This is a genomic window from Taibaiella soli (genome assembly GCF_003236175.1).
In the GTDB taxonomy this organism is placed as follows: domain Bacteria; phylum Bacteroidota; class Bacteroidia; order Chitinophagales; family Chitinophagaceae; genus QKTW01.
In genome coordinates, this window is record NZ_QKTW01000022.1 from 1 (window position 1) to 57,671 (window position 57,671).

Consider the following 57,671-nt stretch of genomic DNA (forward strand, 5'->3'; position numbering starts at 1 on the left):
AAAAGGACATTTCGATCGTCGATTTCTGATTTTTTGATCGCTGATTTTTGATCGATGTAACGGGTAATATTTGAAGGGGATTAATAGGTTGATATTTAATTGTTTGGAGAAATCGCATAACTAGTACGTACTATTTGATGAACTCGACCGTATTTGTTGGGCAAATAGTACGTACTATTTGCCCAACAAATACGGTCGAGTTTGGGGGAAGGTTTATAAGGTTGTTGTGCTAGTCTTAGAAAGTCTTTTCAGGAATAATCTGGCGAGATTTATTTCTATCTTTTAATCATGAAATTTACCCTGTATTTCCTGGCAGCATTTTTCCTTTCCTTTTCGGCGAATGCCCAGATTGAAACCCATCAGTTGTCGCTAAAGGATTCAACGAAGAACATTTTGTACATAGGCATCGTGAACCGTATAAGGCTAATACATTTACCGACTGGCGCGAAAATGACGCTGAAAAACGGAGAAATCCACCAGGATGGTAATCTGTTTACATTCTATGAACGAAAGGAAGGTGCAGATACTTTAATCATCCAGAAAGGTGGAAAGGTTATTTTCCGAAAAGTATTTGAAGGGAGGTATGTTTGCGATCCAAAGGTGCGACTTTGCGGGTTGCCTGATTCTGTGGGTTATCCAGCTCAAATTATGGTGTGTTCGGATTTAATGGTCTTCGATAGTTGTCTCTACAAAATGAGAATGAGTGTTCTTGAGTTTACAGTGACGTTGTTTAAAAGTAGAGAAGAGGGTTTCCCCCAACAGATAGAGGGATCGAAATTGCCTGTTTCTTTATTGAATCAAATTCAAACGATGAAAAGAGGCGATAGAATTTTGTTTCAGGACATTAAAGCAGGCGGGGCGGAATGTAGAATTCGAACTATGCCAGATTATACCGTTTACATTCGGTAGACTAAGGTTACCATAACTTATAACGTATAACTTAAAACTAACAACTAAATTTGTCCAAACTCAGATTTTATGTATCGACTCATAGAAGATTTCGTAACCGACTGGAAACACGAAGCGGAATCGACACTCAAAATTTTCAGCGAGCTGACTGATGCATCGCTTACAGAACACGTTGCAGGTTATAAACGTACCATTGGCCGTCTTGCCTGGCATATAACACAAACTACCACCGAAATGATGCATCGTGTGGGTCTGTTTGACAATGACGCATTGGAGCAGGTGCCACAACCGGCTACTGTATCCGAAATTGCAGCTGATTTCAAAAAGTATGCAGATGCACTCGTAGAAAATATCCAGCAGAAATGGACAGATGCTACGCTCCTCGAAAAACGGCATATGTATGGTGAAGAATGGGTAAACGGCATTACGCTGAGCATTTTAATCAAACATATGGCACATCACCGCGCGCAAATAACCGTGCTGATGCGTCAGCTAGGTCTTGTTGTACCCGGTGTTTACGGTCCGGCGAACGAAGAATGGCTCGCATTCGGCATGCAACCAATGGAATAGAAGGTGTTTTGCTTATCATTTTTAACTTATTACATTTGCCAAAACCATTAACTTGCTGGTATGGAAAATTTTAATCAAAATCAGATCTTCCCTGATTCCCGTGTAGAAAACCTTGGATCTAAAGCTATTTCCCAAAGTTTCTTTTCAAACGTATTCCTGTGGATGTTTGCAGGACTCGGTATTTCGGCAGTACTTGCATTTGTATTTGCCCTCAACACACAGTGGCTTCAATTTATGTTTACAGAGCAGGGTAAGCTGAGCCTGCCTGGATACGGCGTTATGTTTGCACCATTTATTATGGTAATGACTATGTCGCTGGCTTTTAACCGTCTTTCAGCAGCTGCGATTACCGGTTTATTCCTCGCGTATTCTGCGGTAAATGGTATTTCATTCAGCTTTATACTGCTGGCTTATACTGCAGGTTCAGTAGTAGGTTGCTTTGCTTCTGCAGCGGTTATGTTCGGCGTAATGGCGGTAATGGGCTACACTACTAAAAAAGATCTTACTTCCTTCGGACGTATCATGATGATGGGCCTGATCGGTATCGTAGTTGCGATGCTCATCAACTTCTTTATGCATAGTGCAGCGCTGGATTATGTGATCAGCATTATCGGTGTAATGGTGTTCGTAGGTCTGACAGCATACGACGTTCAGAAACTGAAACGCATTGGCGCGGGTCTCGAATACGACGGTGTTCCAGCTTCTGATGTTAGAAAGATATCGATCATGGGTGCGCTTACATTGTACCTTGATTTCATCAACATTTTCCTGTTCTTGCTCCGTCTTTTCGGTAAAAGAAGAAACTAATTTCAGCTACGCTGTAAAACGAAAAAGGACCCATCGGGTCCTTTTTCGTTTTGGTACTACTAAAGACATAGTGTGCAATGCGGTGTCGCTATGGGAGGAATTGCTTATTTTTGAACATAAGAAAACAGAAGTGACATGACTTCAGCGGCAATTAGAAATATCCGGGAAGAGATAAAGCAATACATTGATCATGCAGATCCTAAAATTGTAAAAATGATCCACGCAATGCTGGAGGTGGATTCAGATGCGGATTGGTGGCATTCAATGCCGGACAATGTCAAAACTGATGTGGAAGAAGCGTTGGCACAGGCGGATGATGGAGCGTTTATTTCTCACGAACAGATGAAGAAAAAATATCCAAAGTGGTTTACGAAATAGTCTGGACTGGCAAGGCTGTGGAAAGCTATGCTCATAATATGCAGTATCTGGAGGAAAACTGGACTGAAAAGGAAATGAGCGGTTTCGCTGGTGCTGTGGAAGAAAAGCTATTCACATTGTCAAAGCATCCCGATATTGGTAAGCCCAGAAACAAAAAACATCCCAATATAAGGCACATTGTCCTGCATAAAAGAATTACATTGATTTATCGTGTAAAGCCTAAGCACAAAAGAATAGAGTTATTATTATTTTGGAATACATACCAATTCCCGGCCAAATTGAAGATCAAATAATATCTGTTCAATTAATTTCGGAATGGGAAAATGCCAGCTGTTATCGGTGAATAATTGATAACAGCTGGCATTCATCTTTAGCTACACTTTCACGGCCTTCCATTTTCCTCTTCTAAATAACAAAATCGCCGCAATAGCGATGGCGCTTTCAGCAACTGCTACCGCAATAAACACCCCTTTCGGACCAACGTTCAGAACTTTGGCAAGTATATACGCCAGCGGAATCTGAAATGCCCAGAAGCCGAACAGGTTGAGTATTGTAGGTGTTTTGGTGTCGCCGGCACCATTAAACGATTGTATCAGTACCATTCCGAAGCCATAGAAAACATAGCCCATACAGATATAGCGCAGCGTATCAATACCGTATTGCACCACATCGCTGGTATGCGAAAAGAAGCCAATGATTTTATCTGCGAAAATGTAAAACAAGATCGCCATCGTCAACAGGAAGGCCATATTGAAGAACGCTGCACGCCAGGCCGATTGTTCTGCACGGTCCGGTTGTTGTGCTCCAAGATTTTGACCCACCAAAGTTGCGGCAGCATTCGCCATACCCCAGGCTGGTAATAAAGTAAAGATGATCACACGGATACCAATGGTATAGCCTGCAACAGCGTCCGTTCCAAAGCTGGAAATAATGCGTGCCAGGAACACCCAGCTGGCCGAGTTAATCAGGAATTGCCCTGCGGTACCGGCTGTCAGGCGAATGATATTATTCACTACAGCTGCATCATATTTTAAATGTTTACGACCGATATGAATGATGCTTTTGCCTTTAGAAAGAAAATACCATTGATAGATAACGCCACATCCACGGCCGATAGTCGTAGCCAGGGCGGCGCCTTTCAGTCCTAAAGCCGGAATTGGTCCGAGGCCATTAATGAGCAGCGGACAAAGGAAAATATTGAGGATATTCGCCAGCCATAAAGAACGCATGGCAATAGAAGCATCGCCCGCTCCGCGAAAAATACCATTGATCAGGAACAGCAGAATGATAATGATATTACTGCCCATCATGATTTGCGTGTAATGATAATTTTCGGCCACTAGTTGTGGATCGGCACCCATCAACAGCAAAATATCCTTTGCAAAGAAAATGCCGGAAATACTGACCAGCAGCGATAATCCGCCAGCCAGATACATAGACTGAACGGCTGTATGCGCGGCGCCATCTGTATCTTTTTCACCGATGCGACGCGCAATAATAGCTGTGGTAGCGATACTTAGCCCCATGGCCACGGAATAAATAATAGTGAGCACCGACTCCGTTAGTCCTACGGTAGCGATTGCTTGTTCGCCGAGGCGACCTACAAAATAGACATCCACAACGGCGAACAATGATTCCATAATCATTTCCAGCACCATTGGGACCGAGAGCAAAAAGATGGCCCGGTTAATATTGCCCGAGGTAAAATCCTTTTCGGTTCCCTGGACAGCGGTTTTAAACAACTGCAAAAAATGCAGCGCACGTGACGTTTGGGTTCGTTTCGTCATACGAAATAAGCATTAGGGGAATAAATCCCTGTTTTTTTAAAATAATAATAAATGAAAACCTGCTACCGTGCAGCAATACGTAGCAGTGAAAGAAAGCGGCTGGTGCGCTTGAGGAAGCGCGAAACTAGAAGATCATCGGCTTTGGAGATAATGAATGGATGCGAAAATACGATTTTTGAGCTTAAAGCCCAAAGCTTAATGCGTAAAGTTCAGTTGTGTTATAAGTAAGCCTCGGGCCTAATGCTTTATGCCTTAAGCTTTGAATCGTATCTTTGCCTTTCGTATGAGTGTAACCATTCTTGCCATTGAGTCTTCGTGTGATGATACCAGTGCAGCCATAATCCGTGATGGAAAAGTATTGAGCAACCTGATTGCTACCCAGAAAGTGCATGAACAATATGGTGGTGTAGTGCCGGAGATGGCGTCGCGCGCACATATGCAGAACATTGTGCCGGTAGTAGATGTGGCTTTGCAAAATGCTGGCGTAAAGAAAGAAGAGATTACCGCAGTAGCATTTACACAAGCGCCGGGTTTAATCGGTTCGCTGATGGTTGGTGCTGGCTTTGCGAAAGCATTTGCGCAAGCGAGAAATCTGCCATTGATTGCCGTGCACCATATGCAGGCGCATGTACTGGCGCATTTCATCGAAGATCCAAAACCCGATTTTCCATTCTTATGTCTGACGGTTTCTGGTGGACATACACAGATTGTGCTTTGTAAAAGTCCGCTCGAGCTGGAAGTGCTGGGTGAAACCGTAGATGATGCGGCAGGCGAGGCATTTGATAAAACAGCGAAAATGCTGGGCTTACCTTATCCGGGTGGTCCGCTGATTGATAAAAATGCACAGGAAGGCGATCCGTTGCGATTCAAATTTCCGGTGACAAGTATGCCTGGTTTCAATTTCAGTTTTAGCGGAATTAAAACGGCGGTACTTAATTTTCTGCAGCAGCAAAAGAAAACCAATCCCAATTTCGTAGAAGAGAATATTAAAGACATCTGCGCTTCTGTACAGTATACCATCATCACCATGCTGATGAATAAACTGAAGAAAGCAGCGAAAGAACTTAATATTAAACAGGTGGGCATTGCTGGTGGTGTATCTGCGAACAGCGGTCTGCGTAAGACCTTGCAGGAACAAGGCGCTGAATTAGGTTGGGAAGTGTTCATTCCGAAGTTTGAATATTGTACGGACAACGCTGCCATGATTGGTATTACCGCTTATTATAAATACCTCGACGGCGAATTTGCAGACCTTTCCGTAACGCCTTCTGCGCGTGCCTCCTGGACACATGGCTAATAGTTATTTTCAATTCAAGCAATTTAAAATAGAGCAGGGAAGTGCCGCGATGAAAGTAAGCACGGATGCTTGTATTCAAGGTGCGTGGACTGCTGTGCAGGCGGCAGATCATGATGTACTGGATATTGGTTGCGGAACGGGATTGTTGAGTTTGATGCTCGCGCAAAAACAATCAGAGATTCAGATTGATGCTGTAGAACTAGATGCTGATGCGGCTTTACAGGCTTCTCAGAATGTAAAACATTCTCCCTGGAGCGATCGCATTAATGTGTTTCAGGAAGATATTAAAGACTTTCGCCCCGAAAAGAAATATGATCTGATCATCTGCAATCCACCGTTTTTTCAAAATAGTCTTTTAGGTCCGGATGAATTGCGTAATCAGGCGAGACATAATCATACTTTAAGTTACCAGGATCTTTTCGACGTTATCGAAAAACATTTGCATCCATCAGGACGAGCTTCCATTTTATTGCCATCGGTTGAACACACCATTTGGGAAACTATTGTGCAGCAAAATGGTTGGTCGGTGTACCACAAATTATTAGTCTATCCTTCGGTAAACAAAACGTTTAACCGGGTGGTTAGCATCATTGGTTCGAAGCAACAGGAAACCATTTTAGAAGCGTTACAGATCCGCGACGCCGAGAACAACTATAGCGAAACGTTTACTCGATTGTTGGGTCCGTACTATCTGAAATTGTAGGATTGTCGCTTTTTTTGCTGTACAGATAAAAGAAGCTGATGATCATCCAGCCAATCCAAAACAGGTAAGCACCCAGATGGAATTTCTCTTTCAGCCAGCGGTGTGCGTAATAATTCTGGAAATCGTGGTAGGTATAGTATAATCCGAAGATGGCGATAAAGATGGCGATTCCGTGAATGAAGCGGGAGGTGCGAACGGGCAGGTAACGATGCACCAGATATTGAATGGTTGTCAAAGCCATGAGAATGACGAAAATGGCAATAGCGCCTTGCCACCAGACTTTCAGAAAGGTATAGTCTGAATACATTAGATTCACTCCCACACGGCCAATCCACGACATTTTGGAGAACAGATAGCCGGAAATGACCGAAAGCGCAGCGAGGAATATGATTAATGGTGTTAGTCGTTTCATGCGTCGTGGTTTATATCAAAATTACTTAATGCGGATAAATAATCGTGCCGGGAATTAGTATATGCCACAGAAAATGATAAATTTGCAGCCGGTTAATGGCTTCGTAGTACAATGGATAGTATAAGAGTTTCCGAAGCTCCAGATCCAGGTTCGATTCCTGGCGAAGCCACCCAAGCGGGAACATCTAATTTCGTATTAGAGTTCCCGCTTTCTTTTTGCCCTAAAGTCCTTTGTAGGCTTGACATATAAGAAAATACCTCATTTACTTTTGGGGTTCGACACCCCTCTGTTTTTCGATTATAGTAGATACCGTCAGGAAATAGCAAAAATTGAAGTTCCTGTTTTCCTTTGTAATCGCTCAAATGCCACACTGTAGCGAGTTTTGAGGAAAGGTTGATAGCCTTTTGTACGCAATTTTCAAGGTTCGACACCCTTGAACCTGTTTTTCCCAATGATACCTCCAATTCCTGTTGCTCCTCCTGTAATTTACCGGCATATTTATCAAACATAGCCTTTGTGATTTCTTCCATCACATACCTTTCTTCCAATCGTTCAAGCCTCTTCGTAACCTCTTCCAGTTCATTGTCGATGTGTGATCGTTGCAATTCTCCTTCTTCCGTAAGTTGATTATAGGTTGCTACAATCTGCTGACTAATGACATACCGGATGCCCTCATTTTCTATATTTAGAACATATTGGTCAAGCATTTCCGCAAATGTCTTGTGTAGTTCGTCCGCCCTTTTGTTGCAGCAACAACCTTTAGTATTGCATTTATAGTAATACTGCTGATTTTTGTATGCCTTGTATGCACGTAGGAATTGGCCGCATTGTTCGCATTTAAGGAAACGTTTCAACGGTATTTCTTCATTTTCCGGTTCCATCGTATAACCGGACTTATGCTTTTTCGCAAGAATGCCATTGACCTTCAGAAAGACTTCTTTTGATACCGCCTTTTCCTGAATACCTTCCAATATTCTTCCTTCAAGTGCTTTGTGAACAACAAGGCCGCAATAGAATGGATTACGCAACATATCTGAAACCCGTTGATTGGACAATTTAAGTCCCTTTCCCGCTAATTGGCTTCTTACATCTTCATTGGACATTCCCATAGCCTTTAATTCAAAGGCATATTTGATGAGCTTCCCTTTTGCATTCAGTACGATCCTTTTGGGCTGCCCTTCACTGCGTACAATATCATATCCAAATGGAACAGAGGTACACCAGATACCGGCAAGCAATTTTTCCTTTACACCGGCCATACACTTTTCCCGGCGAAGCTGGTTGTCGTACTCGGAAAATATGAATTGTATGTTTTGCTGAAATCTCCCGCTCGGTGTACTCGCATCCGTAGGCTGTGTTACTGCAAACACGACAATCCCCTGCTTTTTTAGTTGGTCTGCTATATAAATAGCATTCGCACCGGATCGGCTAAACCTATCCACACTGTAAACAATGATGATGGATATTTTTTCCTTGCTCTTTTTTACGAAGGTCAGCATTCGGTTGAATTCTTTTCTTTCATCCGTCTTAGCACTTTCATAGGTTCCACCGAAAGACCCCATGATAGGTATCTTATTACGGGTAGCGTAAAGTTCACAATCCTTTCTCTGTGTTTCGAGGCTCATACCCTTTGTTTGTTCCTTACTGGAAACACGGGTGTAAATCACACATTTGGCATTCGATACTTTTTGTTTTATTTCTCCTTTGGCGAAAATGGAAAACGCCTGGAGTTTATCAGGTATTTCGTTTCCTATCATCATGCTGCTTTCTTTTGTAGGTTTTTATTGAGATCAATTGTTTTTGATTTTGCTTTGCCTTTTCTATTCGCCGTTTCTTTAGCATGAATAGTCACCACCGCCCTTGAGAAAATTTTGGCAGCCTCAATTATCGAGGCCAGCTCTTCGTCGCTATGTGTTGCAAAGCAGGGCATATCTTTTAGTTCAGCTACCATAACATCTTCTCTCCGTTTTGATGATGTCAGGAATGTATTGACGGGCATTAAGTTTTGTGACTTCATAGTTGATTGAGATATTTATTTTTTAGTGCGGACGGAAATCATTCGTCAAAGGCTTCTAACCTTTTGATTAATTCTTCATCTGTATCGTCACCTTTATAGTACCAAACGGTAATAGAAAGGCCATCGTCACCCAGAACGTGACCAATGCCATTTTGTAAATCACCTTCCTGTAGGATTTTGGAAAAAGCGATAATGTTTTCCAGGTTTACATAGAACTCCTTTGATTCTTTCATCTTCTTTGTTTTTTAAATTGTTAGGTAATAAGGAAGAATTATTCATGTTCCTATTTGTTTCCTAAAAACAAAGTTAAGGCATTGATTATCAATGTATTAATGTATTTTTAAAACCCCAAAAAAATGATAAAACAAAGAATTGAAGAGTGTTGTACAGGTGCGATGATGTTCCAGAAAGGCGGCGTTAATATAAAGCTGGTCACTAAGCCGTAATAGAATTATGTGTTTGGTATTACCCTGGTGGGTAGTAGCTGCTCAATTTGTTTTACAGCACTACGCTGATAACGTTTGTTCAGGTTAATGCTCAGGCTTAGGGATAGAAACTGTTCATCATCGGTAACACTATCCAATGAATAATTGATTTCATGGTCGATGATAAGCTGCAATGTTTTCATCACTGATTGTTGCGGGATACTAAAATGATAAGTGCGGAAAGGAATTAATGTTGCCTTCATAGATATTGCCGGAATTAGATGTGAATAATGCCGAAAGAGTATATTACTCCTTTCGGTTAAAGGCAATATTGAAGCAAATGCGTAGTGGCTTGTAAGAAGTTGTTAGTTGTTGTCAGCGGTTGTTATCCGTTGTCATTATATTTTGTAATGCAAGCCGGAAATTCCCGGATAAACCCGTAATAAACCTGTAGTGATAGCGTAAAAAAAATGCACCATTACGGTGCATTCAAGTATGACAAATGGGTACTGACAAATTTACTGTGTCATCCATTACACAGAATTGATACATGAAATGTATTACAGAAATATTTTTGATAAAATTCCTGTTGTCTATGTTTGAAATAAGGTCATACACCAGAAAAGAACTGGCTATGCTATACTTCCCGAAATGCCTTCCTGCTGCTGCTTACATGAATTTCAGACGATGGATGCTGGAACAGAAAAGTGCTGATGAATTACTGACAAAAATCCATCGCAAAAAAATACTGTCTAAATCCGAAGTAAAAGAGATCGTTGATATTTTAGGTGAACCTTAATGATTCCCTACTTCTCTTCCACTTTATATAAGTGTCCCTTTACCCCACCAGTTGCATCTTTACCTACGAGTGTAGGCTGAATCCAGATCAGCTTCTTTTCCTTCAATCCCTGTCCGAAGGGTTGATTGCGCCAATGCCCACGCCGCCAGTGTGCAGCAACCGGATATGTTGAATCACTTTGTTGTTGCTCCGGCCTTTTGTAAGTGGTTCCGACAAAGTTTATTTTAGAGTAGCCAGACGATTTAATCTTCTCCCCAATCTGCTCCATTTCCTTCCTGGTCTTGCCAAAACTCAGTTTTTTATTGAAGTTAAACGGAAGGCTCTGCGGATATTCCGTTTTAATATCCTGCTGGTCTTTGGGCAGGGACAAGTATAATAGGCAATTAATGACCAGCTTGATGATCCGTTCAGAGAACTGAACTTTCTTATTGTAAAAATCAAGGCGGTTATCTGTGATCTCCTGGCTAACCGTTTCCGGCTCATCATCTGAAAATATCTCCAGCTTCCAGAACTCAATTTCATCCTGCAAGGATTTTCCTATCGTGGTGATTTGTGTTTTCTCATCGAAGTCCAGAGAAAAATCCCAAAAATTACCTTTATAAACTCCAGGTATGCCTGGCTTCACGCATTGACGGTATGCTTCCGTAAAAGAACCCGCAAACTGAAACTCCAGCCTGCTATGTCCGTTTTTAAAATGCGGGTTACTCGATACAAATACACCTTCGACTATTTCATGGGTTCCTTTATCCAACTCTAACCGGAGTGGTAGCAACGAAATGTAGAAATATCCATAAGGCAACCTGATGCTATCAATGCTGATTTGATCCACATCGGTACGATCCAGCATTTCCAGTAAATCAGATGTGAATGAAAAGATGTTTTGCCCGGCGGTGAACCAATCATGCCAGTGGATAAAATCTGTAAACTTCAGGTAATTATCCCGCTTTTCTTCTTCTGAAAAATTGGTTTCCTGTCGTCTGGTGGTGTGTTGGCCATTTTCATAGTGCCATTGCAGTTGCCCTAATACCTGGCCAATGTAACCTTCTTTATCGCTTACCCACCTGCGAAGGTTTCGTTCTTTATCTATGCGGTACGGATAGTAATAATATAGTTCTTGTTCGTTCATATATGGGGTGGTAGGTTAATCATACCGGAAATAGCCATTTCCATTACTCCAGCAAAATTACATTTTTTCTTAGCGCCCAAATCCTTGTAGCATTTGTAGCAAAATGTTGCAAAACTGACATTAACCCTTTACTGCATCGGCTTTCGCCGGTTTTTTCTCTTGCTACAATCCTGAATCCTTGTAACCGTTTGTAGCAACCAAAACGAAAGTCTTGCTACAAGTTGCTACAATTTGCTACAAGTTTTACAACTGCAAAAACCTATTGAAAGTCTTGTCCTTATTGCGCTGGAATGATTGCTACAAATTGCTCGGTGCAAAAACTGCAAAAAAACAACTAACAACCACTTACAACAAATTACAACGCATAACAGCCGCTGACAACTACTTACAGCAGCCCTTTTGTGCAACGTAATCTTTGCTCACACAAACGGTATAAAGCCGGAACACAAACAAAAAGCAAAGGTTACACGCATGGATTTTCAACCACATGATTCCGGGAATAACTTCCCTTTTTCCAAAGGAACAACGCTATGGACGGTAGCCTTCAGTACTGTTGGCGGTGTTTATAAAGCGCAGGCATCGCCACGCCTGCTATTGGACGCATTGACTTTTGACGGAAGTGTTGCGGTAATGTCTTACGCTTTTCTGAGTGCGGTCGTTGGCTACTGCACTAAGAAGGGACTTGATTATTTATTCAAAAAATTCAAGAAGTAGATTATGAACACAATGGTGAAAGTCGGCATAGGCGTAGGTGCGTTCTTTATTGTGAACCGCATGTTGCAGCTCAATAAGCTGGCAGCAAACGTTACCGTGTCGCTTGCCAAAATACGTGTTCATAAAGTAAACCTTAGTGGCATTGAGATAGCAGCAACAGCAAAGATCAATAACCCGTCCAATGTATCTGTAACCATCATTAACCCGGTGGTAAGATTATGGAACAACAAAGGTGCTTTGATTGCTGAAAGTCCTGCCACCGGTCAGAGTTTTCCTATAGCAGCTAACAGACAAAGCGAGGTCGGAGAAATCAGTCTGCCCTTATCCTGGACAACCATACTGCCGTTACTCGGCATCAAAGACATTGCCAGCATCATCGCCCTGTTCGGTAAGGATGGTACAAAAGGATTGTTGAAATCTTTTAGCAGCCCTATTGCTATGACCGTGATTATGCAGGTCGAAGGGATGACCATTGAAACGCCTAAAACTATAATCAACAAGTGATGAAGATTTTCAACAGGGATTACCAGCCAGATTATGAGATCAGCAGCGGGCAACGGGTAATCCGCAGCGATGGGGCAAAATATGACTTCCTGTTTCCGAAGGCAGAAGTAAAGGACACTATTGTTATGGATAATGGTGAGGTGAAGGATACGCTCAGGGTTATTGAATCAGTTGTTTGGGAATCTATAAAAGACACCAAAAAAGTCGCAGACCTGCTAAAACAAAATTCCCTTGAAGAAACCTTGCGGGCTATCTGGGAGTTTCTTTACTACAATATCCAATACAAGCTGGATAAGCCAGGACTGGAAGAATTACGTAAGCCTTCAAGAGCCTGGCATGACCGGATCACAGGTATTGACTGCGATTGTTTTTCCATTTTCTGTTCCTCTATCCTTTGTAACCTGGGCATACCCCACCACTTCCGTGTAACAAGGTATTCGCAGGATCACTGGCAGCATATCTATGTGATCGTCCCCAAAGCGGACAGCACAGCACACTATACGATTGACGCTGTTTTAGGACAGTTCAATTATGAAAAGCCTTACACTCAAAAAATGGATTTTACCATGAGTTTAAATGGAATAAAAATCGCCGTTTTATCCGGCGTAGAAGATATTTCACCAGCCGTTAATGATACCGGCAGAATAGTAATGAACTCTATGCAGCTTGCGGCTGCCAACAATGTTGCACTACATGCGGCAATATTCGGAGTGGACTTACAGGGGTTGGGTATTTTGGCTGGTGAAGAATACTTGCTCGGTGCGGTAAAAGACCCCGATATTGAAAAGGGGCTGTACCGTTACCTGGTAGCTACAAGGCAGGCTATTGCCGAAAATCCCGTCACAGCTTTTGTGGCGGGATACAACCAGCAGGAAATTATCAAAATGCTGGATTATGCAATCCTCTATTGGTTCACCGACAAAAGGGATCAGGCGCTCGGACAACTGATTGCCAATGAAGCCTTGTTGGATCAGATGAACGGGTTCGGCAACCTGGAAGGTCTGTTGGGGGATGATGACCTCTATGGTGATGATGATATTCTGACCGGAGATGATGACGGGCTATTGGGCAAAGCCAAAAAAGATAAACCCAAGAAAAAGAAGAAAGGCTTCTTTAAAAAAATCGGTGGTGCTATCAAGAAGGTGGGTAAGGGGCTTATGCGTTTTAACCCCGCTACGATTGCAGCAAGAAATGGGTTTCTTCTGGCTTTGAAAATGAATATCGGCAAGATGTCCACCCGTTTGAAATGGGCGTATGCAACACCGGAACAAGCCGCTGCCAAAAAGGTAAGTGCCACCACAGTTGCCAAAGCAAAAAAGGCACTGGAGAAGATTGAAAAGTTGTTTGAGAAGATCGGCGGCAAAAAGAACAATTTGAAAAAAGCCATTCTTTCCGGCAAGAAAGGAAAGCTGAACGGCCTCGGTGAATTGGGCATCATACCTGTAGCCGCAGCAGTAGCCGCAGCGACCCCGATTATTACGGCTGTTATCAAAATTCTCAAGGATTCAGGATTAGCAAAAAAGGATGAGAACATAGACATATCATCCACTGAAGGCGATGCGGTAGCTGACGATGGTGTCACTTTTGATGACAGCGATCCGGGTACGGATACCGGTACAGAAATGACCGTTACCGATGCTGGCGAAAGTACAGGGGGCGAGGAAGCAATGGAAGGGCTGGGCAATATTGCCACTGGTGCCATCAAGTTTGCACAAAATAATCCCTTACTCGGTCTGGCCATTGGCGGAGCAGTTGCCTTCGGAATTTATAAGATGCTTGATAAAGACAAAGAACCTGAACCACCCCCTCCCCCCAAGCCGCCGCCGGAGCTGTCGGGGCCACCCGGACAAGGCAGGCATCCGCCCGGAGAACTCCCTGTATTCAAACTCCAGTAACCATTTTAAATAACAATCTAAATTCAAAACAATGGCAAAAGCAATAGCAGCAAAGGCCACCGGGACACAAAGTATCGGTGCAAAGGATTTGCTCAAACAAATACAGCCCATGATCGAAAATGTAGCAGGGTTTGTGGTAGGCAATCTTGCCGTGAACATGGCCAATAAAGTCCTGAAGGTTGACCCGACCAATACAGCGGAAAAGGGTATCAAAAGAATATTGCCACCACTCGCTGTTTCCGCAGGTGCTATGTTCGGTGCCACAAAGGTACAGCAGCCCATGTTGAAAAATATCCTTCAGGGAGCGGCTATTGCCGGTGCTTATAAAACGGCCAAAGCCCTGATGCCTACCGCTACTTTCCTTGCAGGTGATGGCCTGGGACTGACACCGGTAGCCGCAGTAGCCAGCAACGACCGCTGGCTGTATCACGAACGTACACCAATCTCCGGTATGGGCTTTCCCGACCTCGGTGCTATACAGCCGCCTGAAGGTAATTCCGGATATTATCTTGACGCACCTGCTTACATGGGTGAGCCGGAACAGGAAATGATACAGCAGCAACCCGGTTATTTCAGGGGTGCGCCGGAAGAACAGTTCTACGGCGGTGGCGAAGATGATCTGAACGGCAACAGCGATGAGCAGATCTACGGCAGTGATGATATAGAAATCCTCTAAGCCTTCCTTCCCTTCGACCCCTTACGAATCAATCCAACACAATTATTTCTTCATCCAAGCCTGCTCCTGTTTCCACAGGGGAAAGGGGCAGGCTTGCAAAAAAAATGCAACATGTTTACATTAGGTCAAATCAGTGATAGCGAATACAACCTGCTCGGCAGCATGAATGAAGCTGAGTTTCTCGGAGCCGTAGAACAGGCACCACCGGAAGAAAAAGCCCGTTTCTTCCGTAAGACCAAAGAAATTGCCAAGCAGGGTGCAGGCAAGAATGCAAGGGGTAGCCGCCAGGACTTTGAAAGCCGCATTAACCTGCTGCCCCGTGACGTACAGAAAGGGTTAGCGAACAAATCCCTGCAATCAGTGGACATCAGCTATTATGCCGTAAAGGATATTACCAACAGTAAGGTAGTAAAGATGCTGCGTGACGATGATAACAAGTCGGTCGGTTATACCAATATCAGCAGTGCCAAGCTGGAGAAAGGCGCTTTCTTTTTGCTTCATGCCATACGCCTTACCTATGGCATATCTGACCAGGGCGTAAATAACCCGCTGAACGTAAATTTTGCCCTAACCCCGGACTTTATCCGTAACGGCGAATTTGAGTTCAAAGCCAACGGAGCGGTACTTATTCCTAATACCTCACTGGAGGTGTTCAATACCAAAGGCAATGCCCGTTTGGTGGAAGGGACTTACATACTGGACAATCCGAAACTTATCCGCGATCAGCAGACGATTGAGTTTAACCTTGAATGGGGTACCAATGCGCCGCAGAACTCGTTCCTGAAGGTGATCCTGATCGGTACTACAGTCGTAAAAGCATAATAGAAGAACCCGCACCTCTTCTGCGGTGCAGGTTCTTAAAAAATGCTTCCATCCATTTATAACCTTCCAATAGCATGAAGAACAATAAATTTCAGCGTATTCGCCTGCGGGTATCTTCTGCCGGTGAAACCATCCGCTTCAATGCAGTATGCGATAAAGGCTACCGCACCCTCAAAGGCATCTTTGTTTCCTTACCCCAGGATAAATCCATATTGGGTTCCACGCTCGGCTTCCGGCTGAACAATGTGGAAGTACTCGATGATGGCCATGAGGTAAAAAACCTGACTGCCTCCAATAGTGTTGCGCCCAACAATAAGTTTTTCCTGTTCCCGGAAAAGGTTGATGCCAGCAATGGCAGTATAGAAGGGCGTTACTCCGATGGCAGTAAGTATCCGTTACTGGTGGACAACGGGGAAGACACCGGTGTGTTTGATCCGGGCAAGGTTGATTTTAAAAATCTATCCGGCTATGGAACCAATCCTTTTACGGTTGTCTTTCCCTACGATGTGATTATTAATATCTGGCTTACTAACGATTAATACAGCGTAAACATGATACGAGGATTCAGGTTCCAAAAAGTCAGCCTGCGCATATCAAAAAGCGGCCAGCGGGTGTATTTCAATACAGAAAGCCATAAAGACTTTACACAACTCAAAGGAATTGCTTTGACAGTAGGCCATGAAGGTGCTTTGTATGGTTCCACATTCGGCTTTCGTATAGATGAAAAGGAAGTGTTGGATGAAAGCCATGAAGCGCACCTGCTGGTATTCGGCAATGACGTTGCACCTAACCGGAAGATGCTGCTTTTTGAAATACCAATCCCGATAAATTCATCAAAGATTGAAGGCATCTATACAGACAGTTCCTTACAAGACCTGTTAGGCAATGCAAGCTATAATCCGGGCGGTGGTATCATTTCCAAAAATGATGTGAACGTCAAAAAGACTTATGTATCCGGCAAGGAAGTGGTCAAGTACAGCAATTTCCAGGTAGATGGTTTCCAGATGCTTTCAGGCAGTGGTTTCAGTATCGGCGGGTATTCAGTAACACCGGCACCGGTTACAGTGGTGTACTACCCCTATGATGTAAAAGTAACCTTACTCTTAACCAGATAAACCGGCTATGACCAAGACACGTATCACTTATTATCCCGTTCAGTTCATTGTATTGCATCCGCTGATTCCGGTAACGATCAATACAGTATTGCCCAGCCATATCGTAAAGATCACGGGCATTAAAGTGGTTCATTCCGTTGGCGTACAGAACATGACCACAGAAAAATACCTGCCGGTGATCGGTCATCTGTCACTGGAGTTTAACAGCAAGCAATATCATTTCGGCAATATCGAAGTTCCATTCGATTACCAGGCAGAAGCCAGTGATGAATTTCTTGATGCCGGTATAGACATACAACGGAACTCACTGCTTACCGGCAACTATGAAAATAAAGTATTCACAGGTATAGACTACCTGAAGGCAGACGGCACAGTAACCGACAAGTGGAGCAATTATATCGTAACGATCTACCTAAAAACGATGAGCAATGATTAACCTGGAAGATTACGTAGAAAGGCAGATGAGGCGAAGAGGCATAGAGATCGCTTATGCACGTACCCTGCCGGTGGTCGTGCGCAGGATTGCAGACAGTACCGGTACTGTCCTTTCCAATAGTATAGAATTTGATGCTTACAATCAATTCTGGTTCCTGGCTAATTCTTTTGAGTTACCTATTGGTACCCGGATTACCAGCGATACAAATGTGATGCTATTGGAGGCGCATTCCAGCGACATCATAGAGGAGTTCTGGGGTAAGATAAAAATACAGCTTCCCAATTCCTTTACAGGCAGTTTATGCCAGGCACTCTTTTACCAGGTATTGCCGAAATAATATCAGACATAATTATCCAGCATCAAGATTATAAAACGAAAAACAACCAATGGCACAAAGTGATTTTCCTGAACTGCGTACCCTCTTTGACAAGAACAGGGAAGTGGTCAAGATGCTCAAAGGCGAAAAGCAACTTACCGACAAGCAAATTTTTTTCACAGCCGTGTATTCCAAGCTGGGCAAGAAGATTGCCGAAAGCAAGGATAAGACATCGCTTACTGCTTTTACAACGGTGATGACCGGAAGGTATCAGGTCTGCCACCCTGATAGCATCACTGTAACCTGGCACAACTACGATACCGGGGAAAAGTTGTTTGAGCATACGTTTGCTGTCAGTCGCCTTCAACGGGAAGAAGAACCGATGCAGCATACTGAAACGCCGGTACCGGCAACGGGCTTTCAGGGGTTGGGTGAGGTTGAGGTCAATAACCTGGTGGAGAAACGCCTTACAGAAATGCGGCAGCGGGAAGAATATGAACGTATGCGGGATGAAAACCAGAAGATGCAATTACAAATTGCAGAGTTAGAAACCCGCAACGCAGACCTGTCCCATGATATAGCCGCGAAGGAAACAACCGAATCTTATATGAAGATACTCGGCATGGCACTACCCGGATTATCAAAGTTCTTTGGAGGTGCCGGTCTGCTCAGTATGCTGGCCGGAACCGATGAACCCGAACAAACAGCACCGGCGTTGGGTGCTGCAAGTACCGTCACGCCTGAACCGGTTGCCATTACCCCCAAGCCGAAAGACGAACGCGAGGAAATGATCTTCATGCTCAGGGATTACATGATGGATGAACTCAGCCAACAGGAAGTGGCACGCTGTATATCATGTTCATGGAAATACAAAAAGACAAGACCCTTATCCAGCGCATATTAAATCAACTTACAACACAGCAGCAATGAAACTACCGTCACTAACAGCATTCCAGCAAAAGGAAACCAACAAGGCATTTGAGATCAAGGTCAGCGTCCAGGCAGCCACCGACAAGGAAGCTGTAGAGATGCAGGATGCGATACAAAGTTTCGTGAGCCATTTTACGGTAGCGGAAATGAAAAGTGCAGCCCACAAACTCAAAAGCGTTACCAACCGCAAAATGATTAAAACCTTTTTATAATGCCGGAGAACAGCAACAAGCTACAAGAGCAGCTCATCAGCACCCTGCCTATGTTGCTGTTAGCGGGCGGTGCTATCTTCCTTGTCAGTAAAGTCCTCAAAGGAGCCGGGCAAACCGCAGATGGCATTGCACAGGCTTTGCAATTGAAGAAGTCAGATGAGCAGGTAAGAAGCGAACAGCAATCGCAGGCAGCAATAGAGAAGTATGTGACCGAAGTGCAGCAGAAACAGAAGCCCACACGTCCTGATGGATTCTGGGCGCAATTGGCAGAGCGGATTTACCGGGATACCCGTTACAGCTCTGCAGGCGACAACCATGAGGATGCACGTTTCTGTATGACCTATTGTTTTAATGATGCGGACTTCGCCTTGCTCTATAAATATTATGGTAAGCGGCAGGAAACCTGGTTTGGCCTTATGCCGGACGGTGATCCCAAAGACCTGACAATGGCGATCTCCAGTAACCTGAATGCAGCACAGAAAAAATCTATAAATACCAATTACGCCCAAAAAGGCATTTCGATCCGCTTCATATAAGCGTTTCGGCCTGCCAGTCAGGAAAAACAATTCAAAGAATATAACCGATCACGCTTACGGGTATAGTCCCGTACAGCCATTCGTATGCCTAAGAACACCGAAAGTATGGAAGCAACTCAACCCAAGAAGAAGGACAATACAGCACTGTATATCGTCTATGCGGCAGCAGCATATTTCGGGGTACAATTTCTCCTGAAGCCAAAACGTGCAGCGGCGGCAACGATTGTTACCAATCCGGTAACGCCCGACCCGGCGACCAACACCGCCTATGTGCCTGAGCCGCTGCCAGCCGCTACGGTACCCGCCGGGGCATCTGTCACCTGGAAAGCGGAAAGTTTTCCGCTCCGAAAAGGCATGAAGGGTGCGAAAATAAAAGCTATGCAGCAGAAGCTCGGTATAAACGCTGATGGCGCATTTGGTAACGATACAGAAACAGCACTGCTGCAACAGTATGGTATCAGTACCATTAGCCAGGCGCAATACCAAACCATTGTGGGTGGGCAAAAAACAAAAGCCGCTACACCGGCTGCAACAGGGTCAGGAACCTGGATAGCTGAAAGTTTCCCGCTCCGCAAGGGAATGAAGGGAACCAGTGTGAAGGCATTGCAGCAGAAATTAGGTGTTTCGCCAGATGGTGCCTTCGGTGCTAATACAGAAGCCGCTTTGGTCAAAAAGTTTGGCGTAGCTACCGTTAGCCAAACGCTCTTCCGCTCCATTACACAGCCGGTTACAAGCACGTTCACCAATCTGCTGGAAACCATTCTTCCTAAACCGGCTACGGGGAAAGATACTTCTCCGATCCTGAAAAGCGGCAGCAAGGGACAGGATGTTTACCGTCTGCAAAAATGGCTCGGTTTCAAAGACAAGAAGGCAGCGAAGAAGGGTGAACTTATTGCTGACAGCATATTTGGGAAGCAGACCCTTACAGCCCTGCAAAAGAAAACTGGTCAAACCTTTATCAGTGTAGGCCACATGAACACCCTGATCAAACAGATGGCGGGTATGGGGTATGCCGGTGAAGTGCTTGTTACCAAAAGACCCGCAACAATACTGGACAGTAACCTGCTGCCTCACCGAAGTGTACCGGAAAATACGATCCTCGGTACCCGCCTCATGGAACTGACAGATCCGCAGGAGCAAAAAGCCTATACCCAATTCAAAACCGTGGACGGCTTCCACCGATGGGTGGACAAGGATGCCGTATAACCCCTGCTAAACACTTACAAACAAAAAGCATAATGGCAAGTTTTTCACTCCGGTCACAACGTACCGGGCAGTATAAAGAGTTCTCGCTACTGGAATTGCTCAAATTATTGGGCGACCAGGTGAATGACGAGATATGGCTGGAAAATGGCGAGGATGTTTATAACCTCAGTAGCTTCCGGGAGATCGGCGGCGGCAGTGATGGCGGTGGACACCGTGAAAACTGGAGCGTAGAGGTACTCATGCAGACAGCAGGGCAACGGACTTTCTATCTGCAATATTCTCCTGCAACACCGGTGCTGTTAGTTATCCTCAACGGCATTGTACAAAGCCGCAACAAAGACTACAACCTGGAAGGCAAGGCGGTTACATTCTCTTTTCCGCTCAATGCGCAGGACGGCCTACAATTCATTTATCAATTCTAAAGACCGGTCAATTTTTCATAACAATTTAAAACGCTACAACAAATGGCAGAAACAAGAATCAGGCTTGACAAGCAAATTCAGAAAGCACCCGCAGTAAACATGGTGCCTTTATCCGATGGTAACGGTGAACTACAGTTTGCCAATATTGGAGGATTGATTAAAACAGGTGAAACTCTTACGAGGTTGAACTCCGTAGAGATTAATGGCGGCAATCTGATTATTAAATACACGGCTGAGGACGGCATCCAGCAAGTTGTTTCCACTGCGCTGAATTTCAGCCAGACCGACGTTAAGATCAACGATGCCAAGCTGGACAATCCGAGTACCGGTGTGTATCGCCTACTGATTACCGAAACTGACGGGAAAACTTATCCCGTTGATCTTTCTGCATTGCTGGCAGTGGTAACGCAAAACACGGAATATGTACGTATTTCCGGTAATGGTACGCCGCAAAATCCCCTGAGCATTGATCTTACCGATGTGTTTTGGAATCAAATTCCACGCACATTGGACGCACTGGACGATGTTTATACCTCAAGGGAAATTATAGACCAGGAAGTAAGTAAAGGCGGCAACGTGGTACTTATATATGATTATGAACAGAGGCAATGGTTGCCAAGATCAAGTCGTAGCCTGGACAGTTATTACGAGGTTACAGAAACATTCCCGGAATACAGGGCTGGCAATGCAGTATTCCTGCAAATGAATATCAGTCAGATTGTAAACGGCAGCATTAAGGTGTACCGTAACGGACTTCGCCAGGCTTACGGTATTGATTATGACTATGGTAAGCAGGGCGAACCAAACGGCATCCAATTCTATGTGCCGTTCAATGACAAGTTTCCTGAAACCGTGATCGTGGATTACCGTCCGGCATCCTTCTAATAACCTCAGAACCGGCGGCACCGCTTTGGTCTGCCGGTTCTTTTACCTCACATACTCACGTTATGCGCTTCAATACCAAACTTGTCGAAAGGCTATCAAATGCCACACCTCGTATCAGTATCCGGCGGTGGCTCATCATAACGCTGGTATATGGTTTTGCCATTATTGTCAATGACCATTTCGATATGGTAAGGGCACTCGGTTTGCCTGAACGCATTGAAGCTGCAATACGCTTATGCGGGGTTTATCTCTACATCGTTTTAACCGCTTATTCCTTTCATAAAACAAAAGAAGATGAAATTAATACTGACAATACTCAAGTCGCCCCTGATATGGCGCATCATGATAAGTGTGACCGTGTTCCTGCTACTGCGGGAATTAAAGGCGATGCACAAGGAAATGGGTCGAATGAGCCACAATCAGAGCCTCTTCAACCAGGAACAGGAGCAGGTACTGTTATCCAATGGCAGGATAGCCAGCCAGACGGGGGTACTGGAGTTGAGGCAGAAAGAGCTGACTGACCTGTTCCCTGAATTGCGCAAAGAGATTGGGGCGATGAAGGTCAAGCTGGGGAGTGTCAGTGTCGTATCTACCGTATCCTTTGGGCAGCAAAAGCAAATCATAACCCAACTCAGGGACAGTGTTTCCTGGGTGCCGCAAACTGGTATAGGTATTGCCGGTTCAGAGCCTGTGAAAGACACCCTGCGCTATAATGTGTTCAGCTACCATGACGAGTTTTATGACGTTTCCGGTATTGCCCACGAGGGACAGCAGCTTGTTAACATCAATAGCAGGGACACCATGACCCAGGTTGTTTACAGCAAACGTAAAAATCCCTGGCTATGGATATTCAGCCCTAAAGTGCTGGAACAACGGGTGTATTTCAAAAATCCCAATGCACACATTCACTATTCACGTACCATAAACATTCAGCGATGAGCGAAAAAGGTAAAGGCAGTATGCTACTGCCATTAGGTATTGGTGCTGGTCTGCTTATACTGCTCACCAGCATGAAAAAGAAGGAAGCAGCACCCGTGACGGCTGCAATACCCGATGATGCCGCTTCTTTGCTACCACAGGTTAATGCTGGAGAAGCTGCCATGCCGCAGATCGACCCGGCACCGGCACCTTCGTATGCGCAGGCGCAAGCAAAAACAGCACCTTCGGAAGATAGTGATGAGGAAGGCCGCGAAGACCCCGAAGCTGGCGAAGCGGATAAAGAGGAAGAAGACCCAGAAGCAGAAAGCGCAGATGAAGATGAGGGTGACAGCAGTTATTCATCTTCTTCAGGTAGCCGTAGTGGCGGCGGAGGTAATTATACGCCTTACAGTCCTTCTGCCTCTATCAATACCAGCCGGCAGGCTACTTCTTTACCAGCGAATACAGCACAAGCAACCACCTATTTTGCTAACAGCAAACCGGTGATCGGCAATAAGGCAATCCGATTCCAGTCTGACCAGGCAAAACTACTGGCCATGCAGAAAGCCCGCAACAATAAAAGCCTTCGTTTCCAATCCGACCAGGCTAAAAAGTTTGCGCAGCGTTCCGGTGTGAAAAATCCAAACCCGTTGATTATTGGTAATGGCAAGCCAAGAATGGGGGCGCAGCTTCCGGCCTCTTACCGTCCCGGTGCCACTACTGCCATTCAGCAGCCAATAGCTATTACAAGCCAGTCCATCACTACTCCGGCAGCAGTCCCTGCGGTTAGCCAGTCAACCATCTTCCCATTGAAGTTTGGTACGACCAGCGCCTATGTAAAAGAAGTGCAACGGAAGTTGGGTGTGTCTGCAACGGGCTATTTCGGAACCATGACCAGGGCGGCCATACTGAAACGCTTCCGTGTTTCTGAAATTTCCGAAACCCTGTACAGACAGATCATTACCGGCAAGGCTCCGGTAGCGGTGCTGTCAAAGAAGCCGGTGCCAAAGATCATCCGCAAAGTAAGTAAGCCGATTCCCCAAAAACACAAAATCGTTAAACGAAAATAAATGCAGCAGCAAACTAATACAGGTTGGTATGTATTGGGTGGCATTGCACTGCTCTGTATGATTGGCTACAATATGGGACGGCCTGAAAAGCCGGGTTTACCTGTATTGGATAGCAGCGCAGCCCCTGATACCGCAGCAAATTCAGAGATCATCATTACCCCCGGCAAATAATTTGTTTTTATGGCACTTCGTACACAATCCTTTCCTTCTATCAATGCAACCAGTCCGTTTTCCCTGAACGATATGCTCACTTTTCTGAACCGGATCAAAGCTACATGGTTGCCGTATTTCCGTCAGGCGGCGGCTGTGACTGGTTTACCTGTACAATTACTGGTAGCCAAATCAGCCGTGGAAAGCGGGGGCAAACAACATACCACTAACAGTACTTATGTTGGTCTGATGCAGATCGGCAAGACAACCATAGCCGATTGCCTGAACTACCTGCAAGGAACAATGTATGCGGATGGGAAGAAATGGATTGCCCCTGCCGGGGTCATTGCAAAAGCCATTCCAATTATACAAAAATCATTTCCTTCTTTCGGCAAGGGCGGTGCCGTAAGTAAAGACGCAGCCTTTGCCCTGGCTAAATCCAATACTACCGCCGGAGCAGAGTTTAACGTGCTGATGGGTGCTATTTATTTACAGTTTCTCTGCCAGAACCCGAAGTTTATAGACGGCAGCATACTGCGATTGGACAAGGTGATGAGCGCCTACAATACTGGGCCGAACTATAGCTTTTATAAAACACCGGTATCCGATACCACAGGACTTGTGAAAGTAATACGCAGCTCCGGTTTGTCTTCGGGCAAAAAGCAGGAAACCAGCAACCATATCCTGAAATTCTGCGGTGTTGGCGGGGCTTTCGACCTGCTGTTCAACAACAAATTTTCACTTATTTAAGATTACAAGCCATGAGCCTTATTCATATAGATCATCCCAATATTCCGGTGGGTATCCGCGCAGCCTTTGCCCAAAAGGTTACTGATATTGCCGCCGGGCTTCAAATAGACCCCAATTGGCTGATGCAGGTTATGTACGCAGAAAGCAAGCTGAAAGCATCTGCGCAGAACATACAAAAAGGCAGGCTGATAGCTGCGGGTCTGTTGCAATGGACATCGGCCAGTGGCGCACCTGGCGCACCGCAAAGCATGTTGCAGCGGAACCATTTACAGCAGCTCGATTGGGTAAAAGAATATTTTAAGCCCTACCGGGGTAAAATGCACAGCTATTTTGATGTGTACCTGGTCACGTTCTTTCCGGCGGCAGTTGGTAAGCAGGATAATTATGTGTTCTCCACCAGCAGACTGTCCGCTTCCCTGATTGCCAGCCAGAACCCTGCCGTAAATATTGTCAAAGACGGCAAGATCACAATGGCGGAGTTCAAGCAGTATGTTTGGAACAGTACACCGTACGGTGTTCGTGGTCTGGTCTTCAAAGCGCAGCAGGTTATCCAGGACGTGAAGCAGGAAGCTAAGGACGTGATTACCGACATAAAGGATAATACCGACACAGTAGCCAAAGCAATAGGAGGCATTGCGACCATTGCGGCTTTTTTTTTCTCATCAGGCATTTAAAGGAAAAGCAGCACTGACATGAAACCTGTAAAAATAGCGGCGTATGGTGGCGGGATTAATTCCACGGCTATGATCGTTGCCCTTACCCTGAATGGCACGAAGCTGGATGCCATTCTGTTTTCCGATACCGGAGCAGAAAAACCGGAAACTTATGCTTTCATCAGGCGATTTAATAAATGGCTGCGTAAGCATGGACAAGCAAGGATTACCGTTATCAGACGTGTTTCAAAAAATGGGGATGCAAAGACTTTGGAACAGCACTGCCTGCACTACCGGCAACTGCCCTCCATTGCTTATGGACATAAACAGTGTTCACATAAGTTCAAAATAGCCCCGCAGGAAAAGTGGGTTAACCATTTTGCAAAGGCAAAGAAGAGCTGGAAGAACCAAAGGGCAGTAATCAAATATATAGGCTTTGATGCCGGTGAAGTCCGTCGCGTGCGACCCGGTGACAAGAAATACAATCCCTGCTATCCCCTTATTGAATGGGGCTGGGATAGAAATCGCTGTAAACAGGAAATAATAAATGCCGGGTTATGTCTGCCACCCAAATCGAGCTGCTTTTTCTGCCCTAATATGAAACGCGGAGAAATCCTGTCACTGCCTGCCGAACTACAACAAAGGGCTGTTTCACTGGAACGTAATGCCAAAGAGACGCTACGTGAAATTAAAGGATTGGGCAGGCATTACCGGTGGGAAGATTTATTGAATGCCGACAAGGAACAACTCAAATTATTTGACGACCTGGAGATGTATGAAGCGCCTTGTTCCTGTACCGATTAACAAATACTATTCATAAAACACATGGCGAGCATAACAATAACGCATCAATCAGAAAGAACAAAGCACCGCTTTACAGTAAAGAATCCTGATAGCCTTACGCAAACAGAAGTCAACCGTATTTGCCAGAATATGTTCGTACAGGCAATATTTGTCAATGGCAAATATTATGAACCCAATAAGCCCTTAGATCGCGACAAATATTTCAAGAAACTGATGAGGGGACTTAAATAGTGAAAAATAGATTGGGCAAAGGAAAGCAGATCGTTTATCTCGATCTCTTTAGCGGTGCAGGTGGCTTTGCTTTAGGACTAAAGCAAGCAGGTTTCAGGTTCTCTGAACACTATTTTTCTGAGATTGACGCACATGCCGTAGCCAACTATCAATATAATTTTCCTCATGCCCGTCAACTTGGAGATATTAGGAACATCGGCAAGACTGCGATCACAGCACCGGATATTATCAGCTTCGGTTCTCCCTGCCAGGACATCAGCATCGCTGGCGGGCGCAAAGGGCTTAAAGGTAAAAGGAGCAGTCTTTTCTTTGAAGCCGTCCGGCTCATCAAAGCATACCGACCCCGTGTATTTCTGTTTGAGAACGTCAAAGGGCTGTTCAGTTCCAATGGCGGGAAAGACTTTGAAATCGTCCTTGAAACGCTTGCCGACATTGGGCTTTATGAGATACAATGGCAGTTGCTTGATACAGCCTGGTTTCTTCCCCAACACCGTCAGCGCATCTACCTTGTCGGACATCTTAGAGGATCGTCCTGCCCGCAAATATTTCCTGTCCCCACGGGCGATCAATTACCTGAAAAGATCGGAAGCAAGGGGCAAGGGGGCAAAGATATTGCCTCAACGATAACCAGTACCTACAGCAAGGGAGTACATGGTCGGGGTGAAACATATATCCGCAGCAAAGCCGGTATCAGGCGGCTGACACCAGTGGAGTGCGAACGCTTGCAGGGCTTCCCGGACAACTGGACGCAGTACGGCTCGTATGAAGGCCAAACAAAAGAAATATCGGATACACAACGCTATAAACTATTGGGGAACGCTGTCAGCGTAGCAGTAGTAAAGGTTGTAGCCCGGAAATTAAGATCAAACCCCGATAAAGAACTAAGCGGTATCATGAAAAGCAAAACTGCAACTCCGGTAGAAATAAGATTGCCTGTAACGAGGGAAGATTTTGTTGCCATTATGCAACAGGATTTGACCGCACAGAAGCACCACACCAAACTTACAGTAGAAAAGCTGGCGGCGGCTCTGGCCATTACCGATAAGACCGAAGTAAAGGAACTCACGGAGCTGGCTATTGTCCGCTGTGCAAGGGAATTGGCGCAAGGCAAAGGGACGCTCCGGGATCGTTATGATAAAATTGTTACCCTGTATAAAAGCCAGGTCAATTTAAGCCACCGCACAAGTATGAGTATGCTTCTCCAGCAATATTCCACACCCGCACCCATCGGTTTTTTGATGGGTATTTTTGCAGGGCTGGATAAGCTGCACCAGGTCGGCGGTTATGGCTTTGAGCCTTCTGCCGGTAATGGCCTGCTCACCATAGCTGGCAGGCCGGAGCGTATTTATGTAAACGAAGTGGATGAAGTACGCAACCGCAACCTGAAGACTCAGGGATTTGCAAACGTATGGAACCGGGACGCTTCCGAAGCATTTTCGTATAGCGACATCGGCAATACATTTTCAGCAGTAGTTACGAACCCGCCATTTGGCACACTGCGTAAGTCGGTCTTTTTCGATACCTATAAGATTAATACCCTTGATGGCCTCATGGCATTGAAAGCGTTGGAATCCATGAGCAGGGATGGCCGTGCTGCGGTCATTATGGGTGGCCATACCCGCTGGGGAAAACACGGGCGCATACAAGGAGGCCGAAACCGTATCTTCTTTAATTACCTCTATAACCGTTATCATGTCCTTGATGTCATCAATATCAACGGGCGAAATTTATTTTCCCGGCAAGGGACTTCTTTTAATACCCGCATCATTCTCATTAACGGCAGGAAAGCAGTTGCGGGTGGCGTAGCCCCTTTGTATAATCCGCAGCATGATAAGATCGCCAACACTTTTGATGACCTCTATGATCGCTTTACAACAGCAATGGAGCAGCTAACACCACAAACTAAAGAGCCATACATGAGTACACTGGCGAAACGCTACGAACAAAAGTACCTGCCGCTGAAAGAGCGGTACGAAGGCAGGCTCATTTTGCTGCGTAACGATATGCACTATGAAGTTTACGGTAGTGATAAAGGAACAGAAATATTTGATGTGGCGCAGATAACCCAATCGAATGTTTCCGCGCATTTTGATTACAAGGGCGATGGAATATTACTGCTGCGGCTACCGGCAGAAGGCAGGCAATGGATTGATGACGTTTTACGCAAATCAGGAAAGCCTTACGCCATGATTGACGAACTGGAAAAGCCCGAAGCACCAACACAACAAAAATCAATGATAATGAAAACCCGCGCTGAAAAATATAAACAATACCGGAAGCTGGAACGGATGCTGGAGATAGAACCCCGTTTTGATGAGATTATTATTTATCAGGAAGGTAATATTTACGAAGTGTACGGGCAAAGCGTCCCTTACCTGTGTCGGAATTTTGACCTGAAGCCTGAAGATGAATTTCTCTATGCCCGTAAAGTAATAGAAGCTGTTCGCATTCCCGGAGAACGGGTACTGGCGATCAAAGCCCAACTGGAGAAAGATAAGTTTCGTGTCGTTATCTACAATAATACAACTAAAGAGGAAGTAGATAGTGACCTTGCTGAATTGGAGCGGGAAGCCGCTGCCTTTATGAAAATGGTGAAGGACGAAGGTCTGGGCGCACCCTATCAGCCAGCTTCCGATGCCTGCGTGGTACTTGATACTCAGGTGCCGGACAGCATGGCCTTTGAAACGCAGGAAGCAGTCGCACTGATCGAACGGGAAGTGGGCGGCGATATTGACAATTTTGTACGCGACCGCCTGGGCTACCGCACTAAGCTGGAGATGTGCAAAGCACTGTCCGCTGAACAGATTGATGCCGTTGCAATGGCTATCTATAATATTGAGGCAAGGGGGCAGGGCATGGTGATCGGCGACCAGACCGGTATCGGTAAAGGCCGAGTTGCTGCATCTATTATCCGTTATGGCTGCCAGCAAGGGCTAACCCCTATTTTTCTCACCGAAAAGGCCAACCTGTTTTCTGATATATACCGTGACCTTGCAGCGATTGGCAGTGCCAACCTGCGGCCATTTATCGTTAACAGCAGGGAACCCAAAAGCGATGTTAAGGATGAGGACGGCAATGTAATATACCAGGCACTACCGCCAAGTGAGCAATCGGAGGTTTTTAGCAGCGGGAAAATTCCGGTACAATTCGATTTTGTGTGCGCTACTTATACGCAATTCAATAGTGCTGAAAAGAAGCCCCTCAAGCCCAATTTTCTGAAAACAATTGCTGAGGATAATATTTTTATCATGGATGAGGCGCATAACAGTTCCGGCTCCTCACAAACAGGTATGTTCTTGCAGGATGTGGTACGCCTGACAAGGGGCGTGGCTTTCCTTTCGGCCACCTTTGCCAAACGCCCGGACAACATGCCCATTTATGCGTTACGTACGGCCATTTCTGATAGCAACCTGAGCAGCGAAAGCCTGATATATTCTATCACTAAAGGGGGCGTTGCTTTACAGGAAGTCCTGTCTGCGCAGTTAGTTCAGGAAGGACAGATGTTGCGCCGCGAAAGAAGCTACGAAGGTGTAGAGGTCAACTATATAACACTGGATGATAAAGCCGCCGAACATCGGGCTATCTCTGACAATATCACCCAGGTGATGAGGGATATTATTGCTTTTCAGAAAGAGTATATTAATGCAGAGGTAAGCGCACTGGACGAGGAGGCAGCAAAGGATGGCGAAGAAGTAGCAATCCGTGAAGGCACCTCGGAGGCGGGCGTAGATAATGAACCTTACTTCAGCAAGATATTCCAGGTTATCAACCAGATGCTTTTTTCGTTGAAAGCCGAAGCGGTAGCCGAGCAGGCAATCATGCGCCTGAAGGAAGGCAAAAAGCCGGTGATTGCATTTTCATCCACTATGGGCAGTTTTGTGGAGGAACTTGTCACACAATCCGAAATGACCTCTGGTGATGATACGGTAATCGAAACCGATTTTTCGCAGGTACTGCGCAAAGGGCTGGAAGGCGTACTGCGTTATACGGTTAAATTGCCGGATGGTACACCAAGTCACCATTCGTTTGAAGTCAAGGAACTATCCTTGTTGGCTCAGATCGAATACAAGCGTATAGAAACGCTGATCGACACCGTTTCCACCGGCATTACCATTAGCCCTATTGATGTAATCATCAAGCATATCAGGCAGGCCGGTTTTACAGTTGCGGAAGTTACAGGACGTAAATACGAACTGCATTTAAATGAAGATAACTCAAAAGGGATAGTCCATACCCGCAGGCGGTTAAATACCAATGATGCTTTCCGGCTGTTCAACAATAACGAAGCCGATGTACTGCTCATTAATCAGGCAGGATCTACCGGCGCGTCTGCTCATGCGATACCGACTGCCAAAGTCCCTGCGACCGCGGTAAAGCAAAGGGTTATGATCGTATTGCAGGCAGAACTGGACATCAACACGGAAGTACAGAAGAGGGGAAGGATCAACCGTACCGGACAGATTTCTAAGCCGATCTATGATTATGTTACCTCTGCGGTGCCTGCGGAGCTGCGTATGATGATGATCCTGCAACGTAAACTCAAGAGCCTGGATGCCAATACCACTTCCAACCAGCGGCAGTCAAACAAAATCCTGAGTGTGCCGGACTTCCTCAATAAATACGGGGATAAGCTGGTTGCAGAATACCTTGCCGAACGCCCAGATATAAACGATCTGCTGGATCACCCGGTTGCTATAAAAGGTACCGACAAAAGGAATGAGAATGATTCGCTTGTAGATGCTGCTGTTAAAGTAAGCGGACGGGTGGCAGTGCTGTCCACGCAGATGCAACAGGAGTTCTATGATGAAATGTCGCTGAAATATGATGAGTATATCGAGTACCTGAAGCAGACCGGTGAATATGACCTGGAAGTAGAGGCAATGAACCTCGAAGCCGAAACGGTAGCCACCAGCATTATTAAAATGGGCAAAGGGGCGCAAAGCGTTTTTGGCAAGGACAGTATTTTGGAAAAGGTAAATGTAAATGTGCTTCGCAAGCCTTTTACTGCAACTGAACTCAATAACCTGCTCACCGATTCGCTTGGTGGCAGGACGGCTTTGGAGATACAGCAGGAGTTGATAAATGAATTTCAGAAGTATGGTAGCGTGATCCTCGAAGAAGAACAGAAGGAGGTTAATGAGCAGATAGATAAACTGCTCAAGAATGTACAGCAGGAAAAGAAAATTAAAAAGCTGTCTGAGGATATGGAAGCCTGGCGTAAGGCAATCAGTGAACGGGAGGCAGAACTAGAAGATATCCGAAGGAAAAAACTGGCACAGGCGACCAAAAAAGCATCTGATCGTAAACTGTACCTCAATAGGATATTGCCTTTCTTTTATATAGGCCAGGTACTGAATTATCCCGTTCGCTATATCGGCGAAGTTGATCTTGTGCCATCTGTATTTGTGGGCTATCTGATTGACTGGAAAAAGAAAAACCCTTTTGCGCCTTCCAATATCAAGCTGCGTTTTGCGATCTCTAACAGCAACAAGTATATTGTTATACCGGCATCCAACGCAGAAGCAATTACTTCTATAATCGGCGCAAGTGACAAGGACGATCCCATAGACCGGTTTGCCTTATTGGATAATTGGGAACAATGGATCAATAACAGCTATGTTGACCGGCAGATAAGGTATATCATCACCGGTAATCTGCTACAGGCTTTTGCTGACCATCCTGGTAAGCTCATCAGCTATACGACTTTGGATGGGCAGGTGAAAAAGGGCATCCTTATGTCCGAGTACTGGAATCCGTATGAACAGCTAAAGGATAAAGTTTCGGTACCGATTATCAAGGCACTCCCCCTGATCCGTTCCCTTACCAATGGAAATTCCATCAACACCAATACCGGGATCGGGATATTCCGTGTCAGCAGTTCATCTTTTAAACTCATCGTTTCAGCTTCCCGTTCCAGCAGTGGTGACGTGTTCCTTAACGAAGAGATACTAAAGCTGGTAGAGGGGAACAATTTTGAGAAGCGGGCGGATAAAATGGTTGCCTTTGTAAACCTGGATAACCTGGACGAACTCATCAGGGTGATACAGAAAGTCAACAATTGCGCTGTTGATATTGCCAACGGGCAATTGCAATACGTTAAGCAGGACGAAATATATGCCGACCGCAAGATTATCAAAATGCCGGAACCCGAACCTGAACCGCTGACCCCGGAAGAAGAGGAAGAACTTGAATTACTGGAATTGGAAGCCGAAGCCGCAACTGTCATTATAGCCCTGGAGCTGGAACTCTACGGAAAGGCTGCTTAATTATTACAATTATTCTCACCGTACAATAAGATTTATGAAAATCACTATCCACAATTACAAAGAAGCAGAAGCAAAGATAGACTGGTCTAAAGCATCGGACGGGCTAAATACCGGCAAAGCATTTACGCAAAAATGGAAAGCCAAATATGATCGCACACCTATTGCCAAAACCACAATTGATGCTTATTTCCTGCTAATGGAAAAATTCCTGGGGCAGCCAGCGCCAGAACCGAAGAAAAAAACATCGCCTGCAGCACCGGCTAAGAAGGCAGCAAAGACAGTGGTGCAAAAGCCGGGAACCAAAGCAAAAAAGCCTTCCAAAGCCGTACCGGAAGAACCCAAAGTAGATGCTGCCATTGTAGAACACATCCCTTCTGATATAGCATTGGTAAAACGTTACATCAGCCTGCACGATAAGGATAAGACCTATGACCAGGTGCTTTCTATATGGAGGGCGTTCAATAAGGCAATAGTCGAACGTAAGGTGACAAAGGATTCTCCATACAAGAGTGAGATTGTCACGATGAATAACGGGCTTAAATCTGCACTGGAACAAGCCAGGGCGGTCGGTGCCTTGCACCTGACCCTTTCTGCTGCTAAACTCAAGGCGTATAAGGCAATCGCAGACAGCGTAGAGAAATCGGCGGGCGTTGGCATCATGCTGGAGTTTGTTAATATCTCCGGCAGAACTGGTATGAAAGAACGCGCTGGCAAACTGCTTCAGCGGATCGAGCGGGCTGCTGGTTCCGGTAAGCTGGATGATGATCGTTATTCAAAGGACATCAGGAAGGCGAAGACAGCGATTGAAGCCTACCTGAACAGCGAAAATGATGTAGTGAACCTGAATGACTATGCCTTGAACGGGATTGGTGAAATAGCGGTATTCGGCTGCCCGTGTGATAAAGACCTGGCAGGATTCACCCGTAGCCAGAATGCGGTGATCTATAAACTTATTCAGGAAAAGGTAAGGAACTTACAGGATTGCGAGTTAGATCGTGCTTTTAGCGATACCGTAGCACCCAGCCTGTGTAAAACAATTGCTCAAAAGCTAATTCAGGCCAGGCAGCTTACCATGTCGCTGTTACGGAACCCGGCAAAAGTGACCGGCAGCGCAGCACTGAGCGGCTCAGGCCGCAATTATGGATTTGATATTAATACTGAAATCATGGATATGCGTCTGCGGGATGCAGGAGTAAAGGCATCAGGCGCAAAAGCTACGAAGCATTCAGGGCTTTCCGGTACTGCGCAGATAATACCTTTTGAGGCACCAGGCGAGGATTTAAAAATTATGTCTGCCAATGAACTTGTTAATCAGAAGTTCAGGACTATGGGTTTGCAGGGTAAATACCGGAAACTGATCGGTGATCCTGAACCGGGATTTTCAGCTATGGTTTATGGTAAACCCAAGCAAGGAAAATCTACGGTGGCCATAGATATGGCTAAAGAGTTTACACGCTATGGTAAGGTCTTGTATTGTGCCTTTGAGGAGGGGCATGGTTATACCTTACAGGATAAAGTGATCCGCAACCGTGCCAATGTACCGGGATTGGATTTTGCCAATAAGCTGCCCGGTGATCTGAGCATGTACCAATTCGTTTTTGTGGACAGCGTGAGCGATGCCGGAATGGATGAAGTTGCTTTTAAATCCCTGATTAAATCCAACAAGCCACGGACATCCATTTTTGGTATTTTCCATGCTACCAAAGGCGGGAATTTCAGGGGTGGCCAGACTTTTGCGCATGATGTGGACGTGCTTATCCGTGTAGAAGATGGTATGGCTTATGCACAGGGCAGGTATGCACCACCCGGAGAAATCAGCATTGCTGCAATATTGCCGGACAGCCCGGCTCAGGCGGCCTAAGCGTTGACTGATAACACCTCATTTTTAATAACTAAATTTGGATACTTGTTCAACACAGGTATCCTTTTTATTTTTTACCTAACCCTTAATTATGGAACCGACGAAAACATCTGTTATTAGTAAATATTTCGCTGATACCATTTCTCTGATTAACCCTATTCTTATCCGGCATAAATGGACGATCACCAGTGACATTCCTGTTTTAAATAAAAAGGAAGCACTCATTTCCCGAACTGCAAATGAGTTAAGATTTAGTTTTCTGCTCCTTGCTTCCAATGGCGATGCGCAAAAGGTTTCCTCTATACCGAACGAAAACAAAAAGCCCTATCAAATTACCTCACCGAAGGGGCAGACTTTTACTGTTACAGAAGGTAATTCCTTTTTTGGATTTGTCCAGGCAAATCAAAACCCCGACTTTAAAGTGACGGGAAGTATCAGCCAACTTTATAGTGATCCCGTGGCCGATCTTAATAACAAGTTTCATAGGTTATTGATTCCGGTACCTGATGTCCATTTTTCATTTGTTGATTTTGAGCATAGAAATTTTAAATCTGATATTAATGCCGGCAATAGTGAATTGATAGAAGTCAATTTTAAAGACCTGCACTTCCATTTAATTTCAATCAAGATCAACAAGAAAAAATTTTGGGGAGTTGATTCATTGCAGCAAATGGAACATAGGAAATTTTTATTGGCTGCCAATACAATCTTACAGGCATACGGCTTTTTAAAAGGCGATTTACACTTGAATGAAGGGTTTACTATTTGCTCTGACAATATAGAGTTTCAAGGTAGCCTAAATCTTCATTATACTGCGCTCAGTGAGTCCTTATTAACTGGTTATGGAATGATTACTTATAACCCGGTTAGTGCATTGATGGCTTACGCTGAAAACTCCGGGGTTTCCGCCAAAGACGAAATGGAAAAAGGCGGCTGGAACAAAATGCTTGCCAAATTTAGTCTTGAACATTTTAGCAAACTGTGTGATCTCTTTTATGAACATGAAGGTCTTTCAAGGGCTTCTGTAGTGATTTTACAAGCAAATGTCAGCAGGCCGGAAGTTAAGGCTGCTGCTTACTGTGTAGCATTTGAATCTATTTGCCATGTTATAGAGGAATTGTTCGCCAAGAAATGTCCACCGGTGATAGAGAAGAAGATGTTTAATAAATCGGTGAAACCAGCCATAGACGAAGTGCTAAATAAATTGAAACTGGATGGCGTAATTGACGAAAAACAATTTAAAGTTTTAAACAATAAGCTCAACGATTGGAACCGACCAACAAATACCGATACGCTTACTGCCCCATTTAAATTGCTTAACTACAAATTGAGTGAAGAAGAGAAGAAATGTATATCAAACCGAAACAATTTTCTTCATGGTAGAATGCCGGTTGACCATAGAAAGAATGAGAAGGCATTTCTGGAATTACATTATATTTCAATTATGCTTCATCGCCTGTTGTATATTCTTATACTAAAGGTAATCGGGTACAAGGGTTACATTAAGAACTATCCGAAGATTCATGAAGACATCACCGGAGTAAAACAGAAAGATGGTGTTCTGCTCCTGATATGACGAACAAAATTAAAATGGCACGAAATATTTTTTATTAAAACTAACCTCCTTTTTTAATGACATTTTACAAAGTTGTTTACCCATTACCCTCGGAAGTAACAATAGATACGGCTATTGTGAATTACAGCCAAACTCTTTGTGATAAAGATAATCATGAGCCACTGCTTGACCTTATCACCCGCTACTCAAATGAACTTGATCTGCCTTTAGATTTCCTCTTTAGTATAAATAACAACCTGGCCTGGAAAGGAGATGAGTATTTACCAACGCTGCCCCGTTCAATTGACGGACAATTTGAGCTATTTGCGATCACCGAAAATGAAAACCATAGAGGGTATTTTATTAAGGAAAGCTACCTGATCTCTTTTGTTGAATCTCTTATTGAAGTCGGAATAGAAGTATTTGATGAAGGGTACTATTTGTGGGAGTATATCTGCGAGATGGTGCGTACTACTAAACATACAGATAAGCCAAGCAGGGCGGAATTTTTTTTCTTGTTTGGCAACCTTGAAGACTGCCAGTATTACATCGATCAGCGTAGCATTCCTGGGGCAACCTCTGTAGCGCAAATTGTATCAGTAGAAATTATTGACGGCGTACCGCCATTTAAAGGGGATATGAGCCTATGGGATTTGATTCCGAATAATGCAACATTTCGGCAAGCTGCAAGTATGATAGATGATTATTGGTCGGGGAGAACATCGGATAAACCGGTTTATGAATATTTATTTCAGGGCAAGTGCAAACTTTTTCCTTTATAACTATATAATATTTTAATCGGGTTTAATGACCGTAATTATTTATAAAAAAAACAAGACGTATTATGACACTATGTTTAGCATGGAGAAATGGAAATGCAGCCTATTTGGCTTCGGATTCAAGGTTGACAGATGCAGAAAAGAAAGTAACATCTGATGAAGCAACGAAAATTTTTAAAATTGGGGTTGAAGTATATGCGCCTACTCCGCATGACGACCCATATCAAGAGCCCCAATTATTACATCGGACTAATTATGGGTTATGCTTTGCCGGGAGCTATTTAAACGGCAGCATTCTGGCTGATACAATTGGGGAGGTGCTGTCCAACATTCAAGCAGTTCCCGACCAGTCAGATATTTCAATCGAAAATCTATCCAATATTGCCTTTGGTGTTTATGAGCAGGTGTCCAGGCCACTCATGAGCATCCATAATGAATGTGGGTTATCCTCTGTATTCTTTGGTGGCTATTGTTTGGAAACAGAAGTATTCAGATTGTACAAATTTTATGCTTTGCAGGATGCACCTGGTCAACCGGTGTATTTTAAAAAGGATGAAATGGCACTAACTAATACACCTATTTATTTGGGGGATTCAAATGCGATTATTAAAGCGGAAGAATTGATTGCCCTTAAAAAGCCCGGCTACACTCATTTCCATCTATTAAGGGAGATTATTAAAGACGGCGAGATTGCAACCGTAGGTGGCAAAATGCAATTCGGCGAATTTAAATGGAATACTTTCAAGACTAATGGGATTGTTGAGTATTCACTGGAGCCTAATGAATCGGGAATAAAGCAAGTTATAGGTCACTTTAATTACAGGGGCTTATCGCTTGATCTTAATGACAAAGCACTTAGATCGGGTCATATAAATATCATGAAGACATTTTTCGACCCTTTTGAATCCGAAAGATGGGAGCTATTTGAAGAAACTAAAAAAAGTATAGAGGAACAACAAGATAAATGGGAAGCTGCTATCAGGAAGAAAGCTGAGAACGGCGGGTGATAGCCGCTATCTATTTAAATCAGGCTGCGTAAGCGTTAGTATTGGTGTTGGAAATGTTGAGTATGATCGAAGTGCCATTGTCAGGAGCGGAAACGATATCAATCTGCCCGCCAACAATCTTGGCACGTTGGTGCATACTCAACATGCCGACACCTTCTTCAAAAGAATCTGTTTTGGTATCGAACCCGATACCATCGTCTGTTACGGTCATTTGAAAGGTGCTATCCGTGTAGGACAACCGTATAACAAGGCAATCTGCTTCTGCAAACTTTATTGTATTGTTTATCGCTTCCTGCGCAATCCGAAATGCCATTAGCTCTAACTGGCTGTCCAGCCGGGTAGCTTCTCCTTCAATCATTATCCTGCAACTAAGTTTCTTAGAATCGTTTACCCATTTGGCTACTTCCTCCAGCGATGGCAACAAGCCTTTCTTTTTTAGATAATCCGGGTTTAGGGCGTGACTGATATAACGGGTGTCAATGATAAGGGTGTCCAACATTTTGCCAATCTGCTTTACAATATTTATGTCACCAGGTAAGACAACATCGGGAACAAGATGCAGGCTCATTTTTGCAACAGAAAGCATTTGTGTAAGGTTATCATGTACCTCCAAAGAAATGCTGTACATCGTTCTTTCCCTTTCATCAATCAGTGCCTGCATGTATTCCCTGCTCTTCCTGTTCTGTTTGTTTTTAATAATAATCATGGAGGCGATGATGCCAAAAATAAAAATTACGGCCATCATCGTTAATGTGATTGCAAAAGGAATCATGTTTGTGTCAAGATTGAACATAGTGGACTTTCATTTTGGGGTAAAAAAAGAAGACAGCACCGTAGGACAGGTAAGTGATAATATTAATAGTTAGAATAGAAATGTCAAGTGACGCTGCTTTTTCAGCATCACTACTTCCTAACTTATCATACATGCCCCATGTGGAAAGCGTCGCACATTGGTAAAATAATAGGATGCAGGGAAACCAGAAGTGTGGCATTCTTTGCAGCTTCATGTTTACATCGTCTGCGATAAGTAAATGGTGGAATGATAATGCAGCAAGGCTCATTACTACAAGGCATTCTAAGAAAAGAAGATGAGAATTTAATGTGGTGAAAAGCGGCTGAAAAGAAAAGGTATTTATAAGGCCGAGGACAATGCCGGACAGCGCAATATAAATACCTATCTTTTTCTTTCTTAGCGCCTCATTACTGTAGCCGAAATAAAGGCTCATTAAGGTAAACTCTGCAAAAAAGGCAATATTGAAAACGGGGTAATTATTCCTGTACACTTTGGCAGCATAATAACCTATGGATTCCGTAAGAAGCCCAAGCCAGATCAACCAGCAAATTATTTTAGACGCTTTATCTACACGTTTGTACCTGAAAATAATACAAACGGCCACCGTAAAAATAGTTATTCTGTATATCAGTGATAGCCCTGTAGTCATAAAAAAAACGGCAAATTTACTGCAATAGATTATTGGATGCGCTACCAAAATCGGGGCAGTTCCGGGGACACGGTGTAGCGTGATTAGGAACCATTCTGCCAGGTGCAAAGATGTAATTTCCTTCTTTATTGTATCCTGCAAGAATGATAGTCAGCGCATCACTCCGTAAACCGACATTCTGCCCTGCATGACCTGAATTAATGTAGTCAAGTCTATGGGCGAACATGACCTTCACTTTTTTGATTTCCTGATTACTGAGATAATTACGAAGCAGATCTGCATCCATAATCAGCGAATTAAGGGTAGGAGCCGGAAGGTCAGCCGTATCACCGGCTATACTTGTCAGGTAGCTTTCGATCATTTTATTGGCAGTGTCCTTGCCAATATAGCCTTCAGGTAACTCTACCGTTCTTGTGGAGCATGAGCTTAGATACAGGGCAATAGCAGTCACCCCTAAAAGTGTAATCACTTTCATGTTATTTAAATTTAAACTGTGAAAAAAATCTTACTGTGGCTTGATACCTGGTTCTATGGTTACGTATCCGTACTTGACGGCATACATGGCCAGTCCGACCTTTGTTTTAACGCCCAGCTTATGAAATAATTTATTGCGGTAGCCTTCTATACTTTTCTGTGAGGTTTGCATGTGTTGTGCTATTTCCGCATAGGTCATATCCTCAATGCACCATTTTAGTAATTGCATTTCCTTTTCCGTTAGTTTCGGAATCGTTATCTCATTATCCCTTACCGCCGCAATCAGCTTGGGCGTAAAGTTTTCACTGTTATAAATGCCATTTTGCATGACCTCTACAATAGCCTTCTTAATTTCTTTGGGATGGCAGTCCTTAGACAAATAACCATTAGCACCTGAACGGATCATTTTAATGATGTATTCTTCCCGCAGGAATCCTGATAGCACCAGTATCTTAATGTCCGGCCATTTATGCCTTAACCTTGAAACAGTTTCAAAGCCATTCATTTTTGGCATCATGATATCCATCAGGCACACCTGGGGCTTGATCTCGCTACGCTCTATTTTCTGCAATAAATCTTTTCCATTCGCCGCTTTGATAATCACCTTGATCCCGCCCTGCATTTCAAGGAAAAGGGGTATAGTTTCTCTTACGGTCATGTGGTCTTCTGCAAAGGCTACATAGATTGGTTCACTGGTTTTGGTTTTGTCCATAATATACGCTCAATCACGGGTGACAGGTTGGTGATTAAGCCGCAAATGTATTGTGATTGTTTGGAAAAAATCGAGGGATAAATCCCTTGTTTATTAACGAATTATCTTTTATGAACCACCATATTCTACGGCGTTTTCAATGACATTTATCTATGGAAAAGCGGCTAAATGAAGGTTGGGGGCGGGTTTGCAAAATCGGGGGATTTATCCCCTAAGAATATTAAAATATTCAGCGAACATTTGCAGCCCTTAAATAACCTGATTTATATCAATAACCGCTTTTCTATGACGGACTTTATAACCTTTAAAGGGCTGAAACATTATCCTGTTGGCAACGCACATTTACAACCTGGTACAGACGGGTTGACCATATCAAATCTATCAACCCCTTTAGACGGCATCACCATTGAAACAAAAAGGGCTACCTTTTTCGACCTCCAGTTTAACCCTGTCTTCATTGAAAATGATACCGACTTCGGTGTGACATTTAACCTGACCGATAATAGTAACAGCTTCCGTGCAATGGCGCAGTGGGCAATAGCACAGCACCTGGAAACATCAGTTGCCTATCTGTTTCTAAACAGCAAGCTGGAAGGGGAGCAGATTATGGTCACAGGATTCAATGCAGGAAACAATATCTTTCAACGGGTATTTGAACAGACAGGTATTCCAGGTTATAACTGGATGATCGTTGGTGTTTTTGATCTGGCTTATAATAAAGCGGAACTGACAGGAATAGATTGCAGGATGGCAATGATAAGGGACAAAGCAGGAAAGGTGATTGAGGTCACGATCGTAAAATCATTTCGTTGCAAGGGAATTATGACACCCACATCCGGCAAGTCCTTACTGCGCTACTCAAATAAAATACGTCAGACGCAATCTTTTGCAATAGACAGCTTGCAAATCGCTTCATCGCTGTATTATCCCGGTGGCCTTCCTGAAGAGAAGGAAGGTTATATTTCCCAGGCTGTGATTACCGGCCAGGGAATGCCTGCACTTGTGCTGACCGAAGAGTATTCCGGCAGGTAAATAGCATTATTTCTTTTAAGCCTTAAATCTCACGAAACCCTTTATAGCAAAGGGATATTTCCCTCAAAATCGGGGGATATATCTTCCATAGAATCTAAATTTTGTACATCACCTTTGTTGTTGATAAGTTGTTTATGTGTTTGCATGATTGTACAAAAAAGTTCATCGGCTAAAATGCTGAAAGATGGGAAACCCAGCTATTTCATATTGCTTCTACAAAGCAAAAAAAAGAAGTCCCTGTTGCTTGCGACAAACAGGGACTTTGGAAATGGTGCTGGACAGCATTCATCCTCCTTAGCTCGCAAGGCAATGAACTCCAATTGACAGGGTGCTATCCGCACCAATTCACAAACAAATTTAATTCATCTAAAATGAAAAAAATATATGGGCTAATGATAGCCTCACTCATAGGAACCGCACCAGCAATGGCGCAACATGAAGTGGAATGTGATTTCACATCCATTACTTCAAATATTACGACCAACACAACCCTTTCAGCGAGTACCCTGTACCGGATCGACGGTTGCATCCATGTAACTTCCGGCACTACATTGACAATACCGGCAGGAACAGTAGTTATGTTTAAAAAGGCAGTCAATGCCGGGCTGACTATTGACAAGGGAGCCTATCTGCTCGTGCAGGGTACGTCTGGCAGTCCGGTAGTATTTACATCTGACCAGCAACCGAGTTACCGAAACCCCGGCGACTTCTCCGGTTTGCTTATCAATGGCCAGGCCACCAATAATTTCAGCAGCAATGCGATGACTACTGAAAACCGTACCTGTAATGTAGATGCCGGCGGCACCAACGATAATGACAGCTCCGGTGTGGTAAAGTTCCTGCGTATCGAATATGCGGAACACGGCCTTTCGCTGGCATCCGTAGGTAGTAAAACAGTGATCGAAAACATCATGGTTTCTTATCCTGAAAAGAGCGCCTATGAATTTTGGGGTGGTACAGCCAGGGCAAAAAGACTTATTGCCCTGAATGCAATTGAAAATGACTTCGTATTCATCTATGGTAACAGAAGTAAGGTGCAGCAAGCACTTGGCCTTCGTCTGAATGCAGGGTCAAACTATGGTACTGCTCCAAACTCTAATGGCATCCTGATCTCCAATAATGATAATGCAGGAAGCAGCTATGCCGGTACACCACAGACGCGCCCTGTATTGGATAGGTTTTCATTACTTGGCCCTGCTTATTGCGGAGGAACGGGTTTAAGCAGCAACTTTAAGAATGCTGTATTGGCTTACCACAATGCGCAATTGGGCATGTACCATAGTGTCCTTTCAAGCTGGCCTACAGGCTTCAGGATGGAAGATGCTTCAACGCTTACCAATGCGACTGCATCTCCTCAACTGCTCAAGTTTGAAGCGAACAGCTTTGACAATAATACCACAGATTACAGCCACAACGGAAGTTGGGTAACAGGTGGTTGCGCTTCCAATATCCTGAACTGGATGACAAATGTAGGCGGTTGTTCTCAACGCTATAATGAATTTTCACCTGGAAGTCTTGGTTATGACGGGTCTATCTGTGATGACTATTGCGCCAGCAACATTCCTTCGTTTTTAGTGTCTGGTTCTGATCTTGGCAGTACACAATACGCTAATATCAGTGAACTCAACGGTGATGCGTTCTTTGTTACTTCCAGCTACAGGGGCGCATTTGACGCTACTACGGACTGGACATCTGATTGGACTGCTTTCTGCCCACAAAGCACAAATTATTGTCCATCTGAACGTCGCATAGGTGGCACCACCGGTATCAACAGCATGGGGCTGGCTCAGGACAATGGCCTTGTATTAGCTCCAAACCCTGTAACCGGAATTACTTATGCTGAATTTAGTACAGAGCAGGCCGGAAATGTTACTGTGAACATTGTGAATAGTGTAGGACAGGTAGTGCGTACCATCAGTAAAGAAGCTGGTAAAGGCAAACAACGCCTTGCTGTAAGCACTGAAGGATTAAGCAGTGGTGTGTATATCATCAATGTTGCACTTTCTAATGGCAATGCTGTTCACGCCCGTGTTGTCGTGAAATAATCACTAACCAGTTCTAATCATTCTAAATGCAAAAGCCCCGTTCTTAGACGGGGCTTTTGTGCTATTTGTAATACTCGTTTATGCTGCTGATTTTTCAGTAACTGCGGTACGGAGCCAAAGTGTGTACCACCAGTTTTTAAGTTTATCTCTTGTTTTTTGAAGGCGGTTTGATCCTATGATATTTTGTTGCGCATACACCCGAATGCAAGGGCTTGCTACCGGTATATAAGGCAACACCTCATAAGGCTTGTCATAAGTAAGATCGCGAGGATAGGTCAGTATAAAACTGATGGTCGCGTTGCAGTTTACCTTTCGTAAGGCAAAAATGAGCTGATGAGCATACTGCAAAGTTTCCTCATCGCAGGCATGCGGTAAGGCGATGGCTACCTGCAACGTATCACCCGTGTCGTATCTTCCGGGTATCTCTTCAATAGCTTTGCGGATAGCCTTTAGCTCCCTTTTGGTTATTTTCCGTTTCATTTAGGTCGTGATGCAAGAAAGATAATTATTATATACGCATTTTGCATGGATAAGGTTTTGATTTTACAATTACTTAACGCATTAAGATCACATCACCCTTCAAAGCAATAGTGCCACCTTCCTTCGTTTCAATATTTATATGATAGTAGTAGGTGCCTAAATCCTGCAACTGCCCGTTAAAAGTGCCATCCCATCCTTCCAATGCACCTTTTCCTACAGCGGTATATACCTTTTGGCCGTAGCGGTTGTAAATCTCGAAATACCGGACAAAAATGTAGCCCGTACTTACAGGACGAAAACGGTCATTCAACCCATCGCCATTAGGAGTAAATCCATTGGGCATAAATACCATAGGATTTACAGCTACTTCTACAGATGCCTTAGCTTTACAACCGTATGCGGAAACGCCAGTAACGATAAAGGTGCGGGAAGTATCCATTGCCACTGTTTGACTAATGGCTACCTGATCGGGGAACAGAAAAGATGGTTCCCATGCCGTTACTGTGTAGGGTTCACTTCCTGCCGATTGCAGGCGCACGATTTCCCCTTTATTGGCAAGTTCTTTATCTGCGGTAAGATTCAGTTCAAGCCCCTTTACTTCAATCTCTTTAGTAGCCGAATCCGAACAACCTTCGATATTGGTTACTACCAATGAGGCAGTGAAATTGCCCACTTGCCCATAACTGTAGGACGGGCTATGCTGGCTGGAAAAATTGCCATCGCCAAAATGCCATTTCCAAACGGGCGCCGTGCTGGTATTACCAAATGTTAGCGGGGAGCCTTTACAGGCGATGCCATCTGCTGTAAAGGATGCCATTGGTACGGGTAAGGCGAGAATCCTTACCAGCAAAGTCGTGTCACAACCTGAAAGCGTAATTATTTGCACACTATATGCGCCTGTATCTATATTTTTCAGGGTGTCGCCATGCTTGCTCCAGCGTTGTTGCAGCGCATTACCGCTGCCATCTTTCCATGTGTATTGAAAGCTGGTAGTATCACCTGATTGCGGATTTATCCATGCTTTCCCCTGTTTTGCATCAGGGCAACTATAACCGGCTGCACTGATAACCGGCAAATGAGTGAAACGTACACGAATGCTGTCTGTCTGGTATTTGCAATCCGTGTTGATATAGCGTACCACATAAACTCCTGCGCTGGTTACGATCCGTTGCCTGCTGCTGCTGCCATTGTCCCACAGATAACGCTTGCCGGTGTCTGCTGTCAGTACCGCCGTGTCCTTAAAACATACAGTTACCGTCTTATTCATCTTTACGCTGTCCGGCGGGGTAATAATGGCAATGTCGTTAGGCATACCCCGGTAGGTACTGCCTCCTGTAAATAATAGCACATTGCCCACAGCGTTACAACCTAAACCAGCCGAATTTGGATTGTCAATATAGTTCATTGCTGAAAGCCCATTTCCAAAGTAAATTTTACCGTTAACAGCCCTTTTTAAATCGCCCAAATTATCCAGCGAATAGACAAAGCTGGAGAATACTACTGTATTGGACGCTATGATTGCTGCGGGTGGGGAAAGGGTAAGGTTAAACTGGCGCACCTTACCGGAATAGAAGGTATTCAGGTACGAAAAGGATGATGTGGTAGCATACAGTTTAGAATTGTCCGGCGAAAAGCAAGCCCCATAATAATAGCCTAATGTGCTGCTGCTATCCAATACAAGCGCATTGGACAAGTGACCTGTTTGCGGGTTAAAATCATATAACTCCAGCCCACCTTTTGTGTTCCATGCTTCATTGCAGGCCGCTGCCATTTTTAGGCCGTCCGGCGAAAACTTGATAACCCCATAACGGTACCATCCCACCGGAAGACCGCCCACATTAGAAATGACAGGTGCGTTAACAATGCCGGTATCATTGATTTCATAAGCACGGTATTGATTGGTCGCTTTTGCCCTTGCCATCACCCATATATTGTTACAGCCCTTTACAACGGTGAGTTTCTCCGTAAGCCCTGCATCCATGAAAATGCTTTTCTTGCCGGATACAATGCCGCCTTTGCCGCCGTTCAGGCTCATGTCAACTACTGAGTAGTACAACTGACCGCCGCTGGCCAAACTGAATATGTAGTACTTGTTTGGATTGTTAGGCATTCCTGCAATCGCTGTTGGTTGTGTTGCATAAGTTCCGCTCCAGGGCATTAAAGGGGGATAGCCAACAGTTGGAGATATGGCGCTGGTATAACCACCTACTCCGCCCGTGAGTTCCGGCATGATTTCATGATCGCGGTTCCATGCCCAAAATCCATTGGTGTAAAACAACATTTGCCCGGCGGCATTGCAGATAGAAGCAGAACCCTCGTAGCCAGGAAAGAGGTTGTTAGGATAAGTTGTTGGGGTGGCAGTATTAAAGTTAATGCCGACATTGCCAAATGTCCATAGGTTTTGTTCCCCTTGCGCATTTGCCTTGCTGCAAGTGTACACGCAAAGCAGTAAAATGAAAATGATCTTGTTCATAACAGTAGCTTTTAAAATGGAATAAAAAAGCCGGAAGAATGGACATTCCTCCGGCACAGGTGTTAGCCCCTACCTGTTCGTATGTTTTACTATTTTCTCAGTACCTAATAACCGGCCTTCGCTATCTGTTATGCGCAGTAAATATACGCCTGCGGCATAATTGCTCATGTTGATAGATTGTACCTTTTCATATTGTCCGATCACGCGGCCATCCATTGTGCTGATGGCTGCACTTATGGTTTTGTTAGATCGGAAGTAAAGTATGTCGGTTACAGGGTTGGGATAGATACTTACGGCTGAATGATCGCCATTTGTTTCGTCAATGCCTACCGTTCCCGCATCGAATGCTACGGACGTTCCTTCACAACCATTAGCATCAGTTACCGTTACTGAATATAAACCGGACATAAGGGTAATCGTATAGCTGCTGCTTATCGCTCCCGTGATCGCTGTACCATTATGTTTCCACTGATAGCTACTGAAAGTTCCGGTGCTGAGTACGACACCGGTCGCCGTAATTACAGGCACAGGCAGGGGATGTACAACCACTGTATCAACAAGTGAAGTGTCTGTACAGCCGTGAGTATTTGTTACAATGGCCGCGTAAAATCCTGCATTATGTGTCGTGTAATTCTGTGCAGTTGCACCGGTGATCGTTGTTGTGCCGTTCAGCCATTGATAGGTGATGCCTGCTGTGGCGACAAGTGTTACACTATCCCCGTTACATATTCCTACAGTACCGGAAGGGGTAAGCGCCGGATACGAACTTATGATAACTGCTTTCTTAGTCTGTACACTGGTGCCGCATAGAAAATTGGCCATTATCCTGATCGTATCGCTGTTGCTACCTGTTGTAAGGCTGATCGTATTGGTCGTACTGGTTCCTGCCCATCCTGACGGCAATATCCATGTATATGAAGTGGCTCCGGCTACCGGCGTTGCAGTGTAAGTATAGGGTGCATTATGGCATACGGTATCGCTTCCGATAATGCTTGAAGGCGCACTAAGGTTGCAATCGTTTATCATGGCCATATAACCATCATAGTACCCACCGCCTTTAGTGGTTTGGTGTGCGCTGGAAGTGGCAAGGTTGGTTAGGCTTCCTGCCATCCCACCAATAAATACATTGGAAAAAGAATTACAGAAGATTCCATAACCAAGTTCACTATCCTCACCGCCAAAATAAGTACCCCATATTCTTGCTCCCGTAGTGTCAAATTTCACTACGAAAGCATCCTGAAAATCTAAGGTGTCTTTAATGGCACCTGCCGTTGCAATGCCGGTGGTGCTGTTGGTAAAACCAGTAATATAGATGTGGCCAAGAACATCTGCACTGATCCCTAATCCCCAATCATCACCAGTACTACCATAGTATGTTGCCCATTGGCGGGTACCGGAACTATTGAATTTAACGAGATAAGCATCTGCGACACTTGTACCACCGCCAAAGGTAGGCTGATAACTTCCTGTAGTCGCTATGCCAGAAGTGCTAAGGGTATAGCCTACTATATATGCGTTCCCATTGGGATCGCAGGTCACACCCTGACACATATCCGTGCCGGAGCCACCATAGAACGTCCCCCATTGACGAACACCGGAGCTGTCAAATTTTACTAAGAATCCATCTTCATTGCCACCGTTTGTGGACTGATAGCCTCCGGTGGAAGCTAAACCGGTTGTGCTAAGGGAATAACCTGCAAGAAAGACATTTTTTGCAGTATCACATTTGAGTGACATACCCTGATCTGTGCCGCTACCGCCATAATAGGTTCCCCATTGACGGACACCCGCACTGTTAAACTTCACAAGAAAGGCATCATTGCCACCACCGCCGGTAGTTTGGTAGGCACCAGTTGTTGCTATTCCTGATGCGCTGTTATTGGTGAATCCACCTAAATAAACATTACCACTTTTGTCGCAGCTTACAGCATTGCCTTGTTCTGAAGATGAACCGCCATAATAGGTTGCCCACTGTCTTACACCACTCGTATCAAACTTCACTAAAAACGCATCGTTGCCGCCTGCTTTTGCTGCCTGATGGCTTCCTGTCGTTGATAATCCATTGCTGTTTGTGAATCCTGAAAGATAAACGTTACCGGATGGATCGGTGGCGGTTGACCATCCCTGATCGGCACTGGTGCCACCATAATAGGTTGCCCATTTCCGCACACCTGCGTTGTTGAATTTTACAAGGAAAGCATCTGTACCGCCGGTAAGGGTGTCTTTATAACTGCCCGTTGTGGCAATATTGGTTGTACTGTTGGTATAACCACACAGATAGCCATTGCCAAATACATCACCAGTTACGCAGCCGCTTTTTGTGGTTTCTTCTATTGCCCCACCGAAGTAAGTAGCCCAGCTTAGTGTCGGGTCAATGGTTAATGTTCCGGAATAAGGTGCCGTACTAAAGCTGAGGACATCGTTCTGCAGAACGAATGAAGAAGCTACAGATGTACCATCAGCCTGAAAGCTGACAGGCTTATTTTCAGTTACTTTACCCATCGGGGTAACAGCCGTGAGTAGCCCCTTTTTATCAATAGACAGACTGGTTGCACCACCGTATTGCAGCCTGATATCGGAAACCTTGCCACCAGGGCGCACTACAAAGTCATATTCTATTGAATTACCCCGTACATACAATACCCAATCAATGTTCGGATAGATTTCCTTGTAAGTAACCTTTTGATAGGCATGAGCCGTTGCGCCTTGCAGCCCTAAATGTGGCAGGTAATATTGCTCAAAGAACGGCTGCTGCTGTTCTGCTACTACTTGTGCCTGCGGATCTGCACCGATCAAGGTTACGTCCATACGGTACATTGCGATGCGCTGTACGTTCTCATCGCCAAGTTGAGTTGAGGTTGGGGCTGTCCATTGGTAATGAAGCTGCCCGCTGCCTGCAAATAAACTCAGCCCACTTCCACCTACACGGAAGTTGATCTCTGAACGGTGCTTGCCGTTTTGGTCAGTTACTTGTCCTTTGTTCTCTACGAAGTAAAGGTTCTGTTGCGAAATTGGTTTGGAATTGTACGCCTGGGCGTGGGAGGGTTCAGTGACAGCACATAGGCAGCCGAACAAAACTGGAAAGAGTAAATGCTTCGCATTCATACCGAAATCATATTAAAGGGTTAACAAATACATTCTTGTGGAATGCGACCCCTTGATATGTCGGTGTGCTTTGAATACAATAAGCGGATAAGAACTAATCTGTTAAAAACAAAAAAAGAACGTGGGTGCCCTACCTATTATCCAACTCAGAGGCCGGGCAGGCCAGAAGATAGAACAATAAGAGAGCAGCCCACGCCTTTGACGTGAGCTATTCTACTTATCATCTCTACTTCTTGTGAAATTTGCCCTTTTCTGAGTTGAGAATCAAAGCGAATGCTTCAATATTTTTGAAGTCGCAAAATTACTTTATTTTTCCATGACATAAAACAGCTACCTCGAATTTATCGCTTAACCTGTTGTATATCATGATCTATTTTATCATATCTTTGTCATGAGGCGATTGTTTTAACGATAATCCCCAAAAACAAAAGTAGGATTCATATAGAAAATTAATACCTACTTCTAATATCTTTTAACCAGATTTACAGATACTTTTTCGCTACAAAATCAAGCTAAAATATGGGTGCTATTCACAATAAAATAAAGAAACTGAGAATACAATCTGGGTTGACGCAGCAAGAAATGGCTGATAAACTCAACATGCATCTGAAAACCTGGCAGAAAGTAGAAAACGGATTTACGAAATTGGATATAGACCGCCTAAAAGAAATTGCGGAAATATTTGATGTAAATATTGAGGAATTAATAAACACAGATGAAGGCGTTTTCATTAATGAAGTTTCTGGAAATGGAATTGGATATAGTAATGAGGAAGTGCAAATAACTCATAACTATTGTTCGGAAAATGAAAAAGCACTTTACGAAAGAATCATTGCAGATAAAGACAAACAAATTGCTGATAAGGACAAGCAAATTGTTCTACTTCAAAATTTATTAGAAAAGGGGAAAAGTGAATAATTGTGAAATATTTTCTTCTGCTAACAGGCTCATGAAAGTGAGTTTGTTGTAAAAAATGAACTCCATAGCTTGAATTACTTCAGGGGGCTACTGGAAGCAAAATAACCACAAATGTAAAGCATTAGATACAGGAAGATTGTTTTAGTATTTTTGCATTAATCTTCTTATTATACAATACAAAATGGCTGCGGCAGACCAAATAAAAAACCTGATTAAATCTTTTGGTGAAAGCGATGAAGTGCGCTTTTTCAGTACTGCTATGCAAATAGCCGCTACAGAAGCGCGTCAAGGGCATGCAACCTTTGCACAAGAACTGAAAGCTCTTATTGAGAAGGCGAAAAAGGAACGATCCTCTTCGATCATTGAAACGAAATCAATTTCTCTTTCTTTACCTAAAAGAGAATTACACGAACTGATAGAAGTATTTGTACCGAGAATTAAATTGAATGATCTCGTTCTGGATGAAAGTATAAAGACTCCATTATTAAAGTTAATTGAAGAACAGCAACGGTGGGAGGAATTAAAGAAACATAATCTGGAACCTACCCGAAAACTATTGCTAACAGGAGAGCCCGGCACAGGCAAAACAATGACAGCACAGGCCATTGCGGGTGAGCTTGATATTGCCGTGTATATAATACGATTAGATGGACTTATGTCTAAGTATCTTGGTGAGTCTATCAGCAAGCTACGCCTGATCTTTGATACAATGCAAAGCCATAGAGCAGTGTATCTATTTGATGAATTTGATTCTATTGGCTCACACCGCAATCAGGGGCAGGATATTGGGGAAATAAAACGTGTTTTGAATAGCTTTTTGATAAATATTGAAAAGGATAAAAGTAATAGTATAATTATTGCAGCAACTAACTTACCAGACAGTTTAGACATTGCTTTATTTAGAAGATTTGACGAAATTATCAGCTATCCGTTGCCGGACAAGAAGCAGATAAAAGAGGTAATACAAAAATGCACCAAACCATATTCTTTTGCTACAAAGCCTAATTACGAAAGTTTAGCAGCACAGGCAATTGGTATGAATTACTCTGATATAACCAGGGCATGTAATGAGGTAATAAAAAATATGATATTGAGCCATACAGAAAAGCTGGATACAGATTTACTCAAAACTGTTTTGAAGAAACGAAAATAAACTAATGGCAAATGACCCAAAGCCACACATAAAACTCAAAGATGGCTATCACCAAAACTTACCATATCAATATCCTCGTGCCGGTGGTGGTTCCGTGTTTTCTGTCATAGAACGCAACCGTGCTATACATGGCAGATCGTTGATGAATCAACTTACTGTCATTCGTCAACAATTTCAAATTGACCAAGAGACAGAAATTCCGGAAAATATAATAAAGGATGATGTAATTTATGTGGAATTTACATCTGAATGGGGCTATGAATTGAAATTTGAAAGTTTGGATAAAGACACTGTTAGGAATACCAACTACCAGCTACTCAACATTAGGTCAGAAGAAAGGGAAAACAACGGAGAAATCGAATATAGATACAATGCTACTTTGTTACTAAAAGAGGGCGGAGTTAGCTCATTTATTGACAAAGTGAATCAGTACCTTACTGAAACAGTTATTAAAACAAACAGGGAAACGGGTGAAAGGACTGATACAGGAACTCCCAAAAATTATCCATTACTTAATAATATTCAGACAATTCAATTAGCCACCTTAAAGGCTTTTTGGACGGATTCGCCCGAAATACCTTTCCCTGAAACTGATGAAAGTATCTGGTGGGAAGTTTGGTTCAGAAAGACAGCTAATGATGATGAACGAATGGCCCACGTTTTTCAGAACTTACAACAGTCAGGTTGTAATATAGGTGCTTCCGAATTAGAGTTGGCAGAACACAGAGTAAGACTTATAAAAGGAACTGTACCGCAATTAGCCCATTCACTATTACTGTTGGATAATCTGTCCGAATTGAGGAAGCCGCAGGAGATTGCAGATTTCATCCTCCATAAAGAGGTCGGATATGCAGATGTACGTGAATATCTTGCAGACCTGGAAGCGAGGACAGATAATCGTCTTAATGAACAGAGTACATTGGTTTGTATCATCGATAGTGGTGTGAATAATCAGCACCCTCTTATTACTCCATTTATGCCAGATGCACACCGCTATACACTAAACCCCGCATGGGGACATCAGGATAGCGTTGACAATGGCGGACATGGTACAGGCGTTGCCAGTCTTGCACTTTACGGAGATTTGATAGAAGTACTGGCTTCGCCGGACAGAGTACAGATATTCCACGCTCTTGAATCTTATAAAATATTCAATCCATACGATCAAAACGACCCTTCACTTTACGGCGCTCTCACTGAGGAGGCAGTTAATGCTCCGATAGTTGATCGTCCAGAGGCAAAGAGGGTTTATTGTATGACGATAACAGATAAAACCTTTGCTTTCCAGGGCAGACCGTCTGCCTGGTCTTCGGCATTGGATAAAATTGCGTTCGGCACTGCATTTGAGCCTAAATACCAACAAGTTTTTATAGTTAGCGGCGGTAACGTATCTATAACCCAACATGCCGAATACCCTGCAAAAAACCATTTGGAATCTATTCATGATCCGGGGCAGGCTTATAATGCAATTACAGTAGGTACATATACACGTAAAGACAGGATTGATATTGCAACAGGGTTAAGGCCATTAGCTACTAATGGGAGTATGGCACCAAGTAATAGCACATCGCTACTTTGGCAGCAACAATGGCCAAACAAACCAGATATTGTGCTGGAAGGTGGAAATGCCTCTACAAATGGAACGGACGTTTCAGATCACCATTCACTAAAAATACTCGCTGCTGATGCAGAATTTCCGAATTATGTTTTTTTGCCTTTTGGTGATACCAGTGCAGCAGCAGGATTGGCAGCAAAAATGGCAGCAGAGTTAAGAACGGAATATCCGGACTTTTGGCCGGAAACTATACGAGGATTGATGATTCATTCTGCCGATTGGACTGGTCAAATGCTAAGTGGTAGATCAATAAATACGTTGAATGAACAGGATAAAAAGAATCTTCTCCGGACTTTCGGATATGGCGTTCCTAATATTGAAAGGGCAAGACATAGTGCGAACAATAGCCTTACTTTAATTGCCGAAAGAGAAATTCAACCATATAAAAGGGAGAACTCTAAAGGGCAGTATAATGAATATCATTTATTTGAACTGCCCTGGCCTGCGGATGTTCTTGAAGGTTTGCAAGCTATAGATGCTACGATAACTATAACGCTCTCATACTATATTGAACCTAATCCTGGAGCTAAAAGATATTCTAATAATTATCAGTATCACTCACATTCCTTAGACTTTGCTGTTATCAAGCCTAATGAAAGGTTAGAGGTATTTAAACGGAGAATTTCAGCAAATTCAGTATTACCTGAAGATGAAATCAACAACTCTGGAGAACCTTGGTTTATTGGCCGTAGCGGCTCGAAAGGTTCTATAAGAAAAGATTTCAGCACAATGTCGGCCATTGAAATGTCGCAAAGAAATATAGTAGCAGTTTTTCCTAAAAATGGTTGGTATAAAACGAGAAAAAAGCTCAATAAGTTTGACGAAATAGTGCGGTACAGTTTAATTGTAACTATTAAGACAGAAGGGGCGGATATTTACACACCGGTGTTCAATTATATTGAGAATGCAAATATTATAGATGTTTAATTGATTGTTGTTCGTTCATAAGCTCTTAAAAACAACTCACATTATAAACTACCAATTTTAGTTTACAGTTTAATCCTTTCAGCTTTAATAGCGCGGACTTATTTTGTTAATCTGATAAACAAGGCCACCAGGACTACCGAGATACACTAACCCTGTCTTTGTAAACAGAAGTTTCGTGCTGATAGCTTTGGGTACGCTATCTCTAAATGACAATTTCAGGGTATCAGCTATAATGGAGAAAGTACCAACATATTTGTCGTCCATACGTATCCCTTTTGAATGAAATTCAAAGCTGCTGTCAGCATATAGCTGGAGATGCAACCAACCTAACGGAGCCTCTCTGTCTGCGTGTAAGATTAATTCCTTTTGTTGTTTGCTATTTTTATATCCACAGCTATTAAACAATAGCAGTATCAATGCAGGAAGTAAAAATATTTTCATCCAATAATTATTTTGGCGAAGCTGTGGTCGTGGTATTTCCGCCAAAGGTGGATAGTTGCGTAATGCGCATATCTTGAAGTAGTTGCATTGCAAAATCATATTCCCTTTTACCAAAAGTCATGTCTATTATTTGATTCGCTATATAGATTTGTGCAATAAACATCTCATGTCCATACACCCGCAATCTGCATAGCTTCACTAAGCTATTGTCTATTGTCAAGGTTTGAAAACAGCTATCAATTTTCATAAAAACGCCCCCCGAAATTGAATCGGGATGAAATTTAAAGTCGATTGCAAATTTCCTTCCTTTAAAGCTGAGTTGCTTAGTGCAGTTGGTATAAACCTTAATGCCACATTCTGCGTTTCTATATTCTGGCCACTCAAAAAGCCACATTTTATTTTTGCTGGTAACTTTTATTTCTATCCCGCTTTTGCAGAATGTCATCTTCTTGCTGCCAGCAAATGTTTTAACAGTTGTTGCCAACAATATGAAAGAGAAAATAGCACCTATTCTTATCATGGAAAATAAATTTTGCCTTAATCTTAAATCACTATTCCATGAAAATGCTACGTCGAACCTTAATTATCTTGTCATCCTTATAAGTGATAATAACGGTGTAGGTAGCCTCCTTCGTTTTGCAATTCCATTCTATATAATAATACGCCTTATCTTTTTCTTTACTGGAGAGATGTTCGTTTTTACCTAAATATTTTTCTACAGTATCGCGTATAACCCCCTCCTTTAATAAGAAGAGAAGGGCATTCTGGTATTCGCGCCTGTTATAATGGCAATCCTGAATCTTTTCTGTACGCCAGTTGTGCCAGTTTACAGCTTCAAAAGTATATACACTGTCTTGTGTAGATGTAGCACGGCAAGTGAATATGCTTATGCATAGCAATAGTGTGAAAGATATGTGTTTCATAATTTTATTATTGTGTGTGGTCACTTATTTCGCCAACATTTGTTTTTCCTTTCTCTCCCAATTCTTGCCAATTAATATTTAGTTTGTCCACATCTTGTTGGGTCGCTTTTCTATCTCCCCACTCAGATTCATCTACATTATTACGGTCTTGCATAATGTTGGGAGATCCATCAGAATTTGGTTTGTCATTATGACCGCTGCCTTTATCAAAATACTGATCGCCATTTACTCCGAAATCGAACCATCCCCACCCATGTCCTTGTTCATGAGAACTTGATTTATTACCTGTTGCAAAATCCTGCTGATTATAATCAAAATCATTACCACCCAAATTACGGTTGTTGTCTGCAACTGAATGCGTATTTGTATTGGTATTTGCGCCATATTTGCCCACTCCTATGTAATTCGTTTCAACATCAGTATTTGCTTTTCTTGCTGCTTCGCCATCTTTCACGCTCATTACTTGTGGTGTAATCTTAAATTGCACACTATATGTTTTTCCATTAATTACCTTCACGGCATTCGCAGCATTCCAGGTTGCTTCGATGTTTTTTGCATCTTGTTTTGCAAGCTTAGCGGTAACACCTGTTCCATAGTACACATTGGTTGAGTGGATTATGATAACATCTCCTTTAATAGCTGCAACTCCCGAAGCACCGGTCGGATCACACTTCAGGATTGGATTATTATCCATCGCGCTGTATGGGCTTTGCCACGGAAACTTATGCGCAAGAGGGTCAACATTTAAAGCAAAAACAGTAGGATCGAAATTGTAATGATTGTAAAGAACATCGCTCTTTAGGAATGCAACTACTTTCATTTTCTTTGTGTCGAAAACAGTGTTACCATATCTTTCTAATGGTTTTGTTTTAATTTCTTCATCAAACAATCCCCAAGAAAGACCAGCGTAGCGAGTATCTTTGAGCGTGGCATGTTTAAGCCTTGACGGTGTATGATCCTGTTGAGATAATGTGATAATTGTATCCCGTGTCCATCCCTTTATCATAATGTTCTTCATCTCATACGGCATTTCCCTATAACCATAGCTGAAGATGTGAGTGATCCAATTTTGGTAATCCTGAAACTCTTTTTCTGCACTTAATTGTGCTACTGTTTTATTTTGTTTTACCAATCCATGCTCCATTACTTCTGCTTTTAACAGCATTGCATTAAGATTGTGATCGTCATACTGCAAAGCTGTTTCGGAACATGCCAGCATAAAAGGATCATCTTTTACTCCAAACTTATATTCGTAGCCTTTGGCGAGATAGACCAAGCAAAGTGCAATGGATTGCTTTAAATCCAACTCCCTTAGAGCGATTCCTTTTTTCGTTGCTTCATCAGGTGTGTAAGTCAATGTTTCCAATGTGCCGGTGCCTGGGAATGCCTGGTTACTTGATAACTCAACATTGTATTTTGTTCCTTTTTCGTCAGCATGGCGTATATAGATATGCCCAGGTGCAGTACAAAGCGAAGCTTTTGAATTTAGCCGCTCAGAAAAAATCTTGAATAGTGAAGCTAATGCAAAGCAGTTTCCCGTATTTTTTCGTAACAACTGGTTAACCTGTGTATTTGTCCAGTCGTCAGTACCAAATGGATCATTGTATGAATATTGATAGGGGTGGTGTCTTAATAAATTGCCATTAATACCAAATGTTGTTTTTCGCGTCATATAACTATAGATCGCATAATTTGTCAACGCATTTTTATAGTTAGTCCTTTTTTCCTCTACGGTTTCCAATAAACTTCTTTTGGGGTTCATGTAAATACTGTCAGTGTTACCTTCAATTATTCTTTCGATATTGCCTACATGGAAATCTAAAGCAGCCTTAAAAGTAGAGTGACGTAAACGCCCTTTCCACCAAGCATTTTCAATTTGATAGATCGCTTCCTCATAGCTCATCTGCTCCTTTCCTGCAAGCATACCTTCTAAATGTTGCTTGGCCACATAGAAATAAGACTTTGCAGTAGAATCAGCACTTGCCATT

Annotated in this window: 56 protein-coding genes, 1 tRNA gene and 1 pseudogene (1 of these 58 running past the window's edge); 40 read left to right on the plus strand and 18 right to left on the minus strand. The window is 43.7% G+C overall.

All coding sequences use genetic code 11. The features are described from left to right. The first annotated feature begins 288 nt into the window (after positions 1-288). The 5 genes from DN068_RS15800 (at position 289) to DN068_RS15820 (ending at position 2,957) form a co-directional block, all read left to right on the plus strand. Positions 289-909, plus strand: a complete 621-nt coding sequence (locus DN068_RS15800) for a GldM family protein (RefSeq protein WP_110999911.1) — start codon at positions 289-291, stop codon at positions 907-909. Between the two features lie 69 nt (positions 910-978). Then, entirely contained in the window at positions 979-1,479 is a 501-nt protein-coding gene (locus DN068_RS15805) for a DinB family protein (RefSeq protein ID WP_110999912.1), read from the plus strand. Positions 1,480-1,539: 60 nt separating this feature from the next. Further along, positions 1,540-2,286 (plus strand): Bax inhibitor-1/YccA family protein, encoded by a 747-nt coding sequence (locus DN068_RS15810; RefSeq protein ID WP_110999913.1) that lies wholly within the window; start codon positions 1,540-1,542, stop codon positions 2,284-2,286. 135 nt (positions 2,287-2,421) lie between these two features. Beyond that, positions 2,422-2,664, plus strand: a complete 243-nt coding sequence (locus DN068_RS15815) for a hypothetical protein (RefSeq protein WP_110999914.1) — start codon at positions 2,422-2,424, stop codon at positions 2,662-2,664. Continuing rightward, positions 2,649-2,957, plus strand: coding sequence for a type II toxin-antitoxin system RelE/ParE family toxin (locus DN068_RS15820; protein ID WP_110999915.1), 309 nt, complete (start codon positions 2,649-2,651; stop codon positions 2,955-2,957). Before DN068_RS15815 ends, DN068_RS15820 begins: the two co-directional genes overlap by 16 nt. Positions 2,958-3,038: 81 nt before the next feature. On the opposite strand, the gene DN068_RS15825 is transcribed toward DN068_RS15820, so the two are convergent. Beyond that, entirely contained in the window at positions 3,039-4,451 is a 1,413-nt protein-coding gene (locus tag DN068_RS15825) for an MATE family efflux transporter (protein WP_110999916.1), read from the minus strand. Positions 4,452-4,734: 283 nt separating this feature from the next. On the opposite strand from DN068_RS15825, the gene tsaD reads away from it, so the two are divergent. Together tsaD and DN068_RS15835 are read left to right on the plus strand one after the other, a co-directional pair. Next, positions 4,735-5,748 (plus strand): tRNA (adenosine(37)-N6)-threonylcarbamoyltransferase complex transferase subunit TsaD, encoded by a 1,014-nt coding sequence (gene tsaD / locus DN068_RS15830; protein ID WP_110999917.1) that lies wholly within the window; start codon positions 4,735-4,737, stop codon positions 5,746-5,748. Beyond that, positions 5,741-6,451, plus strand: coding sequence for a tRNA1(Val) (adenine(37)-N6)-methyltransferase (locus tag DN068_RS15835; RefSeq protein WP_110999918.1), 711 nt, complete (start codon positions 5,741-5,743; stop codon positions 6,449-6,451). The genes tsaD and DN068_RS15835 overlap by 8 nt, the downstream gene beginning before the upstream one ends. Here DN068_RS15835 and DN068_RS15840 read toward each other — a convergent pair. Next, on the minus strand, positions 6,414-6,863 hold the full coding sequence (locus DN068_RS15840; protein ID WP_123985376.1) for a hypothetical protein: 450 nt from the start codon (positions 6,861-6,863) through the stop codon (positions 6,414-6,416). The genes DN068_RS15835 and DN068_RS15840 overlap by 38 nt on opposite strands. Positions 6,864-6,960: 97 nt before the next feature. Between DN068_RS15840 and DN068_RS15845 the strand changes: the two genes are divergently transcribed. After that, a tRNA-Arg gene (locus DN068_RS15845) sits at positions 6,961-7,032 on the plus strand. 745 nt (positions 7,033-7,777) lie between these two features. Here DN068_RS15845 and DN068_RS22525 read toward each other — a convergent pair. The 4 genes and pseudogenes from DN068_RS22525 to DN068_RS15865 all read right to left on the minus strand — a co-directional run. Next, a pseudogene (locus DN068_RS22525) lies at positions 7,778-8,623 on the minus strand (recombinase family protein); the annotation flags it as partial. Beyond that, positions 8,620-8,880: a hypothetical protein gene (locus DN068_RS15855; protein WP_110999920.1), complete on the minus strand. Its 261-nt coding sequence runs from the start codon at positions 8,878-8,880 to the stop codon at positions 8,620-8,622. The pseudogene DN068_RS22525 and the gene DN068_RS15855, both read right to left, overlap by 4 nt. Before the next feature lie 38 nt (positions 8,881-8,918). Then, positions 8,919-9,113 carry a hypothetical protein gene (locus DN068_RS15860; RefSeq protein ID WP_110999921.1) on the minus strand — a complete coding sequence of 65 codons (195 nt, stop codon included), beginning with the start codon at positions 9,111-9,113 and terminating at the stop codon, positions 8,919-8,921. Positions 9,114-9,331: 218 nt separating this feature from the next. After that, complete coding sequence (locus DN068_RS15865; RefSeq protein ID WP_110999922.1) at positions 9,332-9,568, minus strand: hypothetical protein; 237 nt, start codon at positions 9,566-9,568, stop codon at positions 9,332-9,334. A 332-nt stretch (positions 9,569-9,900) separates the two neighbouring features. Between DN068_RS15865 and DN068_RS15870 the strand changes: the two genes are divergently transcribed. Then, positions 9,901-10,104, plus strand: coding sequence for a DUF4248 domain-containing protein (locus tag DN068_RS15870; protein ID WP_207798979.1), 204 nt, complete (start codon positions 9,901-9,903; stop codon positions 10,102-10,104). A gap of 7 nt (positions 10,105-10,111) precedes the next feature. Here DN068_RS15870 and DN068_RS15875 read toward each other — a convergent pair whose 3' ends face one another. Beyond that, entirely contained in the window at positions 10,112-11,230 is a 1,119-nt protein-coding gene (locus DN068_RS15875) for a hypothetical protein (RefSeq protein WP_110999924.1), read from the minus strand. A gap of 471 nt (positions 11,231-11,701) precedes the next feature. On the opposite strand from DN068_RS15875, the gene DN068_RS15880 reads away from it, so the two are divergent. From DN068_RS15880 to DN068_RS16005, 26 genes are all read left to right on the plus strand, one after another. Continuing rightward, the gene (locus DN068_RS15880; protein ID WP_123985377.1) at positions 11,702-11,944 is read left to right on the plus strand and encodes a hypothetical protein; all 243 of its coding nucleotides are present in this window, start codon (positions 11,702-11,704) and stop codon (positions 11,942-11,944) included. A gap of 3 nt (positions 11,945-11,947) precedes the next feature. Continuing rightward, complete coding sequence (locus DN068_RS15885) at positions 11,948-12,448, plus strand: hypothetical protein (RefSeq protein ID WP_110999926.1); 501 nt, start codon at positions 11,948-11,950, stop codon at positions 12,446-12,448. Next, complete coding sequence (locus DN068_RS15890; RefSeq protein ID WP_110999927.1) at positions 12,448-14,343, plus strand: hypothetical protein; 1,896 nt, start codon at positions 12,448-12,450, stop codon at positions 14,341-14,343. Before DN068_RS15885 ends, DN068_RS15890 begins: the two co-directional genes overlap by 1 nt. 31 nt (positions 14,344-14,374) lie before the next feature. After that, positions 14,375-15,019 carry a hypothetical protein gene (locus DN068_RS15895; protein ID WP_110999928.1) on the plus strand — a complete coding sequence of 215 codons (645 nt, stop codon included), beginning with the start codon at positions 14,375-14,377 and terminating at the stop codon, positions 15,017-15,019. 111 nt (positions 15,020-15,130) lie between these two features. Then, positions 15,131-15,841, plus strand: a complete 711-nt coding sequence (locus tag DN068_RS15900) for a hypothetical protein (RefSeq protein WP_110999929.1) — start codon at positions 15,131-15,133, stop codon at positions 15,839-15,841. 74 nt (positions 15,842-15,915) lie between these two features. Further along, the gene (locus DN068_RS15905) at positions 15,916-16,380 is read left to right on the plus strand and encodes a hypothetical protein (protein WP_110999930.1); all 465 of its coding nucleotides are present in this window, start codon (positions 15,916-15,918) and stop codon (positions 16,378-16,380) included. A gap of 12 nt (positions 16,381-16,392) precedes the next feature. After that, entirely contained in the window at positions 16,393-16,956 is a 564-nt protein-coding gene (locus DN068_RS15910; protein ID WP_110999931.1) for a hypothetical protein, read from the plus strand. A gap of 7 nt (positions 16,957-16,963) precedes the next feature. Beyond that, a complete protein-coding gene (locus DN068_RS15915) occupies positions 16,964-17,392 on the plus strand; it encodes a hypothetical protein (protein WP_110999932.1) in 429 nt (142 codons plus the stop codon). After that, entirely contained in the window at positions 17,385-17,729 is a 345-nt protein-coding gene (locus DN068_RS15920) for a hypothetical protein (RefSeq protein ID WP_110999933.1), read from the plus strand. The genes DN068_RS15915 and DN068_RS15920 overlap by 8 nt, the downstream gene beginning before the upstream one ends. Positions 17,730-17,778: 49 nt before the next feature. Beyond that, complete coding sequence (locus tag DN068_RS15925; RefSeq protein WP_110999934.1) at positions 17,779-18,612, plus strand: hypothetical protein; 834 nt, start codon at positions 17,779-17,781, stop codon at positions 18,610-18,612. A 22-nt stretch (positions 18,613-18,634) separates the two neighbouring features. Next, complete coding sequence (locus DN068_RS15930) at positions 18,635-18,850, plus strand: hypothetical protein (protein ID WP_110999935.1); 216 nt, start codon at positions 18,635-18,637, stop codon at positions 18,848-18,850. Beyond that, a complete protein-coding gene (locus DN068_RS15935; protein ID WP_110999936.1) occupies positions 18,850-19,386 on the plus strand; it encodes a hypothetical protein in 537 nt (178 codons plus the stop codon). Before DN068_RS15930 ends, DN068_RS15935 begins: the two co-directional genes overlap by 1 nt. 84 nt (positions 19,387-19,470) lie before the next feature. Next, positions 19,471-20,592, plus strand: a complete 1,122-nt coding sequence (locus DN068_RS15940; RefSeq protein ID WP_123985378.1) for a peptidoglycan-binding domain-containing protein — start codon at positions 19,471-19,473, stop codon at positions 20,590-20,592. Positions 20,593-20,624: 32 nt separating this feature from the next. Then, complete coding sequence (locus tag DN068_RS15945) at positions 20,625-21,014, plus strand: hypothetical protein (RefSeq protein WP_110999938.1); 390 nt, start codon at positions 20,625-20,627, stop codon at positions 21,012-21,014. A 42-nt stretch (positions 21,015-21,056) separates the two neighbouring features. After that, positions 21,057-21,899, plus strand: a complete 843-nt coding sequence (locus DN068_RS15950; protein ID WP_110999939.1) for a hypothetical protein — start codon at positions 21,057-21,059, stop codon at positions 21,897-21,899. Positions 21,900-22,193: 294 nt separating this feature from the next. Further along, a complete protein-coding gene (locus tag DN068_RS21975; RefSeq protein ID WP_123985379.1) occupies positions 22,194-22,838 on the plus strand; it encodes a DUF6549 family protein in 645 nt (214 codons plus the stop codon). Next, complete coding sequence (locus DN068_RS15965) at positions 22,835-23,887, plus strand: peptidoglycan-binding domain-containing protein (RefSeq protein ID WP_110999942.1); 1,053 nt, start codon at positions 22,835-22,837, stop codon at positions 23,885-23,887. Before DN068_RS21975 ends, DN068_RS15965 begins: the two co-directional genes overlap by 4 nt. Then, complete coding sequence (locus tag DN068_RS22165) at positions 23,888-24,058, plus strand: hypothetical protein (RefSeq protein WP_165836424.1); 171 nt, start codon at positions 23,888-23,890, stop codon at positions 24,056-24,058. Positions 24,059-24,067: 9 nt separating this feature from the next. Further along, complete coding sequence (locus DN068_RS15970) at positions 24,068-24,787, plus strand: hypothetical protein (protein ID WP_110999943.1); 720 nt, start codon at positions 24,068-24,070, stop codon at positions 24,785-24,787. Positions 24,788-24,798: 11 nt separating this feature from the next. Next, positions 24,799-25,461, plus strand: coding sequence for a hypothetical protein (locus tag DN068_RS15975; protein WP_110999944.1), 663 nt, complete (start codon positions 24,799-24,801; stop codon positions 25,459-25,461). A gap of 18 nt (positions 25,462-25,479) precedes the next feature. Continuing rightward, positions 25,480-26,244 carry an adenine nucleotide alpha hydrolase family protein gene (locus DN068_RS15980; RefSeq protein WP_243630282.1) on the plus strand — a complete coding sequence of 255 codons (765 nt, stop codon included), beginning with the start codon at positions 25,480-25,482 and terminating at the stop codon, positions 26,242-26,244. A gap of 230 nt (positions 26,245-26,474) precedes the next feature. Next, entirely contained in the window at positions 26,475-32,741 is a 6,267-nt protein-coding gene (gene dcm, locus DN068_RS15985; protein ID WP_110999945.1) for a DNA (cytosine-5-)-methyltransferase, read from the plus strand. Between the two features lie 34 nt (positions 32,742-32,775). Further along, positions 32,776-34,602, plus strand: a complete 1,827-nt coding sequence (locus DN068_RS15990; RefSeq protein WP_110999946.1) for an AAA family ATPase — start codon at positions 32,776-32,778, stop codon at positions 34,600-34,602. Between the two features lie 91 nt (positions 34,603-34,693). Next, positions 34,694-36,178 (plus strand): hypothetical protein, encoded by a 1,485-nt coding sequence (locus tag DN068_RS15995; RefSeq protein WP_110999947.1) that lies wholly within the window; start codon positions 34,694-34,696, stop codon positions 36,176-36,178. Between the two features lie 56 nt (positions 36,179-36,234). Beyond that, positions 36,235-36,939, plus strand: coding sequence for a hypothetical protein (locus DN068_RS16000; RefSeq protein ID WP_110999948.1), 705 nt, complete (start codon positions 36,235-36,237; stop codon positions 36,937-36,939). A 62-nt stretch (positions 36,940-37,001) separates the two neighbouring features. Further along, the gene (locus DN068_RS16005; RefSeq protein ID WP_110999949.1) at positions 37,002-37,943 is read left to right on the plus strand and encodes a hypothetical protein; all 942 of its coding nucleotides are present in this window, start codon (positions 37,002-37,004) and stop codon (positions 37,941-37,943) included. Between the two features lie 19 nt (positions 37,944-37,962). On the opposite strand, the gene DN068_RS16010 is transcribed toward DN068_RS16005, so the two are convergent. The 4 genes from DN068_RS16010 to DN068_RS16025 are packed head-to-tail and all read right to left on the minus strand — an operon-like array spanning position 37,963 to position 40,571. Beyond that, positions 37,963-38,736 (minus strand): sensor histidine kinase, encoded by a 774-nt coding sequence (locus tag DN068_RS16010; RefSeq protein WP_110999950.1) that lies wholly within the window; start codon positions 38,734-38,736, stop codon positions 37,963-37,965. Further along, positions 38,723-39,385 carry a hypothetical protein gene (locus tag DN068_RS16015; protein WP_110999951.1) on the minus strand — a complete coding sequence of 221 codons (663 nt, stop codon included), beginning with the start codon at positions 39,383-39,385 and terminating at the stop codon, positions 38,723-38,725. Before DN068_RS16015 ends, DN068_RS16010 begins: the two co-directional genes overlap by 14 nt. Before the next feature lie 16 nt (positions 39,386-39,401). Then, positions 39,402-39,860: a hypothetical protein gene (locus DN068_RS16020; protein ID WP_110999952.1), complete on the minus strand. Its 459-nt coding sequence runs from the start codon at positions 39,858-39,860 to the stop codon at positions 39,402-39,404. Between the two features lie 30 nt (positions 39,861-39,890). After that, entirely contained in the window at positions 39,891-40,571 is a 681-nt protein-coding gene (locus tag DN068_RS16025) for a response regulator transcription factor (RefSeq protein WP_110999953.1), read from the minus strand. A gap of 285 nt (positions 40,572-40,856) precedes the next feature. Here DN068_RS16025 and DN068_RS16030 point away from each other — a divergent pair, with 285 nt between their 5' ends. Both DN068_RS16030 and DN068_RS16040 read left to right on the plus strand, forming a co-directional pair. Next, complete coding sequence (locus tag DN068_RS16030; RefSeq protein WP_123985380.1) at positions 40,857-41,603, plus strand: hypothetical protein; 747 nt, start codon at positions 40,857-40,859, stop codon at positions 41,601-41,603. A gap of 371 nt (positions 41,604-41,974) precedes the next feature. After that, positions 41,975-43,648: a T9SS type A sorting domain-containing protein gene (locus tag DN068_RS16040; RefSeq protein WP_110999956.1), complete on the plus strand. Its 1,674-nt coding sequence runs from the start codon at positions 41,975-41,977 to the stop codon at positions 43,646-43,648. Positions 43,649-43,726: 78 nt separating this feature from the next. Here the strand turns inward: DN068_RS16040 and DN068_RS16045 are convergent, their stop codons facing one another. The 3 genes from DN068_RS16045 to DN068_RS16055 all read right to left on the minus strand — a co-directional run bounded on the left by DN068_RS16045 (position 43,727) and on the right by DN068_RS16055 (position 49,706). After that, positions 43,727-44,128, minus strand: coding sequence for a hypothetical protein (locus tag DN068_RS16045; protein WP_110999957.1), 402 nt, complete (start codon positions 44,126-44,128; stop codon positions 43,727-43,729). Positions 44,129-44,201: 73 nt separating this feature from the next. After that, positions 44,202-46,601 (minus strand): T9SS type B sorting domain-containing protein, encoded by a 2,400-nt coding sequence (locus DN068_RS16050; RefSeq protein WP_110999958.1) that lies wholly within the window; start codon positions 46,599-46,601, stop codon positions 44,202-44,204. A 69-nt stretch (positions 46,602-46,670) separates the two neighbouring features. Continuing rightward, the gene (locus tag DN068_RS16055) at positions 46,671-49,706 is read right to left on the minus strand and encodes a DUF7948 domain-containing protein (RefSeq protein WP_110999959.1); all 3,036 of its coding nucleotides are present in this window, start codon (positions 49,704-49,706) and stop codon (positions 46,671-46,673) included. Between the two features lie 519 nt (positions 49,707-50,225). Between DN068_RS16055 and DN068_RS16060 the strand changes: the two genes are divergently transcribed. From DN068_RS16060 to DN068_RS16070, 3 genes are all read left to right on the plus strand, one after another. Continuing rightward, positions 50,226-50,624 (plus strand): helix-turn-helix domain-containing protein, encoded by a 399-nt coding sequence (locus DN068_RS16060; protein WP_110999960.1) that lies wholly within the window; start codon positions 50,226-50,228, stop codon positions 50,622-50,624. A 181-nt stretch (positions 50,625-50,805) separates the two neighbouring features. Further along, complete coding sequence (locus DN068_RS16065; protein WP_110999961.1) at positions 50,806-51,777, plus strand: AAA family ATPase; 972 nt, start codon at positions 50,806-50,808, stop codon at positions 51,775-51,777. Positions 51,778-51,781: 4 nt separating this feature from the next. Further along, a complete protein-coding gene (locus DN068_RS16070; protein WP_110999962.1) occupies positions 51,782-54,319 on the plus strand; it encodes a S8 family peptidase in 2,538 nt (845 codons plus the stop codon). Positions 54,320-54,403: 84 nt separating this feature from the next. Here DN068_RS16070 and DN068_RS22300 read toward each other — a convergent pair whose 3' ends face one another. From DN068_RS22300 to DN068_RS16090, 4 genes are all read right to left on the minus strand, one after another. After that, complete coding sequence (locus DN068_RS22300; RefSeq protein WP_207798981.1) at positions 54,404-54,583, minus strand: hypothetical protein; 180 nt, start codon at positions 54,581-54,583, stop codon at positions 54,404-54,406. A gap of 184 nt (positions 54,584-54,767) precedes the next feature. Further along, the gene (locus DN068_RS16080; protein WP_110999964.1) at positions 54,768-55,280 is read right to left on the minus strand and encodes a hypothetical protein; all 513 of its coding nucleotides are present in this window, start codon (positions 55,278-55,280) and stop codon (positions 54,768-54,770) included. A gap of 31 nt (positions 55,281-55,311) precedes the next feature. After that, complete coding sequence (locus DN068_RS16085) at positions 55,312-55,683, minus strand: hypothetical protein (protein WP_123985381.1); 372 nt, start codon at positions 55,681-55,683, stop codon at positions 55,312-55,314. 7 nt (positions 55,684-55,690) lie between these two features. Continuing rightward, on the minus strand, positions 55,691-57,671 hold the 3' portion of the coding sequence (locus DN068_RS16090; RefSeq protein ID WP_110999966.1) for a hypothetical protein. It continues 53 nt past the right edge of the window; only the last 1,981 of its 2,034 coding nucleotides appear in the window; its start codon lies beyond the right edge, outside the window; its stop codon occupies positions 55,691-55,693.

What these genes read in the sequence shown, in the direction of transcription:
- DN068_RS15805 (WP_110999912.1), top strand. Translation starts at nt 979, where the DNA reads ATGTATCGACTCATAGAAGATTTCGTAACCGACTGGAAACACGAAGCG.
- DN068_RS15970 (WP_110999943.1), top strand. Translation starts at nt 24,068, where the DNA reads ATGGCACTTCGTACACAATCCTTTCCTTCTATCAATGCAACCAGTCCG.
- DN068_RS16045 (WP_110999957.1), bottom strand. Translation starts at nt 44,128, where the DNA reads ATGAAACGGAAAATAACCAAAAGGGAGCTAAAGGCTATCCGCAAAGCT.
- DN068_RS16080 (WP_110999964.1), bottom strand. Translation starts at nt 55,280, where the DNA reads ATGATAAGAATAGGTGCTATTTTCTCTTTCATATTGTTGGCAACAACT.
- DN068_RS15905 (WP_110999930.1), top strand. Translation starts at nt 15,916, where the DNA reads ATGAAGAACAATAAATTTCAGCGTATTCGCCTGCGGGTATCTTCTGCC.
- DN068_RS16015 (WP_110999951.1), bottom strand. Translation starts at nt 39,385, where the DNA reads ATGACTACAGGGCTATCACTGATATACAGAATAACTATTTTTACGGTG.
- DN068_RS15870 (WP_207798979.1), top strand. Translation starts at nt 9,901, where the DNA reads ATGTTTGAAATAAGGTCATACACCAGAAAAGAACTGGCTATGCTATAC.
- DN068_RS15910 (WP_110999931.1), top strand. Translation starts at nt 16,393, where the DNA reads ATGATACGAGGATTCAGGTTCCAAAAAGTCAGCCTGCGCATATCAAAA.
- DN068_RS15900 (WP_110999929.1), top strand. Translation starts at nt 15,131, where the DNA reads ATGTTTACATTAGGTCAAATCAGTGATAGCGAATACAACCTGCTCGGC.
- DN068_RS15800 (WP_110999911.1), top strand. Translation starts at nt 289, where the DNA reads ATGAAATTTACCCTGTATTTCCTGGCAGCATTTTTCCTTTCCTTTTCG.
- DN068_RS15975 (WP_110999944.1), top strand. Translation starts at nt 24,799, where the DNA reads ATGAGCCTTATTCATATAGATCATCCCAATATTCCGGTGGGTATCCGC.
- DN068_RS15935 (WP_110999936.1), top strand. Translation starts at nt 18,850, where the DNA reads ATGCCGGAGAACAGCAACAAGCTACAAGAGCAGCTCATCAGCACCCTG.
- DN068_RS16010 (WP_110999950.1), bottom strand. Translation starts at nt 38,736, where the DNA reads ATGTTCAATCTTGACACAAACATGATTCCTTTTGCAATCACATTAACG.
- DN068_RS16000 (WP_110999948.1), top strand. Translation starts at nt 36,235, where the DNA reads ATGACATTTTACAAAGTTGTTTACCCATTACCCTCGGAAGTAACAATA.
- DN068_RS16070 (WP_110999962.1), top strand. Translation starts at nt 51,782, where the DNA reads ATGGCAAATGACCCAAAGCCACACATAAAACTCAAAGATGGCTATCAC.
- DN068_RS15915 (WP_110999932.1), top strand. Translation starts at nt 16,964, where the DNA reads ATGACCAAGACACGTATCACTTATTATCCCGTTCAGTTCATTGTATTG.
- DN068_RS22300 (WP_207798981.1), bottom strand. Translation starts at nt 54,583, where the DNA reads ATGGACGACAAATATGTTGGTACTTTCTCCATTATAGCTGATACCCTG.
- DN068_RS16055 (WP_110999959.1), bottom strand. Translation starts at nt 49,706, where the DNA reads ATGAATGCGAAGCATTTACTCTTTCCAGTTTTGTTCGGCTGCCTATGT.
- DN068_RS15835 (WP_110999918.1), top strand. Translation starts at nt 5,741, where the DNA reads ATGGCTAATAGTTATTTTCAATTCAAGCAATTTAAAATAGAGCAGGGA.
- DN068_RS15965 (WP_110999942.1), top strand. Translation starts at nt 22,835, where the DNA reads ATGAGCGAAAAAGGTAAAGGCAGTATGCTACTGCCATTAGGTATTGGT.
- DN068_RS16065 (WP_110999961.1), top strand. Translation starts at nt 50,806, where the DNA reads ATGGCTGCGGCAGACCAAATAAAAAACCTGATTAAATCTTTTGGTGAA.
- DN068_RS16060 (WP_110999960.1), top strand. Translation starts at nt 50,226, where the DNA reads ATGGGTGCTATTCACAATAAAATAAAGAAACTGAGAATACAATCTGGG.
- DN068_RS15990 (WP_110999946.1), top strand. Translation starts at nt 32,776, where the DNA reads ATGAAAATCACTATCCACAATTACAAAGAAGCAGAAGCAAAGATAGAC.
- DN068_RS15920 (WP_110999933.1), top strand. Translation starts at nt 17,385, where the DNA reads ATGATTAACCTGGAAGATTACGTAGAAAGGCAGATGAGGCGAAGAGGC.
- DN068_RS15895 (WP_110999928.1), top strand. Translation starts at nt 14,375, where the DNA reads ATGGCAAAAGCAATAGCAGCAAAGGCCACCGGGACACAAAGTATCGGT.
- DN068_RS22165 (WP_165836424.1), top strand. Translation starts at nt 23,888, where the DNA reads ATGCAGCAGCAAACTAATACAGGTTGGTATGTATTGGGTGGCATTGCA.
- tsaD (WP_110999917.1), top strand. Translation starts at nt 4,735, where the DNA reads ATGAGTGTAACCATTCTTGCCATTGAGTCTTCGTGTGATGATACCAGT.
- DN068_RS15930 (WP_110999935.1), top strand. Translation starts at nt 18,635, where the DNA reads ATGAAACTACCGTCACTAACAGCATTCCAGCAAAAGGAAACCAACAAG.
- DN068_RS15855 (WP_110999920.1), bottom strand. Translation starts at nt 8,880, where the DNA reads ATGAAGTCACAAAACTTAATGCCCGTCAATACATTCCTGACATCATCA.
- DN068_RS15925 (WP_110999934.1), top strand. Translation starts at nt 17,779, where the DNA reads ATGGCACAAAGTGATTTTCCTGAACTGCGTACCCTCTTTGACAAGAAC.
- DN068_RS16040 (WP_110999956.1), top strand. Translation starts at nt 41,975, where the DNA reads ATGAAAAAAATATATGGGCTAATGATAGCCTCACTCATAGGAACCGCA.
- DN068_RS15950 (WP_110999939.1), top strand. Translation starts at nt 21,057, where the DNA reads ATGGCAGAAACAAGAATCAGGCTTGACAAGCAAATTCAGAAAGCACCC.
- DN068_RS16005 (WP_110999949.1), top strand. Translation starts at nt 37,002, where the DNA reads ATGACACTATGTTTAGCATGGAGAAATGGAAATGCAGCCTATTTGGCT.
- DN068_RS15815 (WP_110999914.1), top strand. Translation starts at nt 2,422, where the DNA reads ATGACTTCAGCGGCAATTAGAAATATCCGGGAAGAGATAAAGCAATAC.
- DN068_RS15940 (WP_123985378.1), top strand. Translation starts at nt 19,471, where the DNA reads ATGCCTAAGAACACCGAAAGTATGGAAGCAACTCAACCCAAGAAGAAG.
- DN068_RS16025 (WP_110999953.1), bottom strand. Translation starts at nt 40,571, where the DNA reads ATGGACAAAACCAAAACCAGTGAACCAATCTATGTAGCCTTTGCAGAA.
- DN068_RS15945 (WP_110999938.1), top strand. Translation starts at nt 20,625, where the DNA reads ATGGCAAGTTTTTCACTCCGGTCACAACGTACCGGGCAGTATAAAGAG.
- DN068_RS16085 (WP_123985381.1), bottom strand. Translation starts at nt 55,683, where the DNA reads ATGAAACACATATCTTTCACACTATTGCTATGCATAAGCATATTCACT.
- DN068_RS15875 (WP_110999924.1), bottom strand. Translation starts at nt 11,230, where the DNA reads ATGAACGAACAAGAACTATATTATTACTATCCGTACCGCATAGATAAA.
- DN068_RS16050 (WP_110999958.1), bottom strand. Translation starts at nt 46,601, where the DNA reads ATGAACAAGATCATTTTCATTTTACTGCTTTGCGTGTACACTTGCAGC.
- DN068_RS15980 (WP_243630282.1), top strand. Translation starts at nt 25,480, where the DNA reads ATGAAACCTGTAAAAATAGCGGCGTATGGTGGCGGGATTAATTCCACG.
- DN068_RS15885 (WP_110999926.1), top strand. Translation starts at nt 11,948, where the DNA reads ATGAACACAATGGTGAAAGTCGGCATAGGCGTAGGTGCGTTCTTTATT.
- DN068_RS15880 (WP_123985377.1), top strand. Translation starts at nt 11,702, where the DNA reads ATGGATTTTCAACCACATGATTCCGGGAATAACTTCCCTTTTTCCAAA.
- DN068_RS15865 (WP_110999922.1), bottom strand. Translation starts at nt 9,568, where the DNA reads ATGAAGGCAACATTAATTCCTTTCCGCACTTATCATTTTAGTATCCCG.
- DN068_RS15810 (WP_110999913.1), top strand. Translation starts at nt 1,540, where the DNA reads ATGGAAAATTTTAATCAAAATCAGATCTTCCCTGATTCCCGTGTAGAA.
- DN068_RS21975 (WP_123985379.1), top strand. Translation starts at nt 22,194, where the DNA reads ATGAAATTAATACTGACAATACTCAAGTCGCCCCTGATATGGCGCATC.
- DN068_RS15840 (WP_123985376.1), bottom strand. Translation starts at nt 6,863, where the DNA reads ATGAAACGACTAACACCATTAATCATATTCCTCGCTGCGCTTTCGGTC.
- DN068_RS15825 (WP_110999916.1), bottom strand. Translation starts at nt 4,451, where the DNA reads ATGACGAAACGAACCCAAACGTCACGTGCGCTGCATTTTTTGCAGTTG.
- DN068_RS16020 (WP_110999952.1), bottom strand. Translation starts at nt 39,860, where the DNA reads ATGAAAGTGATTACACTTTTAGGGGTGACTGCTATTGCCCTGTATCTA.
- DN068_RS15860 (WP_110999921.1), bottom strand. Translation starts at nt 9,113, where the DNA reads ATGAAAGAATCAAAGGAGTTCTATGTAAACCTGGAAAACATTATCGCT.
- DN068_RS15890 (WP_110999927.1), top strand. Translation starts at nt 12,448, where the DNA reads ATGAAGATTTTCAACAGGGATTACCAGCCAGATTATGAGATCAGCAGC.
- DN068_RS16030 (WP_123985380.1), top strand. Translation starts at nt 40,857, where the DNA reads ATGACGGACTTTATAACCTTTAAAGGGCTGAAACATTATCCTGTTGGC.
- DN068_RS15995 (WP_110999947.1), top strand. Translation starts at nt 34,694, where the DNA reads ATGGAACCGACGAAAACATCTGTTATTAGTAAATATTTCGCTGATACC.